This window comes from Tritonibacter aquimaris (assembly GCF_009617595.1).
In the GTDB taxonomy this organism is placed as follows: domain Bacteria; phylum Pseudomonadota; class Alphaproteobacteria; order Rhodobacterales; family Rhodobacteraceae; genus Epibacterium; species Epibacterium aquimaris.
The window spans coordinates 454,889-506,454 of record NZ_WIXK01000002.1; the positions used below are offsets into that span (position 1 = coordinate 454,889).

Consider the following 51,566-nt stretch of genomic DNA (forward strand, 5'->3'; position numbering starts at 1 on the left):
GATCCATGTGCCTTCGGTGTTTTCCGGGGCGTTGGTGCCGGTGGTCAGTGGTATGAAAGGGCAGATCCTGGGCTTTGAATCTGAGGATGGCGTAGCCGGTTGGGATCTGTTTGAAACGCTTCTGCCGATGGCAGCGCAGGATGAGCTGTGCAGCGCCCTGGCCAGCGCCACACGGGGCACCGCCTGGTTTGACAGCGGCTTTGATCACTATGAGGAGGCGCATGGGCGCTGAGAAACGCCGCCTGTGAACTTGCCAGCGATGTGGTCAGCGATGTAGGGCGGGGCAAACACATGTACGAAAGTCCCGCCCATGGATGCTTCATCGCTTTATCAAGATAGCCTGCCCACCAGCTCAGACGCGCTTTTGGCGCAGCTTCAGGCGTGGGAATTGCCCTATGTGCTGCATGAACATGTGCCGCTGCGCACGGTTGAAGATGCCAAACAGGTCGAGGCTGATCTGACCCAGCCAGGCGAAAAAGCGTTTCGGATCAAAAACTTCTATCTGCGTGATCGCAAGAAGCGCAATCACCTGCTGACGCTGGAACAGGATCGCGAGGTGGATCTAAAGGCGCTGGCGGCGGAACTGGGGCTTGGCAATCTCAGCTTTGGATCGGCGGATCGTCTGTTGGAGAACCTTGGTATTCGCCCCGGCGCGGTGAGCCCGCTGGCGATGATCAACGGGGTTGAGAAAGGCGTGAGCTTTTATCTTGATCAGGCGGCGCAAGAGGCGGATGTGATCTATATGCATCCGCTGGTGAATGATCGCACCGTTGCAATGGCGCGCGCGGATCTGATGCGTTTCCTTGATCGCATTGGCTGTACGCTCAGCTGGATCTAAATGCGGCTTTGGTGAACTCCCTGGTTCACGTTGCGATTGCGGCAGCGCGCTTAAACCTTATAGTCGCTGCAAAAATACACCTTCGTTGAAGAACGCAGGCGTATGAGTGTCGCGAGGTTTGATCATGGACAATTGGGATGAGGTGCGTACCGCCTATCAGGTGGCGCGGCTGGGGACAGTCAGCGGCGCTGCCGAGGTGCTTGGTGTGCACCACGCCACGGTGATCCGCCATATCGATGCAATCGAAACGCGGCTTGGGGTGAAATTGTTTCAACGTCATGCCCGTGGCTATACACCAACAGAAGCGGGTCAGGATCTGCTGCGGGTGGCGCAGGCCACCGATGATCAGCTCAACCAGCTGGTTGGGCGGCTGAAAGGCCAGGGCGATGATGTATCTGGCGAATTGGTGGTCACTTCGGTTGAAAGCATGTCGAGTGTGCTGGTGCCGCTGTTGGCCCGGTTTCAGGAAGAACATCCCAGCCTGACCATTCGGTTTCTGACCGGTGCGCGCCTGTTCCGGCTGGAATATGGCGAGGCCCATGTTGCGATCCGCGCCGGTGCGGTGCCGGATCAGCCTGACAATGTGGTGCAGCCGTTTCGCAAACAGCGCTTTGCGCTTTATGCCCACCGTGACTATCTGGCGGAACATGGTCCCTTTACCGGCGTTGAAGACATGGCAAAGCACCGTTTTGTCTGTGACGATGATACCATTTCCAAAGCGCCGTTTTCGCGTTGGATGCGCGAATACGCCCCTGAAGGCACCCGTAAGTTCCGGGTGAGCAGCATGAATTCGATCCTGCATGGTATTCTTTCTGGCGCAGGTATTGGTTTTGCCGCCTGCTGGGATGCGGATAAATACCCCGATCTGGTACAGGTGCTTGAGCCACGCGATGAATGGCAGGCCCCGCTGTGGCTTGTGACCCATGTGGATCTGCACCGTACCTCTAAGGTGCAGACCTTCCTGACGTTTTTGAAAAACGAAGCCAAAACATGGGGCTGAGCCGCGCTGAGTGGCAGGGGCATGGGGCAATGCTGCTGGTCTCTGGCTTGGTTGGGGGCTCGTTCTCGGTCGGGGGGCAGATCGCCGGTGAAGTTGACGCGGCCGCGCTCAACGCGCTGCGCTTTGCCGGGGCTGCGGTGATTGTGGGGTTGCTGGTTGCCACCACCACCGGGTTTCAGGCGCAAAGCTTTCGCGCGCCCTGGCGTTTTGTAGTGCTGGGGAGCATCTTTGGCGGCTACTTCATTTTGATGTTTTACGGCTTGGAGCACGCCAGCGCGATTTCAACCTCGGCTGTATATACGCTGATCCCGATGCTGACGGCGGGGTTTGGCTGGTTGATCCTGCGGCAGGTGACCACTGTGCGTATGGCGGTGGCGCTGGTGGTTGGGGCGCTGGGCGCGATCATTGTGATTTTTCGCGGCGAATTTGATCTGTTGCTGTCGTTTCAGGTTGGGCAGGGCGAGGCAGTGTTTTTCATCGGCTGCGTGGTGCATGCCATCTACACGCCGTTGATGCGCAAGCTGAACTGGGGCGAAACGGCGGCCAGTTTCACCTTTGGTGTGCTGATTGCGGGCGCGTTGGCCCTGACGGCATTTGGCTGGGGGGACATTCGCAGCATCGACTGGACCGCGCTGGGGCTGAAGGTCTGGGGCTCGATCGCCTATCTGGCGGTGTTTGCCAGCGCTGTAACCTTTGTATTGCTGCAGTTTGCGGTGTTGCGCCTGCCTTCGGCCAAGGTGATGGCCTATAGCTATCTGGTGCCAAGCTGGGTCATTCTGTGGGATCTGGGCTTTGGCATTGCGCCGCCCAGTGGGATTGTCATCCTTGGGCCGGTGCTATCGGGGCTTGCGCTGCTGATGTTGTTGCAAAACGATGATGCGCGGTTGGATTAGCCGGGGGTGATGTCCGCAGTTGCATCGTCGCCAAGTTCGGTTTCAAGGAAGCGTTCAAAATCATCCAGATTGACCGGTTCAAACTGGCCAAACCCCTGCATCCAGACAGAGGCCGCGCGCAGCGCATCGGGTTGCAGTTTGCACCATTTCACCCGGCCGCGTTTTTCCTGCGCGATGAGCCCTGCACGGGTCAGGATCGTCAGATGTTTGGAAACCGCAGCAAGCGACATATCAAACGGCTCAGCCACATCTGTGACGGCCATGTCATCTTCGAGCAGCATGGACAGGATCGCGCGCCGAGTGGGGTCGGCGAGGGCTGCAAAGACGGTGTCGAGAGTGTCGCTCATGAGGGACACATGTAAACCGCAAGCTTCGGATCGACAATCCCGCATAAGAAGCAGATAAGCATTGCAACGAACAGGAGGCGGATATGGCGCTGCGATATTGGTTGATCATCATCATACTGGGCGTGGGCTGGGGCATGTCTTTTATGTTCAACGCCATCCTGTTGCGTGAGTTTGGCCCGTTTACCATTGCCGCTGGTCGGGTGGGTTTTGGCGCGCTGGGCTGCTGGATCTATCTGGTGGCCAGTGGGCGCTCTGGTCGGTTGCCGGTGAAAATGGCGCTGGCGCTCGCAGCATTTGGCGCGCTGAGCTATGCGGCACCGTTTACGTTTTACGCGCTGGGCCAGCAGCATATTGCCAGCGGTGTTGCGGGAATCGTGAATGCCACAACGCCAGCATTTGCTGTGGTGGTGTCGCATTTCTGGCCCGGTGGCGAGCGCGCGACCACGTTCAAAACCATGGGGGTTCTTTGTGGGGTAATGGGTATTGTGGTGCTGTCGTTGCCGTTGTTGCAGCAGGGGCAGGGCACTGCGGTCTGGGCGGTGATCATCACCATGGGCGCACCGGTGTGTTATGCGTTTTCCGTTAATCTGAGCCGCATGTTCTTGGGTATCGACCGGGTCGCCATGGTGGCCTGGGCGCTTTTGGGTGGTTTTCTGTGTCAGCTGCCATTGGTGTTGGTGCTTGAAGGCGTTCCCCAAAGCCTGTCGGTGCAGGCGCTTGGCTCTTTTGTGTTCATCGGCTTTGTGCTGACAGCGGCGGCCTTTATTGTGTTTTACTGGGTGTTGCCCAAAGTTGGCCCCACCAATATCACCCTGCCCACTATGATCGCCCCGGCCTCGGCGCTGTTTTTCGGCAGCTTTATCCTGCGTGAACCTTTGGGCTGGTCGCATGCAATGGGCTTTGGCTTGATCCTGTTTGGTTTGCTGTTGATTGATGGTCGTCTGTTTCGGGCTCGCCTGCAAAAGGCGTAACGGGTGGCGAAATGCAAGATCAACCAAATGGTTGAATATAGCTTTTCGCCAATTTGGCAGGCGCTAACAGCTGGATGAGCCTGAATGCGAATCCCTGACGTCGGCATAAGCCATTGAAATATGTGAATTTTAATGGTGTTAAATTAGTCTGCCTGCGTCGTTGACTCTGACGTGTTCACCCCTTAGCAACCACAGCAGAATTCGCGTGAGGATGGCACCCGTGATTGATGACGACCAAAGGCAGCGTTTGGCGCAGCTGGAGGCGCGATTGAGCGAGGCGCGTAAGGCTCAAGAGCCCAAGCCGCGCGTGGATGAACACTATAGCATGGCCAATCAGGCCTGGCGGATGGTGACGGAACTTGTGGCCGGTTTGGTTATCGGCTTTGGCGTCGGATTTGGGCTTGATAGCCTGTTTGGGACAATCCCAATCTTTCTGGTGACCTTTACATTGCTGGGTCTGGTGGCCGGGGTCAAAGTGATGATCCGCAGCGCCCATGAGATCCAGGAGACGAAACTGGCCGAAGAGGCCAACGAAAAAGAGACGCAAGACCGGGATTGATCCCCCGGCGACAGGAGACACGGGACGATGGGCAAGATTTTCTTTTATGTAGCGCTCGCTGCAGTCGTACTTTCGGGGCTGCTCTTTGCTCCTGAGCATGCGGGCCTGGCAATTCATCCGGTTGACCAGTTCGAGGTCAAATCGCTGTTTGGCGGCGATCACGTTGGTCTGATGACCCCAACAAACGTGACCCTGTGGATGGTTATCGCGATCGTTTCGATCTTTGCTCTGCTGGTTCTCGGCTCTTCGGGCCGCGCGGTTGTCCCTTCGCGTGCTCAGTCGATTGCTGAACTGGCGTATGGCTTTATCTACAAGATGGTTGAAGATGTTGCAGGTAAGGACGCGGTTCGCTTCTTCCCCTACATCATGACCCTGTTCATGTTCATCGTGACCGCCAACTTCCTTGGCCTCATTCCGATGTCCTTTACCACCACATCGCATTTTGCCGTCACCGGCATGCTGGCGGTACTGGTGTTCGTGACCGTGACTGTGATTGGTTTTGTCATGCACGGTGCGAAATTCCTGTCACTTTTCTGGGTCTCTTCCGCGCCGCTGCCGCTGCGTCCGGTACTGGCCCTGATCGAAGTGATTTCCTACTTCGTACGCCCCGTGAGCCTGTGCATTCGTCTTGCAGGTAACATCATGGCGGGCCACGCAGTTCTGAAAGTTTTCGCGGGGTTTGCCGCAGGTCTGGGTCTGTTCTCCTTCCTGCCGATCTTCGCCATCAGCGCGTTCTATGCGCTCGAAGTTCTCGTAGCCTTTATCCAGGCATACGTATTCACCATTCTGACCTGCGTGTACCTGAAAGACGCGCTGCACCCGTCGCACTAAGCGACGGCTGCTCTAAGGTCCGAACTCTAAATCCGTAACTTCCAATCGTAAGGAGATTTCACAATGGAAGGCGAACTCGCACACATCGGCGCTGGTCTGGCTGGCATGGGTACTGGTATTGCTGCACTGGGTGTTGGCAACGTAGCAGCTAACTTCCTGGCAGGCGCACTGCGCAACCCTTCTGCAGCTGCATCGCAGACTGCAACCCTCTTCATCGGTATCGCATTTGCAGAAGCTCTGGGCATCTTCTCGTTCCTGGTTGCTCTGCTGCTGATGTTCGCCGTCTAAGAACCTTAGGAACCTTTTTCCTTACGGCCGGGCGGTGTGGCAGCCCCATACTGCCCGGTGTAACGGCAAGTTCCTTAGGAGGACGACATGGCATCAAACTCGCATGACGCAGGTCACGGTGCTGCAGATGCAGCCCACGCCGCCGACGCGGCGCATGGCTCCGGCGGTATGCCGCAGCTGGACTTCTCGACCTATGGTAACCAGATCTTCTGGCTCCTGGTCACTCTTGTCGTGATCTACTTCATCCTGTCGCGTATCGCGCTGCCTCGCATTGCTGCGGTGCTGTCCGAGCGTCAGGGTACCATTACGAATGACCTGGCCGCGGCCGAGGACCTGAAAGCCAAAGCAGTTGAGGCGGAAGACGCCTATAACAAAGCTCTGGCGGATGCACGTGGTGAAGCGCAGCGTATTGCTGCAGAGACCCGCGCAGCCATCCAGAAGGATCTGGACGCAGCCATCGAGAAAGCAGACGCTGAGATTTCTGACAAAGCGGCAGAATCTGAAAAAGCGATTGCTGAGATCCAAGCTGGTGCGCTGGAAGCGGTTCAAACCGTTGCTGCCGACACCGCTGGCGAACTGGTTGCTGCTCTTGGCGGCAAAGCAGACGCAGATGCAATTGCAGCTTCGGTTGCTGAACGGATGAAAGGATAAGGACATGCGCACAGTATTTGCACTTGCCCTGACCCTGGGTGCCGCAAGCCCGGCCCTCGCGGCCTCTGGCGGCAAATTCCTGGCACTGGACAACACCGATTTTGTTGTTCTGCTGGCCTTCCTTCTGTTCGTTGGCATTCTGCTTTTTGTCAAAGTGCCAAGCCTGCTGGGCAAACAGCTGGACGATCGTGCTGAAGGCATCCGCAAGGAGCTGGACGAGGCGCGCGCCCTGCGTGAAGAAGCTCAGACTATCCTGGCCTCCTATGAGCGCAAGCAAAAGGAAGTCAGCGAGCAGGCGGAGCGCATTGTTGCAACCGCACGCGAAGAAGCAACTGCTGCTGCTGAACAGGCTAAAGCAGATCTGAAGACCTCGATTGCCCGCCGTCTGGCGGCTGCTGAAGAGCAGATCGCATCTGCAGAAGCTTCGGCTGTGAAAGCAGTACGTGATCGCGCCATCGACGTGGCTGTTAAAGCCGCAGATGATGTGATCTCCAAACAGCTGTCGGCTGCTGAAGCCAACAAGCTGATTGACTCAGCCATTGCTGACGTTGAAGCAAAACTGCACTAAGCGCAGCTAAAACGATGTAATTAAACCCGGCCTTTGCGCTGGGTTTTTTTGCGTCTATGTGAATTTTTTACGACAAGAGCGCTTGTTAACGAGACAATTAATATCTGACTGGTATGGAAGAACCTACAAGGTAACTAATTGAATTGAAGCACAATGTTGGATGTCGGCCTCGTATCCGCGCGTATTGACACTTTGGCATCTGTTCAGGCTAAAGCTATTTTGTCGTGTTTGAGCCTGGATCTGCAGTATGGAAGGAGACGCGTCTTTAGCGATGTCTCTTTTGATCTGTTTCAGCAAGAAACCCTGTGTCTGATCGGTTCACAGGAGAACGGAAAATCCAGCTTGTTGCGTTGTTTGAACCGCACGGCGGAGCTTGATCGCGGGGCCTGTCAGGGTGGTCGGATCTTTCTGGATCGCCGAGATGTATTTGATCCGAGCTGGGATGTGACCTTTGTGCGCCGCCAGGTTGCTTTGGTGCCGCAGGTCTCTAACCCGTTTCCCGCAAGTATCTGGGACAATATCGCATATGTGTTGAAGCTGCATCGTATCGCCTCTGGCCAGCATGATATTGGCGATCGGATCGAGGAGGCTTTGCGTTTGGTGGGCATATGGGGTGAGGTCAAAGACGATCTGCACAAGACGCCCGTGCACCAGATGTCGCCAGTGATCCAGCGGCAGGTCTGTATTGCGCGGGCGCTGGCGCTTGAACCACGTGTTTTGCTGCTGGATGAGCCTTCGGTCGGGCTTGGGGGGCTCTCGATGCAACAGCTGGAAACGATACTGTGTCGATTAAAGCAAAACCTAGCGATTGTGGTGGCAACGCAATCGTTGGAAGTCACGGCACAAATCGCAGATCGTATTGCCCATCTGGATCAGGGGACTATGCAAGAAGTCGACTGCGCCGAACTTATTCTGACCAATGCGCAAAACCCGGTGACGCGCCGGTTTGTGGAGGCGCATGCGCAGGGGATGATCAGCTGAGGCTCTGGTCCTTTTCCAGTTTCTGGCGGGCGATTTCGGCATTGCGCTGGGTCTTTTGGTGATCAAGCAGGCATTGCTTCACGTAATCCAGGTGTGCCTCAGCAGCTGTGCGGGCGGCCTCTGGGTTTCGGTTTTGCAATGCGGCGTTGATGGCGTGGTGCTGGGCTGCAAGGGCGGCGCAGCTGGTGTCGCGCTGAAACATCACACGTCGATTATAAAACACCCCCAAGCGCAGCAGATCCAGCATAGAACGCATCACATGCAGCATGATCACATTGTGCCCCGCGTCCATGATGGCTGCGTGAAATTCCGCATCCAATTGCGCCGCCGCTTCTGAGGTGGCGGGATTGCCCGCCTCCTGCATTCGGTCATGCAGCGACTGGATGACCTGCAGATCCTCATCAGAGCCAAAGCGCGCGGCGCGCTCGGCCGCCAGTCCTTCGATGTCGCGGCGAAAGGACAGGTAGTCAAAAACCGCTTCGTCGTGGCGGGCAAACAGATCAATCAACACTGGCGAAAAGGCTGAGCCCAAAACATCAGCCACATAGACACCGGATCCAGCCTTGGTTTGCAGCAGGCCGCGATCGCGCAATTCACCCAAAGCATCGCGCAAAGAAGGGCGGGAGACGCCAAGACGATCTGCCAGATCACGTTCGGCGGGCAGCCGGTCGCCTGGCGTCAGTACCCCGCGCAAAATCAGCAGCTCTATCTGAGCAACAACAGAAGAGGAAAGCTTTGCAGCGGAGATCTTTTGAAAAGGCATAGTCTGTGAACCACTGTGCATTGGTCGGAACATTGGATCATAACGACCTGGGCGGCTCAAGGAAACAAATCAATCGGCGCGAGTTTAAGGTCAGTATTATTGACTTAATATCTCGAATCGATTAGCTCAAAGGTGAAAGTGGAAAGGTCTGACATGGATTTTGGTAATTATTTTTCAAACCGAACAAGCCGAATGAAAGCTTCGGAAATCCGTGAGCTGCTGAAACTGCTGGAAAAACCCGGCATCATTTCATTTGCGGGCGGTATTCCCGACGCGAATCTTTTCCCCGACGAAGCCCTAAAGGCGGTCGCGGCCGACGCGCTGTCTGAACCGGGGTTTGCGCTGCAATATTCCGTCAGCGAAGGCTATGGGCCGCTGCGGGCGTGGATCGTTGATCATATGCGAACGCTTGGCGTTGAGTGTGAGATCGACAATGTGTTGATCACGTCAGGATCGCAGCAGGCGCTGGATTATCTGGGGAAGATGCTGCTCTCGCCAGATGACACCGCTTTGGTGGAATGGCCCACCTATTTGGGCGCGCTAGGTGCGTTCAACGCCTATGAGCCGCGCTATGAACGCCTGTGGATCAACGACAACCGCACTGCCGCTGATATTACCCAAGCTGCCCATGACGCCGGTGGCGCGGTGAAATTCACCTATGTCACCCCTGAGTTCTCCAACCCGACCGGGATCACCCTGACCCGCGCAGAGCGCGAGGCACTGTTGCAGCGTGCAGCTGAGCTAGATTGCCTGATCCTGGAAGATTGCGCCTATGAGGGGCTGCGCTATGACGGTGAACCCGTGCCACCGATCCTTGCATTGGAACAGGCGCAGGGGGCGGAAATGAACGCCTGTCGCACGCTGTATTGCGGGACATTTTCCAAAACGCTGGCGCCGGGATTGCGGGTTGGCTGGGTGGTGGCGGCAAAGCCGATGATTGATCAGCTGGTGTTGATCAAACAGGCGGCGGATCTGCATTCGTCTACGCTTAATCAGATGATGGTCGCGCAGGTGGTGCAGGAGGGGTTTTATGACCACTTGGCCGAGCTGCGCCGCTGTTATGGCGCGCGCCGGGATGCGATGCTTGCGGCGCTTGCGCAGGAAATGCCCGAGGGCGTGAGCTGGAACACGCCTGAAGGAGGCATGTTCATCTGGCTGACGCTGCCCGAGCAGGTGGATTGTGGTGAACTGTTGCGTATCGCGCTTGAACATCACAACGTGGCCTTTGTACCGGGGCAGGCGTTCTTTGCTGATGGCAGTGGGAAAAACACGCTGAGGCTCAGCTTTTCATGTGCGTCGCTGGCGCAGACCGACAGTGGCATCCATGCGCTGGGGCAGGCCATTCGAACCTATCTTGCGCAGGGCTAATGCGCTGATTGGCACGTGATTGCCGTCCTACGCTTCGCCGTTGCAGTGAGGTGAAAACCGCGATAGATGGCTGCGCTTAGAGGGCGCGCATGGGCAGGGATTTGCCAGTTTGCGCTGATTTAAGGCGAGTTATCCACAAGATATAGCGTTGCAAGGCCCGGATCCGGCATAATGTGGGGGTGAGCGAGATTGACAGCTCCCCCGCAATTGGCTGAGATCACGCCACAACGGTATCAAGCGAGGTCCATTTGCGTTTTTCCAAGCTGCGGCTGAACGGGTTCAAGAGTTTTGTTGATCCAACCGATCTGATGATTTCAGATGGGTTGACCGGCGTTGTGGGGCCAAACGGCTGCGGTAAGTCGAACCTTTTAGAGGCGCTGCGCTGGGTCATGGGCGAAAACCGCCCCAAGGCCATGCGCGGCGGTGGCATGGAAGATGTGATCTTTGCTGGCGCCAGTGCGCGTTCAGCCCGCAATTTTGCCGAAGTCAGCCTGCAGTTGGATAACAGTGATCGTCTGGCTCCGTCTGGGTTTAATGATGCGGATCAGCTCGACATTGTGCGTCGGATTACCCGCGATGTTGGCAGCGCCTACAAAGCGAACGGCAAAGACGTGCGCGCGCGCGATGTGCAGATGCTGTTTGCGGATGCCTCGACCGGGGCGCATTCGCCGTCATTGGTCCGTCAGGGTCAGATTGCAGAGCTGATCAACGCAAAGCCCAAGGCGCGGCGGCGTATCCTAGAGGAAGCTGCGGGGATCTCGGGGCTCTATCAGCGCCGTCATGAGGCGGAGCTGAAGCTTAAGAATACCGAACAGAATCTGTTGCGCGTTGATGATGTGATTGAACAGCTGGCGACCCAACTGGGTCAGCTGGCACGTCAGGCGCGGCAGGCACAACGGTATCGCGGCATCGGTGAAACCCTGCGTCACGCCGAAGGGGCGCTGTTGTATCGTCGCTGGCGCGAAGCCGATGAAGCGCGCCTTGCCGCCGAAGAGGGGCTGCGGGTACGTGTGACCCAGGCGGTGAAGGCGGAAAACCTTGCACGGGCCGCCGCCGAGAACCGCGTGGCAGCCGACGCCAAACTGCCACCCCTGCGCGAAGAAGAGGCCATCGCCACCGCCATTTTGCAGCGGTTTGTGGTGCAGCGCGATGCGCTGGCAGATCAGGACGCGCAGGCGCGTCAGACGATTGAAACCCTGACCAGCCGTATTCGTCAGCTGGGCGCGGATATCGAACGTGAAAGCGGGCTGAACAAAGACGCGGGCGAAACCATTGAACGGCTGGAATGGGAGCAACGCGAGCTGCAAAAGGCGGGCGACGGGCAGGGTGAACGGCTGGACGAAGCCGCAGAACTTATGCGCAATGCGGCCACCGTATTGCAACAACGCGAGGACCACCTGTCGCAAGTGACCGAAGATGTGGCCCGTCTGGCGGCCCGGCACCAGTCTGCGCGCCGGATGGTAGAAGATTGCAAACGCGCCGCCGAGCGCGCCGAGACCGAAGGCCGCACTGCGCGTGATGCAATGATTGCCGCGGACGAGGCGGTGTCGCAGGCCCGCACGCGTCAGTCAGATGCGGTTGAGGCCGAAGAAGAAGCGCGCGCGGCCTCGGAAGATGCAGAAGAGGCGCTGGTGGCGGCCGATGAAGCCCGGACTGAGACACAAGCCCGCGAAGCTGACGCACGGGCGCAACGCTCTGAAGCAGATGGTGAACTGGGCGCGCTGCGCTCTGAGGCCACGGCGCTGGCAAAGCTTGTGGAACGCGACACGGCTGAAGGTGGCCAGGTTCTGGATGATCTGCGGGTTGAGCCCGGCTATGAAAAGGCGCTTGGCGCCGCACTGGCGGATGATTTGCGTGCACCTTTGGCGGATCGTGACGGGCCTTCGGGTTGGTTGACCCTGCCTGCATATGATCGCGAAGCCGGCCTGCCCGAAGGGGTGAAACCGCTGGCGCTGTTTGTGTCAGGGCCCGAGGCTTTGTCGCGTCGGATGACCCAGATCGGTGTGGTGGATAGCGACAGCGCAGCCATAATGCAGGCGCGTTTGCGCCCCGGTCAGCGATTGGTGACGCAAGACGGTGATCTGTGGCGCTGGGACGGCTATCGCGCCTGGGCCGAGGATGCACCCAGTGCTGCGGCGCTACGTCTGGAGCAGATGAACCGGCTTGAGGCGCTGAAACAGGATATTGAGCACGCAGAAGCCCGCGCAGCAGGTCTGACTGCGGCGCATGAGGCGTTGATGCGTAAGCTCACCGAGGTGACCGAGGCGGATCAAGCTGCGCGCCAGGCCCGGCGCATGGCGGATCAGCGGGTGGCAGATTGCGCACGTGCGCTGAGCAAGGCTGAGGCAGATTGCAATCTGGCGGGGGCAAAGCTTGAAACCCTGCAGATCGCGGTGGAACGTCACGAAGAGGATGCCGAAGCGGCGCAGGAACGCCTGAGCGACGCAATGGAAGTTGTCGAAGATCTCGGGGATCTTGAAATAGCGCGCAGCGCGGTCGAAGAGGTGAAGCAGAGCGTAGAAGCCGCGCGCATCACCATGATCACCCATCGCTCGGCCCATGATGAGCTGCGCCGCGATGGCGAAGCCCGCATTCGCCGCACCCAAGAGGTGATCAAGGAGCTGTCAGGCTGGAACCATCGCCTGGAATCCGCTGGGCGCCGTATTTCCGAGCTTGAGGAGCGCCGCACCGCCAGCCAGGATGAGCTGGAAGAGGCGATGGCCAAACCCGCAGAGATCGAAGAGAAACGCGAAGAGCTGAATGAATCGATCGAGGGTGCTGAGGCGCGTAAATCTGTCGCTACCGAGACGTTGATTGCTGCCGAAGCGGCACTGCGCGAAGCAAGCCAAAATGAAAAGGACGCCGAGCGTCTGGCCTCGGAAGCGCGTGAGGAACGTGCGCGCACAGAAGCGTTGACAGGCAGCGCCCGCGATGCGGTGCAGGCCGCTGAAAGCCGCATTATCGAAGAGCAGCAGGTGACACCGCCTGTGTTGCTGGAGCGTCTCGCAGTTGATCCCAAAGATATCGAGGAATCCGACGTGCTTGAGGCGCAGGTTGCGCAGCTCAAACGGCAACGCGATTCGCTGGGGGCTGTGAACCTGCGCGCCGAAGAAGATGCGCGCGAGATCCAGTCGGAACATGACCATCTGGTGGAAGAAAAACGCGATCTGGAAGAGGCGGTGAAAACCCTGCGCGCAGGTATTTCCAGCCTTAACCGCGAAGGTCGCGAACGCCTGCTGACTGCGTTTGAACAGGTGAACAGCAGCTTTTCGATGTTGTTTCAGCATCTGTTTGGTGGTGGTGAGGCCAATCTGGTGATGGTGGAAAGCGATGATCCGCTGGATGCCGGGCTCGAAATTATGTGTCAGCCGCCGGGCAAGAAACTGTCGACGCTGTCGCTGTTGTCTGGTGGTGAGCAGACGCTGACTGCGATGGCGCTGATCTTTGCGGTATTCCTGTCGAACCCTGCGCCGATCTGTGTCCTCGATGAGGTTGACGCGCCGCTGGATGATGCCAACGTCACCCGTTTCTGTGATCTTCTGGATGAAATGTGCCGCCAGACCGACACCCGGTTCCTGATCATCACCCACCATGCGGTGACGATGGCGCGGATGGACCGGTTGTTTGGCGTGACCATGCAGGAAAAAGGCGTGAGCCAGCTGGTATCTGTTGATCTGAAAAAGGCCGAAGCGCTGGTGGCCTAATCCACCGCCTGTGCTGCGTCACACCAAAGTGAGACCTATTTCAGGACATATCTGCCTATCATGCGGGTATGAGATATCTGATCCTGTCTGCCTTATTGTCTTGCCCGCTGCCATTGGCCGCGGCGGATTGGGCCTTGCGCCCCACGGATGAGCCGTTTTCACAGGCGGAGCTTGAGGCGCTGCCCGGGCAGTCCTTTGTGTTTTATGATGATGGTGAAAGCATCTATGGCGCGGATGGTGCCTATTCATATACCTATTCCATTGCCAATGGCGCAGGCACGGCCTGGGGCAGCTATCATATTGTCGAAGATGGCAGCGTTTGCGTGCATTTTGTTACCGGCGCGGAACGCTGTGATTTCTTTGTACGCAATGGCAGCCGGGTACTGGTGATCACCGAAGAGGGAGAGCGTTTCCCTGTTCGTTGAGACCGTGTTGTTGAAGCTGCGTGTTGAACCAGTGCCGTGACGGCGTGATCAGAGCAGTTGCAACAGGCGCGGCGTGGGCCAGGCATCTGCGGGCAGGCCAAGGCGTTTTTGCTCGCGCTGTACCGCTCTGCGGGTTTTGGCCCCCAGGATGCCATCGATCTTGCCCACATCAAAGCCACGCGCCTGCAGCTTACGCTGAAGCTGTTTCATCTGGTCTCCGCTCAGCCCCGTGTCTGGCTGGCCCGCGCTATAGACCTGCGAACCTTCCAAACGATTGGCGAAATAGGCGGCGGTCAGCACATAGGTAAAGCTTTGATTCCACTCAAAATAGACATCAAAATTGGGATAGGCGAGGAAAGCAGGCCCGTTGTGACCCTGTGGCAGCAACAGCGCTGCTTTCATGTCGTCAAAGGGCAGATCCCCTTGGCGTGGCATAACGCCAAGCTTTTTCCAATCAGAGACATTGCGCTTACGCCCAACACCGGTCAGCGACAGGTTGAGATCCGCGGGAATTGTCACCTCTTGCAACCAGGGTTGATTGGGTTGCCAACCGAGGCTTGACAGCATCTTGGCCGCTGACATCAAGGCATCAGGGGCTGAGGTCTTAAGCGTCACATGGCCATCGCCATCCGCATCCACTCCGTTTTCCAGAATGTCGCCGGGCAGCATTTGCACCATGCCGATTTCACCGGCCCAGGCACCGGTGGTGCGGGCGGGATCAAAATCACCATGGGAAAACAGTTCAAGCGCAGAAAACACCTGGGGGCGGAACAGATCAGGGCGGCGGCAATCATGGGCAAGGGTCACCAGCGCGTTGCGGGTGTTGAAATCTCCCTGAAACGCGCCGTAGTCGGTTTCAAAAGCCCAAAACGCCAAAAGCACCCCGCGGTTGATGCCATAGGTGGTTTCGATCCGGCGGAAGATGCTGTCGTATTTCTGCGACATGGCTGCACCGCGATCAATGCGGTTTTGCGAAATCAGACGGCGGGAGAACTCGATAAAGGGTTTTTGAAACACCCCTTGGGCGCGATCCGCCTTGAGCACCCGCTGATCCTGTTGCACCCCGTTGAAGAACTGCGCCACCACCGCACGGTCATAGCCTGCGTTCACAGCCTCGTTTTTCAGGCTGGTGACAAAATTGGCAAAACTGCCACCACATTGTGCCATGGCCGCCAGCGGCGATAGAGCAAGGGCAAAGGTAAGTGACAGAAGCCGCATATGTGCCATCCCATTGAATACGTCTGAATACGTCGGTGTTCTGTTTGCTAAAAGATCGCCGCCAGCGCAACTGAAACCATAAGGAAAATGCCCCAAACCTGCCACAGTGCGCTGCAACAGGCCCTGATATCGCGGGATGTTAGGGTTTTGCGCCCGTCAGGGTTGACCCAGGGGAATTCCTGTAGCGTGCCATCATAAGAGCGTGGACCCGCAAGCGACACACCCAGAACACGCGACATTGCGGCTTCGGGCCAGCCTGCGTTGGGGGAGCGGTGCTGGCGCGCGTCAGACACAATCGCGCGCCATTTCGGCAGCTGCCAGCGCAGGAGCGCGCACATCAGCGCAGTCAGGCGCGCGGGCCCCAGATTGAGCACATCATCCAGCCGCGCTGCCGCCCAGCCGAAATCACGGTATTGATCGGTGCGATAGCCGATCATGCTGTCTGCCGTGTTGACCATCTTATAGGCGATCAGCCCCGGAAGCCCCGCGACCAGAAACCAGAACGCAGGCGCAATCACCCCGTCCGAGAGGTTCTCCGCGCCGCTTTCGATGGCGGAGCGCGCGATCTGGCTTTCATCCATGTCTTTGGTGTCACGGCTGACAATCATCGAAACCGCAAAGCGCCCGGCGGGCAAATCTTTTTCAAGGCCCTCGGCAACCGCGCGCACATGCTCCACCAGCGAGCGCTGCGCCAGCAGGATTGCGGCAACCGGAATGATCACAATGGGCCCGCCAAGAGAGAGCAGGCAGCCAAGCGCGATGCCCGCGGCCACGAGAAGCAATACAGCCAGCACGCCTTTGGCCTTCTTGGCGGTGCCTGCATTGAACGTTTTGTCGAGCGCGCCAACTAAGCGCCCCATCACTACAGCAGGATGGGGGAGATGCGACCAGAGCCAGCGCGGCTCTCCCAGCAGCGCATCCAGCAACAGCGCAAAAATGAGCAGCAGTGCAGTGTTCACACTGCCGCCTCAAATCGTGCCCAGCCCGTCGCGGGTGGCAGGCCAAGGCGAAGGTAGGTACCGGAATAGGGGAAGATGCGGCTCCAGATCTGATGGTCGGCAAGTTTTTCCTGCCAAGCGGCTGCATCATCGACCTCATAGAGGCGAAAGAGATCGGTGCCGCCGACCAGATTTGCATCACGTGCGGTCATCACTTCATCCATCCGGGCGCGATCTGTTGCCAGGCGTATGCGGGTTTCTTCGGCCCATGTGTGATTCTGTAGCGCCTGCGCACCGATGCGCAGCGCTGGCCCGGATACGGCCCATGGCCCTTGCAACATGCGCAGGCGGGCAATCAAAGTGGGATCGCCAATTGCAAAGCCAAGTCGCAGCCCAGCGAGGCCCCAGAACTTGCCAAAGCTTTTCAGGATTACCGTGCCGGGGCGGTTGGCCAGATCGATCAGCGTGTGTTCGGGGCAGATGTCGCAGAAGCTCTCATCAATCACGGTGAGGGGCGCGTTTACGTCTTCGGCTGTCCAGATCCGCCCATCGGGATTGTTGGGGTGCACCAGAACCCGCGCCGATGTTGGGCCACTGTCGGTGACCTGCCAGCCCTGGTTTTCAAAGGCACCAGCGTGTTCATTATAGGTGGGTTTGGTGATCTCCACGCTGGCGGCATTCGCAAGCGTCGGGATCGCGGCAATCAGCGCAGACGCACCGGGAGCTGGCAGAATGGCCGCGCCGTCTGGGACCTGCCAGAAATCGCGCGCGGCCTGGATGAGCGTATCAAGCTCGGCTTGATCGGGCAGGGCGCTCCAGTCTTGCGCGGAGAGGCCAGCAACCGGGTAAGGTTCTGGGTTGATGCCAGTTGATAGATCAATCCAATCGGTCCGATTGCCGCCAAAGCGCGCGACAGCAGCGGAAAGGTTGCCGCCATGGTCGCGTGGGGTCTGCTCTGTCAGATTTGTCATAGACACCTTGCCCTGAAACTACGTCCCAGCGGTATGCCGGAGGGGCGCAGCTTAAACAAGGATCTTATCCGCGCCGGTGTGGTGCATCCCAGTTGAGATCCGGATTGACCGGCAGGATCCGGTTGGGGTTAATCGTGTCGTGGCTGTAGTGATAGTGACGCACGATATGGCCCAGATGCACCGTCTCAGCCACGCCGGGGATCTGATAGAGCTCACGCGTATAGGCCCAGAGGTTGGGATAATCGATCAGGCGCTTCTTGTTGCATTTGAAATGCAGGTGATAGACGGGATCAAAGCGCACAAGGGTTGTGAACAAGCGCCAGTCGGCCTCGGTGAGTGTGTCCCCCAGCAGATAGCGGTTCTGGCCAAGATGCGCCTCCAGCCAATCCAACGTGTCAAACAGCGGCTGGATTGCTGCATCATAGGCCGTCTGGGTGGTGGCAAACCCCGCCTTGTAGACGCCGTTGTTCACGGTGTCATAGATGCGCGTGTTCACCTCTTCGATCGCGTCGCGTTTTTCCACGGGCCAGAAATCCAGCGTGTTGCCGGTGATGCCATCAAAGGCCGCGTTAAGCATGCGGATGATTTCGGAGCTTTCGTTTGAAACAATCGTATGGCGCGTCTTGTCCCAGAGGATGGGGACAGTGACGCGGCCCGTGTAGTTTGGATCAACCTCGGTGTAGATCTGATGGGCGTAAGATTTGCTGAGCAGCGTGTCGCCGGTTGCGCCCGCATCATCAGTTTCAAAGGTCCAGCCTTTGTCGAGCATATCGGGATGAACAACTGAAACAGAGATGTGCTCGCCCAGCCCTTTGAGCGCGCGAAAAATCAGGGTGCGATGGGCCCAGGGGCAGGCGTATGAGACATAAAGATGATAGCGCCCGCTTTCGGCTTTGAACCCATCGGTGCCGGACGGGCCAGCAGACCCATCCGCCGTGATCCAATTGCGAAACTGCGCGGTGGACCGTTTGAACGCGCCGCCGGTGGATTTGGTTTCATACCAGGTGTCATGCCAGATGCCGTCAACCAATAGTCCCATGAGATGCTCCTGCTGCTGATCAAACCTATCTAAGCAGCACAGCGTTCTGCGCCTATATTCAGGCGCGCGCAGCACATCTGTATGAGCGCACAGAGCGCGCATGGTTTGCGTGGCGCGTACATCTCATGCGGGAAATACAGTTTGTTCACAGAATCTTATCCATTCTTTCGTAAAATTTGCGTTATGCTGTTAAGGAAGAATCCAGAAGGTTTACGGCCATGACCACCTATGTCCCCAAGGCAGTCCAAGAGGCGCTTGATGCTGCGCGTATCTCTGAGATGAAGAAAAACAACCGGCTGCGTGTGCTGGTTGAGGATAGCCATTATCCGGTGTTGCGCCTGTGGTCTGATGGGTTTTCAGTTGCGATTGAGGATGCACCACAACTGCGCGGATTGGTCGATCTGTTTGATGGCGCGCGCCACCTGTCGCAATGTCTGATCGTTGCCTCCGAGGAGGAGGTGGGCGAAATGCGCTATGAATTCAAGCGCGCGACTGCGGCCGCAGATGATGCACCGGTTGATTTCTACCGCGCGCCGGATGCGCCTGTTGGTCTGATCGAATCCCAACAGGGGAACTGATTTCAAAAGCAGGACCTGCGCTTTTGCTCTGACTTTGCGCGCCATTTTTAGGGCGCGCTTGGTCAGCTCCACCCGGCCTAGTCACCCGGTCTGCTGTCACTGGGCCTGATTTAACTGGGCCTGCTTTTCCCTCTCTCGCTGCGAGGTAAGCGTTCTGGCGTTGCCCACTATGGGCTTCTCATCCAGATATCTTTCGGTTTCCCAATGATTATGTATCGCGCCCAGGCTCATCTGGATTGCTTGAGAACAGTGCAAGCTTGTTCCCCTGCGGATCGCGCAGATAGGCGACATAGAAGTTAGGCCCATAGGTTTTGCGAAACCCCGGCTGCCCTTCGTCGGTGCCACCAGCTGCAAGCGCAGCCGCGTGCAGTTCGCGCACCTGTTGCTGGCTGTGGGCTTCAAAGGCAACCATAGAACCATTGCCAACCGAGGCAGCTTCGCCGTCAAACGGTGGCTTTACATAAAAATCCGGCTGGCTTGGGCGTTCGCCGGGGGGCACAGGCAGCGCGTAGCTCAGACCTTCGGGGCCTTCTGTCATGCCATATCCAAGCGCTGGCAAAAATGCCGCGTAAAACTGCTTCGCGGCCTGGATATCGTTGGCGCCAATCGTGACATAGGCAATCATAATCTATGCTCCATCCCATATAGAGTCTTCTGGCGCATAAGGTAGGTGCATGGGTGCACCGCCCCGGCGCAGCCCTGATGAGCCGCGCCGAGGAAATAGGTTATTGCAGATCGCCAAAGGCCTCTGTCAGGCGTTGGCAGGCTTCTTCGATGCGGCTGCGCTGGGTGGCGAGGTTAAAGCGCAGGAAGCTTTCTCCGCCGGTGCCAAAGGTGGTGCCGTGATTGGCCGCAATCTTTGCGCCCTGTTCGACCCGGTGGGTGAATTCTTCGCGTGCCATGCCGGTGCCGGTGAAATCAACCCAGGCCAGGTAAGTGGATTGCAGCTTCATCGACGACAGGCCGGGAATGCCAGAAATGGCCGCATCAAAGACCTGACGATTGCCATCAATATAGGCAAGCTGGGCATCGGCCCAGGCTGCGCCTTCTGGGGAATAGGCGGCAGCCGTGGCGAACTGGCCCAGCGAATTCGGCGCCAGCGACAGCGCCAGCATACGGGATTTGAACTTTGCCCGCAGATCGGGATCGCTGATGATCACCTGCCCGGTATGAAGCCCTGCGATATTGAATGTCTTTGACGGCGCGGTCAGCATCAACAGACGGTCTACGATGTCAGGGGCTGCGTTGGGCATGGGGATATGCGTGTTGCCGTCAAAAACCAGATCCTGATGGATCTCATCTGACAGCAGCAGCAGATCATGGCGTTTGGCAAAATCAGCCACCGCGCGCAATTCTTCCTGGCTCCAGACCCGGCCGCCTGGGTTATGGGGCGAGCAAAGGATCACCATCGTTTCCTTGCCGGTCATCTGCGCGTCATAGGCATCGAAATCCAGTGAGTAATAGCCGTCACTATTGACCATCTGGCATTCAACCACCTCACGGCCCGCGTTGCGAATGACTTTGGCAAAGGCGTGGTAGACTGGGGTGAACAAAACGATCCCGTCGCCGGGTTTGGTAAATGCGTCAAGGCACATGCCAACACCGTTCACGAGACCCGTGGTGGTGAAAATCCCGTTGGTATCGAGATCCCAGCCGTGGCGGTTTTTCATCCACCACTGGATGGCCTCACGGTAGGGAGTTTCAGCGTCGACATAGCCCAGAATACCCGCGTCAATCACGCTGCGCAGGCGCTCTGAGATCACATCGGCAATTTTGAAATCACTGTCAGCCACCCACATGGCGAGGCCTTCATCGCGGGGCACACCATAGATCGGCTCCATCCCGTCCCATTTGCTGCAATAGGTGCCATGGCGGTCCACCAGCTCATCAAAATTCATCGGGTGCTCCTCAAAAAACCTCTTTTGCGAAGCTATCGCGTTGGGCCGCAGGTGCAAGGGGCGTTGCGGGACTTGGTACAATCGCATAAATGGCAGGGTATGAAGCGCCCTATTTTGATCCATCCTGATCCCCGCCTGAAGAAGGTCTGCGCCCCAGTTGCCGATATATCGGACGAGCTGCGCCAGCTGGCCGATGATATGCTTGAAACCATGTATGACGCGCCGGGTGTTGGACTGGCCGCGCCGCAGATTGGTGTGCTGGATCGGGTGATCGTGCTCGATTGCGTCAAAGAAGAAGGCGAGGCACCACGCCCGCTGCAAATGTTTAACCCGCGTATTATTGCCTCATCGGATGAGAGCAACGTTTATGAGGAAGGTTGCCTGTCAATCCCTGAGCAATACGCCGAAGTCACCCGCCCCAAAGTGGTGGATGTGGAATGGATCGATCGCGACGGCAATCTTAAGACCGAAAGCTTTGATGGTCTCTGGGCAACCTGTGTTCAGCATGAGATCGACCACCTCGAAGGCAAATTGTTCATTGACTACCTCAAGCCAATGAAGCGCCAGATGATCACCCGGAAAATGCAAAAGCTCAAGAAAGAGCTGGCTCGAAATAAGGACGTGTAATTATGGCTGTTCGTACCTGTCTGCCTTGGCCTGATAAACGCCTGCGTACCCGCGCCGAAGAGGTGAGCGAAATCACCGATGATATCCGCGCCATCTGGGATGATATGGTGGATACGATGAATGCAATGCCGGGTGTTGGGCTGGGTGCCAACCAGATCGGTGTTCTGCTGCGTCTTGCGGTTGTTGATGGCTCGGTTGAGCGTGGCAAAGCTGTGCGCATGGCCAATCCGGAAATCCTGCATAAATCGGTTGAACTGCGCGAACATGACGAAGCCAGCCCCAATCTGCCGGGTGTGTCGGCCAAGATCAAACGCCCCCGCGCCGTGACGGTGAAATACATGGATGAAACCGGTGCGTGGGTGGAACGCGATTTTGTTGGCATTGAGGCCACCAGCGTTCAGCACCAGATCGATCATCTGGATGGCAAACTGTATTTCAGCCACCTGTCCAAGATGAAACGCGACATGCTGATCAAAAAGGCGCAGAAATTCACTGGCCCGGTTGCGCATGTTGCGCCATCTGAACCTTCCTGTGGGTGTGGCTCATGCGAGTAATCTTTATGGGTACACCGGAATTTTCCGTTCCGGTGCTGGATGCGCTGGTGGCGGCGGGGCACGATATTGCTGCCGTCTACTCCCAGCCGCCTCGGCCTGCGGGCCGCGGCAAGAAAGACCGACCAACACCCGTACACGCCCGCGCCGCGGCATTGGGGTTGGAAGTGCGCCACCCGATCTCGCTGAAAGGCGCTGAGGAGCAGGCAGAGTTTGCCGCTCTCAACGCCGATGTGGCGGTGGTTGTGGCCTATGGTTTGATCCTACCACAGGCCATTCTGGACGCGCCCGAAAAAGGCTGTTTGAACATCCATGCAAGCCTGTTGCCGCGCTGGCGCGGTGCGGCTCCCATTCATCGTGCCATCATGGCTGGTGACGCCGAGACCGGCATTTGCATCATGCAGATGGAGGCCGGTCTTGATACCGGGCCGGTTCTTTTGCGCGAAGGCACCGCAATTGCGCCCGAAGAAACCACCGCGCTGCTGCATGATCGCCTTGCTGATATGGGCGCGCGGCTGATCGTTGAAGCGCTGGACAAGCTGCCGACGCTGACACCAGATGTTCAGCCTGAGGAGGGTGTGACCTACGCCCATAAGATCGACAAAGCAGAGGCACAGGTGGATTGGTCCGCCCCCGCAGCCGTTGTGGATCGCAAGATCCGTGGGCTGTCTCCGTTCCCGGGAGCCTGGTGTGAAGTCGAAGGTCAACGTGTCAAATTGTTGGCGTCGCGTGTTGCTGCGGCCTCTGGCGCGGCGGGTGCGGTGCTGGATGATGCGCTCACGGTTGCTTGTGGTGAGGGGGCTGTTGAACTTCTGCGCTTGCAACGGGCAGGCAAAGGCGCGCAGGATCGCGATGTGTTCTTGCGGGGCTTCCCAATTGCAAAAGGCACGCAGCTTTAGCGCTTCAGAAAGGTTTGCCTCATGTTTCTGGCTCTGTTTGGAACCGTGGTGATTGCCGGGATTGTTGGCTACGCCTCAGAACGCACGGGGTGGACGCAAAACGGGGTGATCCCGTCGATCATCATCTGTGTTGGCGGTGCGTTTCTGTTTTATTTCCTGCGCATCATGTTTGGCATCGGCTTTTCCGCGCCGGGATGGAACGCAATTCTGTCATCTATCGGTGCATTGATCATTGTGCCAACCCGTTGGCGCGGACGCTAGGAGGTTGCTATGCCTGTTGTTTTTCTGATCATCCTTGGCGCGGCGGCAGGGTTTCTGGCCACGCGGTTCATGAAGGTGGAAGCTGACGTTATCACCACTATGGCTATTGGCATTGCAGGGGCCTTGATTGGTGGCTTTGTGTTGCGGCTCGTGCTCAGCTTTTTGGGAATGCTATCCGGGCTTGTGGGCGCAGTGCTGGGTGCAATGGCATTGATCTGGCTGTGGCAGACTTACGGGCCCAAACGCTGATCACTGCCGAGGTGGGCGACTTTTATAAACCGGCAAATGCCAGCCAAAAGCGATCGATCCTGCCCGCAGGGCCCATGTGGTGCCAGCACAGATCAACAGCGCAGTTGTGAGCTCCAGTCCAGCGGTCATGGCAATCAGCGTGCCAATTGCCCCGGCCATCGCGCAGGAGATATAAAGCTCGCCCTGTTTCAGAACCAGCGGCACTTCATTGCAGACCACGTCGCGCATCAAACCGCCCAGTGATCCGGTTGCCATGCCCATCAGCACCACAATCACCGGATGCTGCCCTGTCTCCAATGCGGCCGCGACCCCGGCGGGGACCGCCACTGCCAGGGCAAAACTATCCAGCCAAATCACCCATTTCATCCGGCTTTCCAGTAAATGTGCGGTGAAAAATATCACAACAGCCGCGCCCGTGGCCCATAGGATGTAAGACGGGCTTTCGATCCAAAACACCGGATGACGGTTCAGTAGCACATCGCGCACGGTGCCACCGCCCACCGCAGTCAGACAGGCCACAAAGGCAAATCCCACGATATCAAGCTGGGCCCGGCTGGCGACCAGCGCGCCCGAGAGCGCAAAAATCACCACCGAAGCCAGATCCAGAACCGTCAGGGCGGTGAGCGTGTTCATGCCTTGGAAGACTTTTTGAACGGTGCCATGCCCGCGCGGGCAAGTTCATCAGCGTGTTCATTCTCTGGATGGCCAGCGTGGCCTTTGACCCATTCCCAGGTCACCTGATGACGTGCTTGTGCTGCGTCCAGACGCTTCCAGAGTTCGACGTTTTTAACCGGCTTTTTCGCCGAGGTTTTCCAGCCGTTCTTTTTCCAGCCAAAAATCCAGCCGGTGACGCCGTTCTTTACATAGGCGGAATCGGTCACAACTGTGATGGTTGACGGGCGGCTCAGGCTTTCGAGGGCCGAAATCGCCGCCATCAGCTCCATCTGATTGTTGGTGGTGCTGGCTTCGCCGCCTTTGAGTTCGCGCTCTTTGACGATGGTGTCACCATCGGTTGCGCGCAAGAGAACGCCCCAGCCACCGGGGCCGGGATTTCCGGAGCAGGCTCCGTCGGTATATGCAAAAAGATCAGCCATTTGAGCGAAGTGCCAGTGCAGTGAAGTAACGTCAAGCAAAGTGTAGCGCGGTGGCAAGCGAGAGCGCGACAAAAATTGTGATGCGCCACCGCAGCCAGCACGCCGGGAACATGTTTATGTGTTTTGCTCCAGTGCCAGACGTCCGGCCAGCAGGGCAAAAACGCTTGCAATGCTGCGGTTGAGCCAGCGCAGGACGCGATCATTGGCCATGATCAGACGGCGGGTTTGGGCCGCGAATAGACCATAAAGCACGAAGATCACAAAGGTCGCTGCCATAAACACGCCGCCAAGTGTGAGCATTTCAAGCGTTGCTGTTTCGGCAGCACCAGACAGGAAGGGCGGCAGTAGCGCGAGGAAGAACAGCGAAAGCTTGGGATTGAGGATATTGATCAGCGCGGCGCGCCGTCCAATGGCCCAGCCGCTGCTGGTGTTGCGTTCGGCGCGCAGTGACAGCGTTCCGCCCTCTTTCACCGCCTGATAGGCGAGGTAGAGGAGGTAGGCGACGCCAACCCATTTTATCAATGAAAACAGCACTGCTGAACTGTGCAAAATGGCGGCAAGCCCAAAGATGGCTGCAAGCAGATGTGGCACAATGCCAAGGGTGCAGCCTGCTGCGGCCCAGATGGCGTTGCGCGGGCCTTGCCCAAGGCCGATTGCCAGCGTGTAGATCACGCCGGTGCCGGGAGCGAGCACAACAACCAAAGTGGTGATAAGGAACTGAAGTGAAATCATGATTTGCCTCAACGGATGCTGTTTTAGAGCTTAGGCAGTCTTGGCGCGGGATCAACGCAGGCAGCGAATTTTTTTGATTGAAGGTGCCGGATGGCAGTGCCGCAACAAAAAAGGGAGCCTGAAGCTCCCTTTCCGATTTGAGACGTTGCGATGATTACGGGCCGGTTGCCACCGAAAGCGCCGGATCATCGCCGGGCATTTCCCGCGGGGGGCGGCCAATCACGTCTTTGAGTTCTTCCAGCTCAATGAAATTGTCGGCCTGGCGGCGCAATTCATCCGAGATCATCGGCGGCTGGCTGCGGATGGTTGAGACCACAGAGACCCGTACGCCCTGACGCTGCAGGCTGGCAATCAGCGGGCGGAAATCCCCATCGCCCGAAAACAACACGATATGATCAACACGTGGTGCCAGCTCCATTGCATCGACGGTCAGTTCGATGTCCATATTGCCCTTAACTTTCCGACGCCCCATGCTGTCGGTGTATTCTTTTGCGGGCTTAGTAACCATGGTGAAGCCGTTGTAATGCAGCCAGTCCACCAACGGGCGAATCGGAGAGTATTCGTCGTTCTCCAAAAGGGCAGTGTAGTAAAATGCGCGCAGCAGCTTTCCGCGGCGCATAAATTCCTGCCGCAATAGCTTATAGTCGATATCGAAACCCAGAGCTTTGGCTGCGGCGTACAAATTCGACCCGTCAATGAACAGCGCGAGCCGTTCGTCCTTGTAAAACATAAACTTGTCCTTCCGGTATAGCCCGCAACGCCTTTGTATTGTGAGTGAGTGGAAATTGGCTTAGCGAAGCGAGTACGTATAAATTAGATTTTTTACGTGCTGCCGCAAGTGTATCATTTTTACGAACAGGGGTCAAAAATGACAAAAAACACTCCAGAAGTGCTAATTGCCCTTGGTGGTAATCTTCCTTTCGAAGATCTTCATCCACGCGATACAATTTTAAGTGCGGTAAATTCACTTTCTGGACCCCAAATCGAAGTGGTTCGTGAATCACGTCTGTTCAAAACGCCATGTTTCCCTAAGGGGGCGGGGCCGGACTATGTTAACGCTGCGGTTGTGGTGCGCAGTGACTTGGCTGCGCCAGAGATTTTGGATTTCTTACATAGTGTTGAGGCAAAATTCGACCGGGAGCGCATCACGCGATGGGGGATGCGGACCCTAGATCTGGATCTTCTTGCGGTTGGGGATCAGATTGCGCCGGATTCGCAAACTTTTGCACATTGGCTGAACCTGGGTTCAGAGGCCCAGAAAACGGATGCCCCCGAGCAACTGATTCTGCCCCATCCGCGCCTGCAGGACCGTGGTTTTGTGCTGGTGCCATTGATGGATGTGGCACCGGATTGGGTGCACCCGGTGCTAAAGCGCAGCGTGCGCCAGATGGTTGAGGCGCTACCCGCTGAGGTAATGGCAGAAATTGAGGCGATTTAATCGCCGAGCGCTTTTGTTTCCCGCCTTGTCAATAGTCTCTTTAGCGATTACATAATCCACTTCTAGATCCATCTGTACTGGAGAGTCGCCTATGGCCCGCGTGACGGTTGAAGACTGCGTTGATAAAGTTCCCAACCGCTTTGAATTGGTGATGCTTGCCGCCCATCGGGCGCGTGAGATCTCGGCTGGTGCTGAACTGACCGTGGATCGCGACAACGACAAAAACCCTGTCGTCTCGCTGCGTGAAATCGCTGAAGAAACTCAAAGTGCTGATTCTCTGCGTGAGCGCATGATCGAGAGCAACCAGACCCAGATCGAAGTGGATGAGCCGGAAGAAGATTCCATGGCGCTGCTGATGGGGTCTGACAATGACAAGCCAGAAGCGGACGACATGTCCGAAGAAAAGCTTCTGCGCGCATTGATGGAAGCGCAGGGTCAGGGCTGATCCAAGCCACCCAAAACACGAAGATTGCGGACCACCTATGATTTCTGCTGAACGTCTGATCGAGCTGGTCCGCACTTACAACCCAAAGACAAACGCTGAGAAGATCGAAGCGGCTTTTGAATTTGGGCGGCAGATGCACGAGGGGCAGTTTCGTCACTCGGGTGAGCCTTATTTTACCCATCCCGTTGCTGTTGCAGCCATTTTGACCGAACAGCGCCTGGATGACGCCACCATTATCACCGCATTGCTGCATGACACGATTGAGGACACCAAAGCCTCATATGAAGAAGTGTCTGAGCTGTTTGGTGAAGAGGTTGCCAAACTGGTGGATGGTGTCACCAAACTGACCAACCTGCAGCTGTCGAGCCGTGAGACCAAACAGGCGGAGAACTTCCGCAAACTGTTTATGGCGATGTCCAAGGATCTGCGGGTGATCCTGGTAAAGCTGGCCGACCGTCTGCACAATATGCGCACGATCAAGGCGATGCGCCCGGAAAAACAGGCGCAGAAAGCGCGTGAAACCATGGATATCTATGCGCCGCTGGCAGGCCGCATGGGTATGCAGTGGATGCGCGAAGAGCTGGAAGATCTGGCGTTTCGGGTGCTCAATCCCGAAGGACGCCAATCGATCATCCGCCGTTTTATCACGCTTCAACGCGAAACTGGCGATGTGATCCATCGGATCACCGGTGATATGCGCGCCGAGCTGGATAAGGCTGCGATTGAGGCCGAAGTGTTTGGACGCGCCAAAAAGCCTTATTCGATCTGGCGCAAGATGCAGGCAAAAGATCAGGGGTTCTCGCGCCTGTCTGATATTTACGGTTTCCGGGTCATCACCCAAAGCGAAGAAGACGCCTATCGCGCATTGGGGGCGATCCACCAACGTTGGCGTGCGGTTCCGGGCCGGTTTAAAGACTATATCAGCCAGCCGAAATCCAACGGCTATCGTTCGATCCACACCACGGTCTCGGGGCGCGATGGCAAACGGGTCGAAGTGCAGATCCGCACCCGCCAGATGCATGATGTGGCCGAAACCGGCGTCGCGGCGCATTGGTCCTATAAAGATGGTGTGCGGGCGGAAAACCCCTTTGCGGTGGATCCTGCCAAATGGATTGCATCCCTGACAGAGCAGTTCGACGCCGAAGATGATCATGATGAGTTTCTTGAAGCGGTAAAGCTTGAGATGTACTCGGATCAGGTGTTCTGCTTCACGCCCAAAGGGGATGTAATCAAACTCCCCAAAGGCGCAACGCCGATTGATTTTGCCTATGCAATCCATACGCGGATCGGCCATGCCTGCGTGGGGGCGAAGGTTGATGGTATCCGGGTGCCGCTTTGGACGCGGTTGCGCAATGGTCAGTCGGTGGATGTGATCACCGCCGAAGGCCAAACCCCACAGGTGAGCTGGCTTGAAATTGCCACCACCGGTAAGGCGCGCACCGCCATTCGTCGTGCCCTGCGCGAGGCGGATCGCGAACGGTTTGTGAAACTGGGTCATGAGCTGGCGCGCTCTGCCTTTGAACATATCGAAAAGAAAGCAACCGATAAGGCGCTGGAAACCGCTGCACGCGCCCTGCGGGTGAGCAGCGTCGAAGAGCTGCTGGCGCAGCTTGGCGCGGCTGAGCTGACCACCCATGATGTGGTTCAGGCGGTCTATCCCGAACTAACCGCAGATGAAGGCGAAGAGGTTTCGCTGCGCCGTGCGGTAATCGGTCTTGAACCGGGGCAAAGCTTTGAGCGCGCGCCTTGTTGTCAGCCACTGCCGGGCGAGCGGATCATCGGGATCACCTACCGGGGGCGTGGCGTGGTGATTCACGCGGCCGATTGTGACACGCTCAGCGAGTTTGAAGACCAGCCCGAGCGCTGGGTGGACGTAAACTGGCACAGCGGCACCCATCCGGCCGCCTATTCGACCACGCTTGAGCTCACAATTGGCAATGATGCAGGTGTACTTGGACGGATTTGTACACTTATAGGTGAGAAGAACGCGAATATATCCGATCTAGAGTTTATCGATCGGAAACCAGACTTTTATAAGCTTATGGTCAACGTGGAAGTGCGGGATGTGGAACAGCTTCATTCTGTCATGTTGACTTTGGAAGCAGAAAGCGATGTTGCTGCTGTGGCGCGGTATCGGGCCAAGCCCGAGACACCGGGTTGGAAGGGGTAGCGCTGGACGCAGATTTGGAAGGGCGAAGCCTTGGTATTCAAGCGCCGGGATAGGCGACCGTTGTTGCGGATCATCGCTGATTTCCTTTGGCCGCGCGGCGGTTGGGGGCGCGCCTTCCTATACGTGAAACACCGCATTCGCCGTTTGCCTGATTCGCCTACCCGCATTGCCCGTGGGGTTGGTGTAGGGGTGTTCACCACCTTCACCCCGTTTTACGGCATGCATTTTGTGGTGGCGGCAATTCTCGCACGGATCTTCAACGGCAATATTCTGGCCGCGCTGAGTGGTACGTTTTTTGGCAACCCGTTGACCTATGTGCCGATTGGGGTGATCTCACTGCAGGTCGGCCATTGGATGCAGGGCGGCGATTTTGCCGAAGATGTGGATGCATCGCTGGTGTCCAAATTCCTTGGGGCCGGGCGCGATCTGAAAAACAATCTCTATGCGCTGTTCACCGATCAAAACGCAGATTGGAGCGGGCTGGTCCGTTTCTTTGATGAAGTGTTTTACCCCTACCTGATTGGCGGGCTGCTGCCGGGGATCATTGCGGGCATGATTGCCTATATGCTGAGCCTGCCGGTGATCCGCGCCTATCAGCAGCGCCGCCGCGCCAAAATCAAGGCGAAGTTTGATGCCATCAAACAGGCGGCTGACCTGGATCAGCTTGATGTTGCGCTCAATCATTCTGAGGATGCAAAAAAGCCCCTGCGCAACGCCAACTGACGCGCTGCTTTCATTGTACCCATTTGCCTGTCTGCACTTGTCCTTGCGGCGCAGGGCGCTAATCTCCGCCCCAAACGCCATCTTTTAAGGACTATATCAATGGCCGATCATCGCTTGCGCTTGGGTGTGAATATCGATCACGTGGCAACAGTGCGCAATGCACGCGGGGGGGCTGTGCCTGATCCGGTGCGTGCGGCCGTTTTGGCGCAAGAAGCCGGAGCGGATGGGATCACCGCGCATTTGCGCGAAGATCGCCGCCATATCGTGGATGCGGATATCGATGCGCTGATGGCGCAGCTTTCGGTGCCGCTGAATTTTGAGATGGCCGCAACCGAGGAAATGCAGAAAATCGCGCTGCGCCACAAACCCCATGCGGTTTGTATCGTGCCGGAAAAGCGTGAAGAGCGCACCACCGAAGGCGGGCTTGAAGTTGCGCGCGAAGAAAACAAACTGGCACATTATATTGCGCCTCTGCGTGAGGCAGGCTGCCGGGTGTCGATCTTTATCGCAGCAGATCAAAAACAGATCGAAGCCGCGCACCGCATTGGCGCCGAAGTGATTGAACTGCACACCGGTGCCTATTGTGACGCCCATGCAGAGGGTGATTTTGCCACCCGTGACCGGGAGCTGGAAGCGCTGCGGGAGATGTCTGCTTTTGCGCACTCGCTGGGGCTTGAGGTGCATGCGGGTCATGGGTTGACCTATGATACCGTGCAGCCCATTGCGGCCTTCCCTGAGGTGCGCGAACTTAACATCGGTCACTTCCTGATCGGTGAGGCAATCTTTGCAGGCCTAACCCCCGCCATTCAGGAAATGCGCCGCCTGATGGATGACGCGCGAATATGATCGCGCCTGATATCACCTTTGAGTTTGTAGCCATTTGGATTGCGTGGATCATGGCGGGGGGGTCTCCGGGCCCTGCCACCATGGGTATCGCGGGAACTGCTATGAGTGCAGGCCGCCGTCCGGCGTTGGCCTTTGCTCTTGGTATTCTCGCGGGCTCTGCAAGTTGGGGGATTGCCGCGGCACTTGGGTTATCAGCAGTAATGCTGGCCAACGCCTGGATGTTTGAAGTGTTACGCTATGCAGGGGCAGCTTACCTAGGCTGGTTGGCGCTTAAAGCTCTCAAACGCGCCACGGCCAAAGAGACAAAGCCTCTTGGTGATACATCCTTCGCGGGCAGCTACAGTGCGCTGTTTGCAAAAGGCGCGATGATTCACCTGACCAATCCCAAGGCGATTTTGGGATGGGGGGCAATTTTTGCCATCGTGGCACCGGAAAATGCCAACCCGGCGACGTTGTTTACCTATTTCGCGTTGTTCTACATGGGCTCCATCCTGATCTTCTTGGGCTATGCGCTGCTGTTTTCCTCGGATCGTGTCGTGCGCGGCTACCGCCGCGCGAGCCGATGGTTCGATCTCGCTTTTGCGGGCTTTTTTGGCTTGGCAGGCTATAAAATACTGACCGCAAGACTTCAGGGGTGACACGATATCATGATCCTCGGCGTGGGAACTGATCTGGCCAATATCGAACGGATTGAACGCACGCTTGCGCGGTTTGGTGATCGGTTCAAGAACCGTGTTTTCACCGATATTGAACAGAAAAAGGCGGAGCGGCGGCTGGATGTGGCAGGCACCTACGCCAAACGCTGGGCCGCCAAAGAAGCCTGCTCCAAGGCGCTTGGGACAGGCTTGCGTATGGGGATCGCCTGGAAAGACATGGCGGTGTCAAATCTGCAGACAGGGCAGCCGGTGATGCATGTTACAGGCTGGGCCAAAGAGCGGCTTGATCAGATGACGCCGCCGGGCCATGAAGCCCATATTCACGTGACGCTGACCGATGATCATCCATGGGCGCAGGCCTTTGTGGTCATCGAGGCGCGACCATTAAACCGTGGTGAATTGGCCAGCAGAGCTTGACTCGCGCCAGTAGGCTGCGCATGTAGCCACGGACCAGATTTTAGAACTTGGAGAGCCTTATGGCCGCCAAAGCGAAGACCCAGAATGCAATCGTCGAGACAATCAAGACTATTGTGTATGCCTTGCTGATTGCAGGGGTGTTTCGGACCCTGTTCTTTCAACCATTCTGGATCCCGTCGGGGTCGATGAAAGAAACCCTGCTGATTGGGGATTTTCTTTTTGTCAACAAGATGGCCTATGGCTATTCTTATGCCTCTTGCCCGACCGTGCGCCTGGCGCGTTTCGGCGTGGAAGTGGATGCAAAAGACATCTGTGGCTTCCTGGATGGGGACAACAGCCGCATCCTCGGCGATGAGCCTGAGCGCGGTGATGTGGTTGTATTCCGTCACCCGGTGCATGGCGCTGATTTCATCAAACGTGTTGTTGGTCTGCCCGGAGACACCGTTCAGGTGAAAAACGGCGTATTGTTCATCAATGGTGAAGCGGTGAAATTGGAAGACGACGGTGTGTTCACCGAGCTCTTTGAACCCCAGGGCCCGCAACGTTCTGCACCACGCTGTGAAAACGCGCCCGTGGGCCGCGGCGGTGAATGCACCAAATCGCGCCAGCTGGAAACCTTTCCGGGGCAAGATAAATCCCACGCGATCCTGAATATCGGCAACCAGTCGATGGATCACACCGGTGTCTATCAGGTTCCCGAAGGGCATTTCTTCTTTATGGGTGATAACCGCGATAACTCCACCGACAGCCGTTTGCCGCAATCTGCGGGTGGTGCCGGGTTTGTGCCGTTCGAAAACCTGATTGGCCGCGCGGATCGCATCATGTTCTCGTCTGCTGGCCGCTCCATGCTGTTTTTCTGGACCTGGCGCTCAGATCGTTTCTTTAAGGCGGTCAATTGAGACTTTCAAAAGAACTACGCGCGTTTGAACAACGCATCGGACATCAATTCAACCGCCCTGAACTTCTGATGCGGTCGGTGACGCATGCCTCTATGTCGTCACCCACCCGTGAAGATAATCAGCGGCTTGAGTTTCTGGGCGACCGGGTACTTGGCCTTGTGATGGCCACAGCCCTGCTTGAGGCAGACAAAGGTGCGTCTGAGGGCCAGCTCGCCCCACGGTTCAACGCGTTGGTGCGCAAAGAAGCCTGTGCCGAAGTGGCCCGCGAGATCGACATCGGCGCAGTGTTGAAGCTTGGCCGGTCGGAAATGATGTCCGGTGGCCGTCGCAAACAGGCTTTGCTTGGCGATGCGATGGAGGCGGTGATCGCTGCGGTCTACAAAGACGCAGGCTTTGAGGCCGCGCAGGCGTTGATCCTGCGGCTTTGGGGCAATCGTATCCATACGGTCGAAGATGACGCGCGTGATCCCAAAACCGCGCTGCAGGAATGGGCGCAGGCGCGTGGGCAAAATCCACCAAGCTATACAGAGGTTTCGCGCACTGGTCCCGATCACGCACCGGTTTTTATCATTGCGGTGCACCTTGATGATGGCCGCACGGCGCAGGCACAAGCTGGGTCCAAACGCCACGCCGAACAGGCCGCCGCCCGGCTTTTGTTGACCGAGGTTGAGGGCGCTTAGCCCTCAGGTGACGCGGATATAGCCCGCTAGCCCGGTTTTCTGGTGCTCAATCACATGGCAATGGAACGCCCAGTCGCCAGGATTGTCTGCCACCAATGCAATATCGATGATCTCATCTTTCAGCAGCAGCGCCGTGTCGGTCCAAAGCGGCGGCAGTTGTCGCAGGTTGGAACGGATCGGCCGAAACACAAGACCATGCAGGTGGATCGGGTGCAGATTGGGGCTCTCATTGCGCAGTCTGAGTACGTAGCTTTTGCCGCGCTCCAAGGTGGCAAGCGGCCCAACTCCTTTGGCGGCATCCCCAGCCCAGGGCGTGCGATTGATCGACCAAAAACTATAGCCAAGTGATCCACAATAGCCGTCATTGGGGGCATCGCCTTCGGGGGTCCAGCCAAAGATAAATTCATGTAGCTGCGCATTTTGCAGGTCGGGAATAGCTACAGGGTTCTCAGCCAGCGGTTTAAGCTCCATCAGGCTGCGGTTCAAGGATCCACCCGTTGCCCGCAAACGCGCCATCACATGATTTGGCCGGCCGGGCAGTTCGGCAAATAGCTGCACGGTTTCGCCTTCGATGCGCGGCATTTCAACGGCAAAATCAACTCTCTGGCCAGGGCCAACCAGCAGCGGATCAGTTTCTGAAGGCAGCGTTACGGACTGGCTGACCGGGTGCCCGTCCCAGGCAATGATGCGTGCCTTGGCGGCGCCAAGGTGCAGGCGATACATCCGGGTTGTGTCGGTGTTGACCACACGCAGGCGCACCAAAGCGCCACTGGGGTGATCATATACAGGTACATCCTGCCAATTTGCAGTCAGCACATTGCCATGCGTCCCGCCACGCGCAGCTCCGCGTGCGGTATAATAGGGCAGAAACTGCCCGTCCTCTTTAAGGCGGAAATCGCGCAGGTTGATCACCTGATCGCCGTCAAAACCGGCGTCTTCGTCTTCGTCGATGACCATCACCCCGGTGAGACCATGCGCCATCTGCGCCATTGTCATGCAATGAGGATGATACCAATAGGTTCCGGCATCGGGTGGGGTGAACTCATAGAGGAAGGTTTCACCTTCCCCGATGGGCATCTGGGTCAGATAGGGCACCCCATCCATCTGGTTGTCTATTCTAAGCCCATGCCAATGCATTGCCGTATAATCAGGCGTTGCATTGTGAACCGCCAGCCGCATCGGCACGCCACGTTTGCCGCGAATGACTGGCGGTGGAGCATCTGGGCTCAGGCTCACCATATCCAGCGTGGGCGTGCCTCTGAAATGATAGCTGGCGCGCTGGATCTTTAGATCCTGCGTTGGGGCAGCCATCAGCCGGGTTGCAAATGGCGCGGCCAGCGCGGCTCCTGCAGCGCTGATCAGGAAATCGCGACGTTTCATATCACCGTCTCCGTTTGGTATCGTCGGCTTGGTAGCGATGTCGCGCCTGGCTGATGGGGTGGAAATATTCTCTCGCACTCAACGGCAATAGGCTATGATACATGCAGTCGCAGTCATATGAATTGCCCTCTGGCTCCTTTGGGCAATCTCCTGTATGGCTGCATCGCTTTAGACAGGATCACACCACTATGACCACACGCGCGGGCTTTGTTGCCCTGATCGGCGAACCCAATGCAGGTAAATCCACCCTGACCAATCTGATGGTTGGGGCGAAGGTCTCAATTGTGACCCACAAGGTGCAGACCACGCGGGCCCGTATTCGTGGCGTTGCGCTCGAAGGGGATGCGCAGCTGGTGTTTGTTGACACGCCCGGTCTGTTTAAACCGCGCCGTCGCCTTGATCGCGCTATGGTCGCTGCGGCCTGGGGCGGTGCGGCAGATGCGGATGTGGTGGTCTTGATGATAGAGGCCCACCGCGGTGTGACCGAAGGGGTGGAACGCATCCTTGAAGGGCTCGAAGAGATCGGCCAGGGCCGCACCATCGCGCTTGCGATCAACAAGATCGACAAGGTCGAAGCACCGGATCTTCTGGCGCTGACCAAAGATCTGAATGAACGCTACGCCTTCGCTGAAACCTTCATGATCTCGGCGGAACGCGGCCATGGGGTTGAGGCGCTGCGCACATGGCTCGCCAATGAGCTGCCCGAAGGACCGTGGCTTTACCCCGAAGATCAGATTGCCGATCTGCCCATGCGCATGATCGCGGCGGAAATGACCCGCGAAAAACTGACCCTGCGCCTGCATCAGGAGCTGCCCTACCAGCTGACAGTGGAAACCGAAAACTGGGAAGAGCGCAAAGATGGCTCTGCCAAGGTGGATCAGGTGGTCTATGTGGTGCGTGATGGCCACAAAGGCATCGTGCTTGGCAAACGCGGCGAAACCATCAAGGCGATCGGCCAGGCCGCGCGCATTGAACTCGAAGAATTCATGGGCCGTAAAATCCACCTCTTCCTGCAGGTGAAAGTGCGCCCCAACTGGCTCGAAGAATCAGAACGCTACTCCGAGATGGGGCTGGATTTCAAAGACGGCAATTGAGGCACCAAAGCTTCTTCACCTTTTTTCAAATACTCCCGCCGGAGGCTTCCGTAGGCTCAACTTGGGCTGACAGAACGTAAAGGATGCGACATGGCCCGCCTCACTGCTGAATTTTGGGTACAGGCCTATCTGGCGCGGCTGCGGTTTCAGGAGATCCCTGCATTTGTCACCGCGCATGGTGATGACACTGCGGGGGCGGTTCTGGTCAAGCTCAATACGCTGGATGGTCAGGCACAGGCGTTTCACCGCACCTATGATCTGATGAGCGGCGCGCGCACCTGGGATGAATTGGCCAAAGGTGATGAGCGCGATGTGGATGCATCTATCCGGCGGCAACAGGAGTTTGATCCTGACCTTTGGGTGATTGAAGTCGAGGATCGCGGCGGGCGTCACCTGTTGGATGAGCCGGGGCTGGAATAAGCACTCAGGTGCTGTATTCCCCCTCAAAGCAGAGATGCTCTATATCGAAACGCTGTAGCTTTTCGTCAATGAAACGAAACCCGAACTGTGATGTGCAGCCATCCCCGGTGGTGGCCGTTGCAATCAAGGTTGTACCACTTGTGCCGAGATTGATCCGAATAAATGTCAGTTTGCCGTAGTCTTGTGCAAGGCGGTCGAATTCATTCTGAAGCGTGTTCAAAGGCACGACCGCTTTGGCGTCGTCCGTGAAATATTCATAGGCTGCGGAAAAGTCACGCTGTACCAGCAGATCCACGAACTCTTGCGCCAGCGCTTTTTCCTGTCGGCTGAAAAACTGCGTTGATCCCCAGATAAGCGCGCCAAATACAACAAGAATGGCAATCGTTTTTGCAACCAGCCACAGAAGCTTTTTGACGAGGTTCAAGGAAACATCCTATTTGTGGTGGGCCGGGTATAGGTAGATGGCCGCGCACCGGGGCGCAGCAAGGGTACAGGAGACCTACACTTCATGGAATGGCGTGATCAAGGCATATTGCTCAGCACGCGCCGCCATGGGGAAAGCGCAGCAATCATTGATGTTTTTACCCGCGATCATGGCCGCCATGCGGGTGTTGTCCGGGGTGGTGCCGGGCGCAAGCTTGGCCCTATATTGCAGCCGGGCGCGCAGCTTGATCTGGCATGGCGCGCGCGGCTTGAAAACCATCTGGGCAGCTACACGGTAGAACCTTTGCGCAGCCGCACCGTGGCGGCCATCTCTGATCGTCTGGCGCTGTCTGGGTTGAATGCAGTCACCGCGCTTTTGACCTTTTGCCTTGCTGATCGCGAACCGCAGCCCGAGCTCTATGAAAACACCGAATTCCTGCTCGATCTCTTGGATAAGCCCGAAATCTGGGCGCTGGCCTATGTGAAATGGGAGCTGCAACTGCTGGAGGTGACGGGCTTTGGCCTTGATCTGGAACGCTGCGCCGTAACCGGAATGATGCAGGATCTCATCTATATTTCCCCCAAAACCGGCCGCGCCGTGTCGCGCGACGGGGCGGGGGAATGGGCAGACCGCCTGCTGCCCCTTTCGCCAGTGTTGCGCGGTGTCGGGCGCGGAGATCATGCTGAAATCAGCGACGCGCTGCAGACCACCGGGCATTTCCTGACACATCACCTTGCGCCATCGCTTGGCAATCAGGCGCTGCCTATACAGCGCGCGCGGTTTCTGGAGGCGTTTAATCGCCCGCGCTAAACACCATTTCACGCCCATCTTCATGGCGCAGGATCAGCGTGGCCCCTGCGATTTCTGATTGTTGCATCGATTGCAGCGCGGACAGAAATTCAACCTCAGCCCCAAGATTCGGGCAGGCGCGTTCTGTTAGGATAAGTTGCGTCACCTCGAACCACGGGTAAGGGGCCGTATTCAGTCCGTTAAACTGGTTACAGGGCGCATCCCCCCTGAGCGCACCACCTTCGAGAAACTCTAGGGTCATGGGGGCAGAAACAGCTGTGCCGTTCAGCTCTTGTAGTCGCCAGGTTACATCTGCGGCGCCATAGGCAGATACGGTTTCATCGCGCATACAGCCCGAGATGAGTAACAAGGCGATCAAGGCGCGCATTGGCATTTCCATTGATTGAACGGTTTCGCTCAATTTAACCTAGTGCGTAGGATTTGCCCAAGGTTGGTTTTGTTTTCGGCTGCCCAAAACAGAACACGGCACCAACAAGGGTTGGTGCCGGAAAAAACGCCCGGCACCGTAGCAACGGGCCGGGTCACAGTTGGGGATCGGTTTAGGCCAGCAGACGGCGCGCAATTACCTGCGCCTGGATCTCTGCTGCACCTTCAAAGATGTTGAGGATCCGCGCATCACAGAGCACGCGGGAGATCTTGTACTCCAGCGCAAAGCCGTTGCCGCCGTGGATCTGCAGACCATTGTCCGCCGCAGCCCAGGCCACGCGCGCACCAAGGAGCTTTGCCATGCCCGCTTCAAGGTCGCAGCGACGGCCGTGGTCTTTTTCCCAGGCCGAGAAATACGTCAGCTGGCGCGCCACCATGATTTCCACCGCCATCATAGCGATTTTTGACGAAACCCGCGGAAATGCGATCAGGCTTTTGCCGAACTGCTTACGCTCTTCGGCGTATTGCAGCGCGATATCCAGCGCAGATTGCGCCACGCCAATGGCACGGGCTGCGGTCTGGATGCGCGCGCTTTCGAAGGTCTCCATCAGCTGTTTAAAGCCTTTGCCCTCTTCGCCGCCCAGAAGGTTTTCCCCTTTGACCTTAAAGCCATCAAAGCCCAGCTCATATTCCTTCATGCCGCGATAGCCGAGCACTTCGATTTCCCCGCCGGTCATGCCGGGTGTTGGGAACGGATCTTCGTCGGTGCCGGGGGTCTTTTCCGCCAGAAACATCGACAGGCCCTTGTGGTTGTCGGTTTCAGAATCAGTCCGTGCAAGCAGCGTCATCACATGGGTGCGGGCCGCATGGGTGATCCAGGTTTTATTGCCGGTGACTTCATAGTCGCCATCGGCGTTTTTCACTGCCCGTGCGCGCAAAGAGCCAAGATCAGAACCGGTGTTTGGTTCGGTAAATACCGCGGTGGGCAGGATTTCAGCTGAGGCCAGACGGGGCAGCCAGCTTTCTTTCTGCGCATCCGTGCCACCAGCAAGGATCAGTTCCGCTGCAATTTCCGACCGGGTGCCAAGCGAGCCAACACCAATATAGCCGCGTGACAGCTCTTCGGAGACCACACACATAGAAGCCTTAGACAGGCCCAGACCACCAAACTCTTCTGGGATGGTAAGGCCAAAGACACCCATTTCGCCCAGTTCCTCGATGATTTCCATCGGGATCAGCTCATCTTTCAGGTGCCATTCATGGGCGAATGGCTCAACCTTCTCTTGCGCATAACGACGGAACTGCTCGCGGATCATCTCGAGCTCTTCTTCGAGACCGGAATTGCCAAACATGATTGCGGCCTGGCCCTGTTCCTGGATCAGCTCGACCAGTCGGGAGCGCGCCGCAGAAGAGTTGCCAGAGGCGATCAGGGTCTGCACTTCGGCGGTTTGCAGCGCGGCCTGAGTATCAGCACCAAGGCCGAGATCCTGCAGGCGGATGATTTCACCCTGGTTCATCTGGATGCCGCCCGAGATCTGCGCCAGGTATTCGCCAAATGCGATCTGGTGCAAGAGCTGCTCCATCTCGCCGAATTTGCCTTCGCCTTGTAGCGCTTCGGCCCAACGCTGCATTTGGCGCAGCGAATACACATAGGTTGCCAGCCAGGACAGACCATGCGCGGCATATTGGTGTTGCTCAACCAGTTTGCCAGATACGCGACCCTCAGCAGAAACCTGCGTTTTGATGGTCTCGGTGGCGGTGCCCAACAGGGCATCCAGCGGTGCAATTGTTGCTCCGGTCAGTGTGAGCAGATCCGGCAGAATGGTCGGGGTCATGGCGATGTCCTGTCCATCATGTGGCATGAATCATATCCTTTCTCGGCTGGCCCCTTTGGTAAATCACTTTGCAGGTGCAGCGCAACAAAAATTCACACAGTGCAGTATTTTGGTTTCAAAATTGCGCGCCTAATTCGCGCGTGCAGCAAGTCAAGGATATGATACAGAGTTCATATGGATATTTTTATTTCTCTTATGTCGCCAACATATTGGGTGGCTGCTTTTGTCGTGGCGTTGGTGGCAGGCGCGGTAAAGGGCATGGTTGGATTTGCCCTGCCGATGATCCTGATTTCGGGTCTCAGCTCTTTTATTGCGCCGGAATTGGCGCTGGCCGGGCTGATTTTCCCCACCCTGATTACAAACGGTATGCAGGCCATGCGGCAGGGACGTCGCGCGGCCTGGGAGTCGATGAAGCGGTTTCGTTTGTTTCTTTTGATTGGGCTGTTCTGCCTGTTGATCTCGGCCCAGATGGTGCGGGTTCTGCCGCAGGAAGTCTTGTTGTTGATCATTGGTGTGCCGGTGATGGCGTTTGCGCTGATGCAGATTGCCGGGCGCAATATTGTGCTCAGCAGTGCCAATCGCCGGGTTGAGGCGTCTGTTGCTGCCTTTGCCGGGCTGATCGGTGGGGTATCAGGTGTTTGGGGGCCGCCAACGGTGGCCTATCTGACCGCGCTTGGCACCGAGAAAACCGAACAGATGCGGGTGCAGGGGGTGATCTATGGGCTTGGTGCGATTGCATTGCTCTTTGCCCATATTGGTTCGGGCGTTGTGCGGGCTGAAACGGCCCCGTTTTCTGTGGCAATGATTGTGCCCGCGGTCTTGGGTATGTGGATCGGGGGGCGTATGCAGGACCGGATTGATCAGGCGCTGTTTCGCCGTGCCACCTTGTGGGTGCTGCTGATTGCCTCGGCCAATCTCATCCGCCGCGCGCTTATGGGATATTAAGGAGAACAACAATGGTGATGCAGTGGGATCAACTACTGAATGCGGGCTGCCTGTGCCGCCCCACCTATGAACATCAGCCGCAGCGCCCGTTCTATCAGCAAGACTATGACCGGATCCTGTTTTCCGAACCGTTCCGGCGGCTGGCGCAGAAAACCCAGGTGCACCCGCTTTATGACAATGATCATGTGCACCACCGGATGATCCACTCGATGGAAACCTCAAGCGTGGGGCGCTCTTTGGGGATGGAAGTGGGGCAACGCCTGGTGGATCTGGGCCGTTTGCGCGAGGGTCAGCAGTATCAGATGGCGGGCGTGGTTCAGGCCGCCTGTCTGGTGCATGACATCGGCAATCCACCGTTTGGCCATTCCGGCGAAGAGAGCATCGGCGACTGGTTCGCCAAGCAGTTCCGTTTTGACACCGGGCTCGCGAGCGGCATTGCCACCCCGCAGCGGGCCGAGTTCGAAGCCTTTGAAGGCAATGCGCAGGGGTTTCGCATTGTCTCCAAACTTGAAATGGCGCGCCGCGACGGTGGTATGCGGCTGAGCTATGCAACGCTTGGTGCCTTTGCCAAATATCCCTGCACAGCCGAGGCCAAGGCCCTGAGCACGGAAAACTATGTGGGCCTCAAAAAGTTTGGGGTGTTTCACGGGGAACAGACGCTGTTTGCCGAGGCCGCCGAAGCCTTGGGCCTGCCACAAGAAGGCACCGGGGGCACGCGCTGGTGGCGGCGTCACCCGCTGGCCTTTCTGGTCGAGGCGGCTGATGACATCTGCTACCGCATTCTGGACATTGAAGACGCGGCCACCGTTGGGGACCTCGATCGTGACACGGTGACGGAGCTTTTGGAGCAGATCACCGGTAAGCCCAACGATCCCCGCGCCAGCGAGATGAATATCAAAGACCGCGTTGGCATGTTGCGCGCATTGGCGATTGGTTCCTCCATTCAGGCGGCGGTGGATGCCTTTGTTGAAAATTACGACGCCATTATGCTGGGTGAGTTTAACGATGGGCTGATGGAGGTCTCCGCCAAGGCGGATGCGTTCAAACAGCTGAAGGAACTTTCCAACAATCGAATCTTTGTGGCCCGCCGCAAGACCGAGCTGGAAGTTCTTGGCCGCCAGGTGCTCCATTCTATCCTTGATCACTTCCATGAGCTGTTTGTTGATCTGCGCGCCTGTGACTGGGAGCAAGAGCGCTTTTTGCAGCAACATGGCTATTGGGCCAAACTCATCCGTGCGGTGGATCTGGATCTGCGGGGGGTGAACGACGCCTATAGCGCAGCCCACGCGCTGGGGGATTTTGTCTCTGGCATGACGGATCGCTATGCGGTGCGGGTACGGGATATGGTGACGGGCACGCTCTGATCCGATCACACACTGATCCGATCACACATTAAAGTGCACAAAACAAAAAACCCCGGCCACAATGGCCGGGGTTTTTTTGTGTTTACTGTAACGTGCCTTAGCCGATGGCAGAGGCTTTTACGTCTTCGTCGATGTAGGGCAGATACTGCTCAAAGTTGCTGGAGAACATCTGAACCAGTTTCGCAGCCTGCGCATCATAGGCTTCTGGGTTGTCCCAGGTGCGGCGCGGATCCAGCAGAACTTCTGCAACACCCGGTACGGTCACCGGTACATCAAAGCCAAAGTTTGCATCCTTGCGGAACTCTGCTTCTGCGAGCGAGCCATCCAGCGCTGCGGTCAGCAGTGCGCGGGTTGCCTTGATCGGCATACGCGAACCGGTGCCATATGCGCCGCCGGTCCAGCCGGTGTTCACCAGCCAGCAGGTTGCACCATGCTCAGCGATCTTTTCACGCAGCAGGTTGCCATAGGCTTCGGGGCGACGCGGCATGAAAGGTGCGCCAAAGCAGGTGGAGAATGTTGGCTCCGGCTCGGTCACGCCGCGCTCGGTTCCAGCCACCTTGGAGGTGAAGCCAGACAGGAAGTGATACATCGCCTGCGCCGGGGTAAGGCGCGCGATCGGAGGCAGAACACCAAAGGCATCACATGTCAGCATGATGATGTTTTTCGGGTGACCACCACGGGCGCTCTCGGATGCATTGGAGATGTAATGCAGCGGGTAGGCGCAACGCATGTTTGCGGTCAGGCTGTCGTCGTTGAAATCCAGCTCTTTGGTTTCCTCGTCGAACACCATGTTTTCAATCACGGTGCCGAACTTGGAGGTGGTTGCAAAGATCTCAGGCTCAGCTTCCGCGTTCAGGTTGATGGTCTTGGCGTAGCAGCCACCTTCAAAGTTGAAGGTACCGTTGTTGGCCCAGCCGTGCTCATCGTCACCAATCAAAACGCGGTTCGGATCGGCAGAGAGGGTGGTTTTACCGGTGCCTGACAGACCAAAGAACACAGCTGCGTCAACCGGGTTGCCTTTGGCGTGGTTGGCGGAGCAGTGCATCGGCATGATGCCTTTTTCCGGCAGCAGGTAGTTCAGCAGGGTGAAGACAGATTTCTTGTTTTCACCGGCGTATTCAGTACCACCGATCAGGATGAGCTTTTTGTCAAAGTTCATCGCAATCACGGTCTCGGAGCGGCAGTTGTGCTTTTCCGGGTTCGCCTGAAAGCTGGGGCTGTTGATGACGGTAAAGTCCGCCAGGAAGCCATCCAGATCTTCACGATCGGGGCGGCGCAGCAGGTGACGGATGAACAGGTTGTGCCATGCCAGCTCAGTTACCATACGCACGTTGATCGCATGTGCCGGGTCAGAACCGCCCACGAGATCCTGAACAAAGAAGTCTTTGCCCTTCATGTGCTCAAGCATATCGGCGTGCAGCGCGTCAAAACCCTCGGGGGTCATCGCGGCGTTGTTTTCCCACCAAATGCTGTCTGCCACGCTGTCAGTTTTGACCACGTGTTTGTCTTTTGGGGAGCGTCCGGTGAACTTACCGGTGGTGACCAGAAACGCACCGCCATTGCCCAGGGTGCCCTCGCCGCGCTTGATCGCTTCTTCGATCAGAGCCGGTTCCATGAGGTTGTAATAGACATTTCCGAGACCCTCGACGCCCTGATCTTCGAGGCGGAATTGCGGGTTAACCCGACCGTATGTCATGCTGATTGTCTCCTGTAGCGGCGAAACGGCATGGAATAAATCCATGCATGGGGGCAGAAATTAATTGGAAACTTGTTCCAGTGCGACGGGTCTTAACACGATGGTTTTGGGGAAGAATAGCGTCCTTTCGTCCAGTTAGCGCCACCAGTATGACCTTTAGCGCCATCATGGGCGAAATCTCGCAAACAATGATCCCCATAGGAAATTTTGCGCACGGTCAAGCAACAGTTTGTAAGGTGTTTGTGCATCACAATCGGCCAAACAATTGCCTGATTCGTTAATGGGGATTGATTCGTGCCCCCAGAACGGCGAAGAAGGATAAAAACCCAAATAACGAGCAGATTAGGGGCAAATCCCATGTCAAAGATTGCACTGGTCGATGACGACAGAAATATCCTCACCTCGGTGGCCATGACGCTGGAAGCCGAAGGATTTGAGGTCGAAACTTATAACGATGGTCAGGCTGCGCTGGACGCATTCAATAAAAAACTGCCGGATATGGCGGTTTTGGATATTAAAATGCCGCGTATGGATGGGATGGATCTGCTGCAACGCTTGCGCCAGAAAACCCAGATGCCGGTGATTTTCCTCACCTCCAAAGATGATGAAATCGATGAGGTGCTGGGCCTGCGCATGGGCGCTGACGATTATGTGAAGAAGCCGTTTTCACAGCGTCTGCTGGTGGAGCGGATTCGCTCGCTTTTGCGGCGTCAAGAGGCCGTGAGCGGTGAGACGGTAGCCACAACTCCAGAGACAAAAGTGATGGAGCGCGGCAACCTACGGATGGATCCGCTGCGCCATGCGGTGGCGTGGAAGGGTCAGGATGTATCGCTGACCGTGACCGAATTCCTTTTGTTGCAGGCGCTGGCGCAACGTCCCGGATTTGTCAAAAGCCGCGACCAGTTGATGGATGTGGCTTATGATGATCAGGTCTATGTGGACGACCGTACCATCGACAGCCACATTAAGCGGTTGCGCAAAAAGATGCGCAGTGTCGATCAGGATTTTTCTGCCATCGAAACACTCTATGGTATCGGTTATCGTTACAACGAAGAGTAAGACCTAATCTTCGGGACCAGGGGAGGTGCATGCCAATGCGTGACAGCGGTGTGACCGAGAGCCGTAGCTCAGAGGATGTTGTGCTTGGGGATGACTGGATCGCCCCGGCCACATCTGTCGAACAGGAATTGCAGGCCAAACGCGCGCGGCGGAGCTTTTTATCGCTGCGTTCATCTCCGTTGACCCGCAAGATCATTACACTCAACCTGATTGCAATCACCTTGCTGGTTGCAGGCGTCCTGTATTTGAGCGCGGCGCGCGACAGCCTCGTATACAAGAGCGCGGTGACACTGATGTCCGAAGTGTCATTGGTCGCCAATGGTTTTGAATTGCAGATCCCCAGCAGCGGCGCGGTAAACCTTGCCACCGCTGATGGGATTGATGTGGAACAGACCCTATCGCAGCTCGATCTGCGCGAAGGGGTCAACGCTTTTGTGTTTGACAGCCAGGGCAGCCTGATCGCGCAGACACGCGGCGAGCACGGGGTGCAAACTCTTGCAACCGATGGCGATTTCGGTGCGCGCAATACAGTGATTTCGGATCTGCTGGCACGTGTCTGGGAAACGGTTGGTGGGGTCTTTGGCAGCACCGATAGCGCGGCACCAGCACCGCTGGCCCAGCAGATTGAACAGCTGGCGCGCTCGTCGATGGCCGATGCCTCCCTGCGCCAGACCGCCTTTGATACACCGGATGGGCGCCTGTTTTCTGCCGTCGCCCCCATTCATCAGGGCGAACATCTGGTGGGTGTTGTTGCCCTTGCATCCCCTGCGGGTGAGGTGGATCAGCTTGTTCGGGCCGATCGTGAACGGGTTCTGCAGCTGTTTGTTGTGGCGCTTTTGGTTTCTGTCGGGTTGAGCCTGGTGCTTGCGTCCACCATTGCCAACCCGCTCGCCGATCTGGCCGAAGCGGCCGAGCTTGGCCGTGACCGGGATACGCGCAAATCAAAATCGGGCCGCATTCGTATTCCTGATCTTTCCGCGCGCCCGGATGAAATCGGCCGCCTCAGCCGCGCGCTGCGCGGTATGGTCAAAGCGCTCTACAATCGGATTGACGGCAACGAACAATTTGCCGCTGATGTCGCCCATGAGATCAAAAACCCGCTGGCCAGCTTGCAGTCGGCTGTGGGCACGTTGCGCATGGTGAAACGTGACGATCAGCGTGAAAAGCTCATGGATGTCATCGAACATGATGTGCGCCGACTTGATCGTCTGGTCAGTGACATTTCAAATGCTTCGCGTCTGGATGCGGAACTGGTCAAGGAAGAGGAAGAGGAGTTCGATCTTCTGACCATGCTGGGCAATCTCAACCAGTTTCTGGGCGAGGACGCGCGCAAAAAAGGCATCGATTATATCTCTGATCTACCGAACGAACCGATCCGCCTGCATGGACTTGAGGCGCGTCTGGCACAGGTTTTTGTCAATCTGATCACCAATGCGATTTCCTTTTGCGAAGAAGGGGATGCGATCCGGGTTTGGGCGCGTCGCCGTGACAATCGGGTGCTGGTGGTTGTCGAAGACACGGGCCCCGGCATTCCGGAACAGGCGCTCACGAAGATCTTCAAACGGTTCTATTCGCAACGCCCAGAAGAGCATTTTGGCAATAACTCTGGCCTCGGGTTGGCGATTTCCAAACAGATCGTGGAATCGCATGCGGGGGTGATCTGGGCTGAAAACATTCGCCCGACCGAGGCGGATGTCACATCCGAACCTTTGGGAGCCCGCTTTGTCGTGGGCCTTCCGATCTGATCCAATGGCAAGGCTGCTCCAGCACGGCAGCTGCGTTGCCTATCGTGGAAAAGCACTGCTGATCATCGGTGCATCCGGCAGCGGAAAGTCGGGCCTAGCGTTGCAGCTGATGGCCTATGGCGCGCAGCTGGTTGCGGATGATCAGGTCCTGCTTGAGCGCGTGCAGGACACTTTGATTGCATCCGCGCCTGCAGCTATCCAGGGCCTCATTGAGGCGCGCGGAGTTGGCATTTTGAAAGGCCAGCCATGCGCCAGAGCAACGGTTTGCGCAATTGTGAATATGGATGTCGTAGAAAGTGAACGTTTACCGCCCAAGCGGTTCATGGACGTGCTATCGCTGGACATACCACTTTTTCACAAGGTGCAATCGCCCGTGTTTGCACCGGCCCTGCTGCAATTTCTGAAAGACGGAGCACTTGATCCCGATGAACACCCGTGATGCGACGCCTCTGAAAATGGTTCTGGTCACCGGCCCGTCTGGGGCAGGGCGGACAACCGCAATCAATGTGCTCGAAGATCTGGGATATGAGGCGATTGACAACCTGCCACTTAGTCTGCTTCCCGCGGTGGTCGATGGCGCGCCGGGGGATCGACCGCTTGCGTTTGGGATGGACAGTCGCAATCGTGACTTTTCGCCCGATGCATTGCTTGAGGCCATCACCCTGATTGCGCAGCGCGATGAAGTGGAGCTGAACGTTCTTTATATGGATGCCCGCGCCGAAGTGTTGCTGCGGCGTTTTTCGGAAACCCGGCGCCGACACCCGATGGCACCTGCGGAATCACCCGAAGTGGGCGTGCAACGCGAGCTTGCATTGATGGAGAATATCCGCGCACGGGCTGATATCCTGCTCGATACTTCTGAAATGAATGTGCATCAGGCGCGCGAAGAGATTGAGAACCTCTTTGCGCCCGACGGCCGGAGCCTTGCGGTATCAATTCAAAGCTTTTCTTACAAAAAAGGCGTGCCCTATGCGGCAGATCTGGTGTTTGATTGCCGCTTTCTCAATAATCCCTATTGGGTGCCGGAACTGCGCGCGTTGAACGGGCGCGATCTGGCGGTGCAGGACCACGTGCGCGGCGACCCCCGATTCCCTGAATTCTTTGATCGTGTTGTGGATATGGTGCAATTCTTGCTGCCAGCCTACCGCGAAGAGGGGAAAGCACATCTCTCGATTGCATTTGGGTGTACGGGGGGGCAACATCGTTCCGTTACATTGGCAGAAACCTTGGCCAAGGCTCTTGCAGAAAATGCGCCGCAGGTGTCAATTAGACATCGCGAGCTGTGAAGCTAGCGTGAAGGAAAAGAGGCCGCGTTGATCGGGATAGTAATTGTTGCACATGGTGGATTGGCACGGGAATACCGTGCTGCGGTGAAGCATGTTGTAGGGCCGTTGCCGTCTCTGCAAACAGTAGCGATTGGCCCGGAAGACGATCGTGCAGAGAAACAGGATGAGATCTGCGCCGCTGCGAATATGGTCGACACTGGTGAAGGCGTTGTGGTGGTAACCGATCTCTTTGGTGGATCACCCTCCAATCTTTCATTGCGGGCCTGCCAGCCATCAAACCGGCGTATTCTATATGGGGCCAATCTGCCGATGTTGATCAAATTGGCCAAATCCCGCCACCTGCCGGTTTCAGACGCGGTTCGCCGTGCGCTGGAGGCCGGGCGCAAGTATATCAACAGCCAGAATATAACCCCTGAAGGGGAGCAGACTCAGTAGATGGTTCAAAAAGCACTCAAAATTGTAAACGAAAAAGGTCTGCACGCGCGGGCTTCTGCCAAGCTTGTAGAGGTGGTGGATGGCTTTGATGCCAGCGCAGAAGTGTCAAAAGATGGGCTGTCTGCGTCTGGCGACAGTATTATGGGTCTTTTGATGTTGGCAGCCTCAAAAGGAACGACTATTGACGTCGAGACTTCGGGTCCGGATGCGACGGCCCTCGCCGATGCTTTGGAAGCACTCGTTGCTGACAAATTTGGCGAAGGTTTCTGACCACTGGCCCCGGCCTGAGAAGACGGGAACGACGAAATTGGCGGACACCGCGCACGACAATACTGGGAGCAGAGCTCCGGCGGAAGCCAGCACCGGCGAGGTCTATGACCGTCGCACGCTGACCTATGCGAATTCTTTTGATGACCGCCGGACGTCGCTGACGATCAAAGCCATGGAATGGCTGACCGGTAAGTTCACGATCCTGAGGATGGTCAACAAGTTCGAAAAGCAAAACGCCATTTACCGCGGTCAGCGGTTCTGGCGCGGCGCCTTGAACGTGATGGGAATCGATCTGACCACACCCGAAGAGCAGATCAACCGCATTCCCAAAGAAGGCCCGGTTGTGGTGGTGGCAAACCATCCGCATGGCATGGTGGATGGCATGATCTTTGCCGATATCATCGGCCGCGTGCGCGAGGATTACCGCATTCTCACCCGCTCGGTGCTGACTGGCCTCGATGAGGCGGCAACCTCGTTCATGATTCCGGTGCCCTTTCCGCATGACCCAGAAGCACAACGCAAAATGGTCGAAATGCGGGCAAAGGCCATGGCCCACTTGAAAGAGGGCGGTGTTGTTGCACTGTTCCCATCGGGTGTTGTGAGCTCATCTGACAGCTGGTTCGGCCCGGTCATCGAACGGGAATGGAACGTCTTTACTGCACAGCTCATTCGCCGTTCTGGCGCACGGGTGGTGCCGATGTTCTTCCCAGGGTCAAATTCGCGCTGGTATCAGATTGCCAGTCAGGTATCGCCGACCCTGCGCCAGGGCTTGCTCTTGCATGAAATCGTGCGTTCCTGCAACAAACCGCAGGCACCGGTGGTTGGTGATCCGCTGACCGACGAAGAGATGGAGAGTCTGCACAGCGACCCACGCGGATTTATGGCCTGGTTGCGCGAACATACGCTGGCGCTGGGTGCAAAACGCAGCTGACGCAAGCGGCGACATCTGAGAGTTTAAAAAAGGCGGTGGCATCAAAACCACCGCCATTTGTCTATCAGCGGGTTGGGACGGGTGTGTCGCCACGATAATCGTAAAAGCCGCGCTGCGTTTTGCGGCCAAGCCAGCCTGCTTCAACATATTTGGTCAAAAGCGGGCAGGGGCGGTATTTGGTGTCGGCCAGCCCGTCGTGCAGCACATTCATGATCGCAAGACAGGTGTCCAGACCGATGAAATCCGCAAGCTCCAGCGGACCCATCGGGTGGTTCGCGCCCAGCTTCATCGACAGGTCGATCGATTCCACATTCCCAACCCCTTCATACAGGGTGTAGACCGCCTCGTTGATCATCGGCATCAGAATACGGTTCACGATAAAGGCGGGGAAATCTTCGGCGCTGGCAGCGGTTTTGCCCAGCCGGTCCACTACTGTTTTACAGGCCTGAAAGGTCTCTTCATCGGTGGCAATACCGCGGATCAATTCCACCAGCTGCATCACCGGAACGGGGTTCATAAAGTGGAAACCCATAAACCGTTCGGGGCGGTCTGTACGACTCGCCAGACGGGTGATGGAAATTGACGAGGTGTTCGACGTCAGAATCGTTGTGGGCTTCAGGTGTGGCAGCAGGTCTTCAAAGATGGCCTGTTTAACGGTTTCGCGCTCTGTTGCCGCCTCGATCACCAGATCTGTGCCACCAACATCAGGCAGGCTGAGCGAAGGGCGAATGCGCTTGATTGCGCCATCCAGATCCGCCTGCGTGATCTTCTCTTTGCTAACTTGGCGCGCCAGGTTTTGCTGGATCTGGCTGATGGCCGCATCCAGTGACTGCTGATTTACGTCATTTAGAACAACATCATAGCCTGCAAGCGCCATAACATGAGCAATCCCATTGCCCATCTGGCCTGCGCCAATAACCCCAACGGATTGAATGTCCATTCTCGCACTGCCTTTCTGGTTTACTGAGCGGGATAGTATCGACGCCCGCAGGCCCCGCCAAGAGCGATCCTATGCGATTTTATACAAATGCACCCATTAGCGAATTTGCAATGGCTCGCCTTTATTCTGACATTTAGGTGAGCTGAGTGGATAAGATGAGCAACGCAAAGGGTAGTGCGGCCATGCAACGCGCAGAAACGTGTCATTTCGGGGATTCCAAACTCTCGGTCCGTGGGCCGGTGCGGGAATTGGATCAACCCTATATGGCCTTTCTCGGCAGCACCGAAGTTTATGGCCGCTTTATTGATACGCCGTTTCCAGAAGATGTGGAAACACTGCTGCAGATGCCTTGTGTGAATTTTGCTGCAATCAACGGCGGGCTCGACAGCTATATCTTTGATCCAACCCTGCGGGAAATGGCGGCAGGGGCTGATATCGCCGTGGTGCAGGTGATGGGGGCGCAGAACCTCTCAAATGAATTCTACAAGGTGCATCCACGTCGCAATGATCGGTTTCTGATGGCGCATGATGCCTTGCTGGATCTTTACCCTGACGTTGATTTTACCGAATTTCATTTCAACCGGCATATGCTCAACCACCTTGAAGAGCTCTCATCCAGCCGGTTTTTGCAGGTGAAAGAACATGTGCAATCTGTTTGGGTCGCGCGGATGCAGGCGCTGATTGCTGATCTGCATGGTGATACTGTGCTGTTGTGGCTGCAATATAGCGCCAAACAACCTGCGGGTCTGGTGCAGGAACCGGTTTGGGTTGATCGCTCCATGGTGGATGCGCTGCGCTCGAATGTGGCGGATGTGTTTGAGCTACAACTGGCAACCGCGCAAGAGGCGGATGACTTTGCCGGGATGGCGATCGGGAAATCGGATCTTGCGGCGGCGCGGGTGACCATTGGCCCACGGGAGCAGCACCGGATTGCCTGCGCTTTGGCCACACGTATTCTTCAGGTTCTGGAATGAAAAAGGCCCGCGCTTGCGGGCCTTTTGTTTGTGTCTTTTGGCTGGCTTAGCCGAGCTTTTCCGCGAGCTCAGGCAC

Annotated in this window: 60 protein-coding genes (1 of these 60 cut by a window edge); 42 read left to right on the forward strand and 18 right to left on the reverse strand. The window is 57.0% G+C overall.

The genetic code is table 11. The annotated features are described in order from the left end of the window. The 4 genes from GG681_RS05765 to GG681_RS05780 all read left to right on the forward strand — a co-directional run. Positions 1-232: the 3' end of an elongation factor G gene (locus tag GG681_RS05765; protein ID WP_153545997.1), read on the forward strand. 1,661 nt of this gene lie to the left of the window's left edge; only the last 232 of its 1,893 coding nucleotides appear in the window; its start codon lies beyond the left edge, outside the window; it ends in the stop codon at positions 230-232. 78 nt (positions 233-310) lie between these two features. Then, positions 311-838 carry a prolyl-tRNA synthetase associated domain-containing protein gene (locus tag GG681_RS05770; protein WP_153545999.1) on the forward strand — a complete coding sequence of 176 codons (528 nt, stop codon included), beginning with the start codon at positions 311-313 and terminating at the stop codon, positions 836-838. A gap of 124 nt (positions 839-962) precedes the next feature. Beyond that, entirely contained in the window at positions 963-1,838 is an 876-nt protein-coding gene (locus GG681_RS05775; RefSeq protein WP_153546167.1) for a LysR family transcriptional regulator, read from the forward strand. Further along, positions 1,829-2,731: a DMT family transporter gene (locus GG681_RS05780; protein WP_153546001.1), complete on the forward strand. Its 903-nt coding sequence runs from the start codon at positions 1,829-1,831 to the stop codon at positions 2,729-2,731. Before GG681_RS05775 ends, GG681_RS05780 begins: the two co-directional genes overlap by 10 nt. On the opposite strand, the gene GG681_RS05785 is transcribed toward GG681_RS05780, so the two are convergent. Then, entirely contained in the window at positions 2,728-3,078 is a 351-nt protein-coding gene (locus GG681_RS05785; protein ID WP_153546003.1) for an ArsR/SmtB family transcription factor, read from the reverse strand. The two genes, GG681_RS05780 and GG681_RS05785, sit on opposite strands and share 4 nt — an antisense overlap. Before the next feature lie 83 nt (positions 3,079-3,161). Here GG681_RS05785 and GG681_RS05790 point away from each other — a divergent pair, with 83 nt between their 5' ends. The 7 genes from GG681_RS05790 (at position 3,162) to GG681_RS05820 (ending at position 7,927) form a co-directional block, all read left to right on the forward strand. Further along, the gene (locus GG681_RS05790) at positions 3,162-4,049 is read left to right on the forward strand and encodes a DMT family transporter (protein WP_153546005.1); all 888 of its coding nucleotides are present in this window, start codon (positions 3,162-3,164) and stop codon (positions 4,047-4,049) included. Positions 4,050-4,260: 211 nt separating this feature from the next. Beyond that, positions 4,261-4,608 (forward strand): AtpZ/AtpI family protein, encoded by a 348-nt coding sequence (locus tag GG681_RS05795; RefSeq protein WP_153546169.1) that lies wholly within the window; start codon positions 4,261-4,263, stop codon positions 4,606-4,608. Positions 4,609-4,635: 27 nt separating this feature from the next. After that, on the forward strand, positions 4,636-5,439 hold the full coding sequence (locus tag GG681_RS05800; protein ID WP_153546007.1) for a F0F1 ATP synthase subunit A: 804 nt from the start codon (positions 4,636-4,638) through the stop codon (positions 5,437-5,439). Positions 5,440-5,502: 63 nt separating this feature from the next. Continuing rightward, on the forward strand, positions 5,503-5,727 hold the full coding sequence (locus tag GG681_RS05805) for a F0F1 ATP synthase subunit C (protein ID WP_008562443.1): 225 nt from the start codon (positions 5,503-5,505) through the stop codon (positions 5,725-5,727). A gap of 87 nt (positions 5,728-5,814) precedes the next feature. After that, positions 5,815-6,378 (forward strand): F0F1 ATP synthase subunit B', encoded by a 564-nt coding sequence (locus GG681_RS05810; protein WP_153546010.1) that lies wholly within the window; start codon positions 5,815-5,817, stop codon positions 6,376-6,378. 4 nt (positions 6,379-6,382) lie between these two features. Beyond that, positions 6,383-6,946 (forward strand): F0F1 ATP synthase subunit B, encoded by a 564-nt coding sequence (locus GG681_RS05815; protein ID WP_153546012.1) that lies wholly within the window; start codon positions 6,383-6,385, stop codon positions 6,944-6,946. Between the two features lie 153 nt (positions 6,947-7,099). Next, a complete protein-coding gene (locus GG681_RS05820; protein ID WP_153546014.1) occupies positions 7,100-7,927 on the forward strand; it encodes a phosphate ABC transporter ATP-binding protein in 828 nt (275 codons plus the stop codon). Here the strand turns inward: GG681_RS05820 and GG681_RS05825 are convergent. Beyond that, entirely contained in the window at positions 7,920-8,690 is a 771-nt protein-coding gene (locus tag GG681_RS05825; protein ID WP_153546016.1) for a FadR/GntR family transcriptional regulator, read from the reverse strand. The two genes, GG681_RS05820 and GG681_RS05825, sit on opposite strands and share 8 nt — an antisense overlap. Positions 8,691-8,843: 153 nt before the next feature. Between GG681_RS05825 and GG681_RS05830 the strand changes: the two genes are divergently transcribed. From GG681_RS05830 to GG681_RS05840, 3 genes are all read left to right on the forward strand, one after another. Continuing rightward, entirely contained in the window at positions 8,844-10,058 is a 1,215-nt protein-coding gene (locus GG681_RS05830; RefSeq protein ID WP_153546018.1) for an aminotransferase-like domain-containing protein, read from the forward strand. A 248-nt stretch (positions 10,059-10,306) separates the two neighbouring features. After that, a complete protein-coding gene (locus GG681_RS05835) occupies positions 10,307-13,762 on the forward strand; it encodes a chromosome segregation SMC family protein (RefSeq protein ID WP_153546020.1) in 3,456 nt (1,151 codons plus the stop codon). Positions 13,763-13,830: 68 nt separating this feature from the next. Next, complete coding sequence (locus GG681_RS05840; protein WP_153546022.1) at positions 13,831-14,187, forward strand: hypothetical protein; 357 nt, start codon at positions 13,831-13,833, stop codon at positions 14,185-14,187. A 48-nt stretch (positions 14,188-14,235) separates the two neighbouring features. Here GG681_RS05840 and GG681_RS05845 read toward each other — a convergent pair whose 3' ends face one another. From GG681_RS05845 to GG681_RS05860, 4 genes are all read right to left on the reverse strand, one after another. Then, positions 14,236-15,405, reverse strand: coding sequence for a lytic murein transglycosylase (locus GG681_RS05845; RefSeq protein WP_153546024.1), 1,170 nt, complete (start codon positions 15,403-15,405; stop codon positions 14,236-14,238). A gap of 47 nt (positions 15,406-15,452) precedes the next feature. Continuing rightward, positions 15,453-16,364: an adenosylcobinamide-phosphate synthase CbiB gene (cbiB, locus tag GG681_RS05850; protein WP_328593279.1), complete on the reverse strand. Its 912-nt coding sequence runs from the start codon at positions 16,362-16,364 to the stop codon at positions 15,453-15,455. Next, positions 16,361-17,314 carry a threonine-phosphate decarboxylase gene (locus GG681_RS05855; protein ID WP_153546026.1) on the reverse strand — a complete coding sequence of 318 codons (954 nt, stop codon included), beginning with the start codon at positions 17,312-17,314 and terminating at the stop codon, positions 16,361-16,363. The genes cbiB and GG681_RS05855 overlap by 4 nt, the downstream gene beginning before the upstream one ends. 64 nt (positions 17,315-17,378) lie before the next feature. Further along, entirely contained in the window at positions 17,379-18,353 is a 975-nt protein-coding gene (locus GG681_RS05860; protein ID WP_153546028.1) for a glutathione S-transferase family protein, read from the reverse strand. Positions 18,354-18,571: 218 nt separating this feature from the next. Between GG681_RS05860 and GG681_RS05865 the strand changes: the two genes are divergently transcribed. Further along, positions 18,572-18,931, forward strand: a complete 360-nt coding sequence (locus GG681_RS05865; RefSeq protein ID WP_153546030.1) for a hypothetical protein — start codon at positions 18,572-18,574, stop codon at positions 18,929-18,931. A gap of 208 nt (positions 18,932-19,139) precedes the next feature. On the opposite strand, the gene GG681_RS05870 is transcribed toward GG681_RS05865, so the two are convergent. After that, entirely contained in the window at positions 19,140-19,556 is a 417-nt protein-coding gene (locus tag GG681_RS05870) for a VOC family protein (RefSeq protein ID WP_153546032.1), read from the reverse strand. A gap of 100 nt (positions 19,557-19,656) precedes the next feature. Then, positions 19,657-20,829 (reverse strand): MalY/PatB family protein, encoded by a 1,173-nt coding sequence (locus tag GG681_RS05875; protein ID WP_153546034.1) that lies wholly within the window; start codon positions 20,827-20,829, stop codon positions 19,657-19,659. Positions 20,830-20,928: 99 nt separating this feature from the next. Between GG681_RS05875 and def (GG681_RS05880) the strand changes: the two genes are divergently transcribed. Genes def (GG681_RS05880) through GG681_RS05900 form a run of 5 tightly spaced genes read left to right on the forward strand, consistent with a single transcriptional unit; the run spans position 20,929 to position 23,416 of the window. Then, on the forward strand, positions 20,929-21,456 hold the full coding sequence (def, locus tag GG681_RS05880; RefSeq protein ID WP_153546036.1) for a peptide deformylase: 528 nt from the start codon (positions 20,929-20,931) through the stop codon (positions 21,454-21,456). 2 nt (positions 21,457-21,458) lie between these two features. Then, entirely contained in the window at positions 21,459-22,010 is a 552-nt protein-coding gene (gene def / locus GG681_RS05885; protein WP_153546038.1) for a peptide deformylase, read from the forward strand. Next, positions 22,001-22,906: a methionyl-tRNA formyltransferase gene (gene fmt, locus GG681_RS05890; RefSeq protein WP_153546040.1), complete on the forward strand. Its 906-nt coding sequence runs from the start codon at positions 22,001-22,003 to the stop codon at positions 22,904-22,906. Before def (GG681_RS05885) ends, fmt begins: the two co-directional genes overlap by 10 nt. Positions 22,907-22,927: 21 nt before the next feature. Beyond that, positions 22,928-23,167 (forward strand): hypothetical protein, encoded by a 240-nt coding sequence (locus GG681_RS05895; RefSeq protein ID WP_153546042.1) that lies wholly within the window; start codon positions 22,928-22,930, stop codon positions 23,165-23,167. A 9-nt stretch (positions 23,168-23,176) separates the two neighbouring features. Then, a complete protein-coding gene (locus GG681_RS05900; protein WP_153546044.1) occupies positions 23,177-23,416 on the forward strand; it encodes a GlsB/YeaQ/YmgE family stress response membrane protein in 240 nt (79 codons plus the stop codon). Here the strand turns inward: GG681_RS05900 and GG681_RS05905 are convergent, their stop codons facing one another. From GG681_RS05905 to GG681_RS05920, 4 genes are all read right to left on the reverse strand, one after another. Further along, a complete protein-coding gene (locus GG681_RS05905; protein ID WP_153546046.1) occupies positions 23,417-24,049 on the reverse strand; it encodes a trimeric intracellular cation channel family protein in 633 nt (210 codons plus the stop codon). Continuing rightward, complete coding sequence (gene rnhA / locus GG681_RS05910; RefSeq protein ID WP_153546048.1) at positions 24,046-24,510, reverse strand: ribonuclease HI; 465 nt, start codon at positions 24,508-24,510, stop codon at positions 24,046-24,048. The genes GG681_RS05905 and rnhA overlap by 4 nt, the downstream gene beginning before the upstream one ends. Positions 24,511-24,624: 114 nt before the next feature. Beyond that, entirely contained in the window at positions 24,625-25,242 is a 618-nt protein-coding gene (locus GG681_RS05915) for a LysE family translocator (protein ID WP_153546050.1), read from the reverse strand. Positions 25,243-25,396: 154 nt separating this feature from the next. After that, complete coding sequence (locus GG681_RS05920) at positions 25,397-25,972, reverse strand: LabA-like NYN domain-containing protein (protein ID WP_153546052.1); 576 nt, start codon at positions 25,970-25,972, stop codon at positions 25,397-25,399. 138 nt (positions 25,973-26,110) lie between these two features. Here GG681_RS05920 and folK point away from each other — a divergent pair, with 138 nt between their 5' ends. The 9 genes from folK (at position 26,111) to rnc (ending at position 33,516) form a co-directional block, all read left to right on the forward strand. Beyond that, positions 26,111-26,680, forward strand: a complete 570-nt coding sequence (folK, locus tag GG681_RS05925; protein ID WP_153546054.1) for a 2-amino-4-hydroxy-6-hydroxymethyldihydropteridine diphosphokinase — start codon at positions 26,111-26,113, stop codon at positions 26,678-26,680. 91 nt (positions 26,681-26,771) lie between these two features. Beyond that, positions 26,772-27,125, forward strand: a complete 354-nt coding sequence (gene rpoZ, locus GG681_RS05930) for a DNA-directed RNA polymerase subunit omega (protein WP_153215595.1) — start codon at positions 26,772-26,774, stop codon at positions 27,123-27,125. 37 nt (positions 27,126-27,162) lie between these two features. After that, entirely contained in the window at positions 27,163-29,295 is a 2,133-nt protein-coding gene (locus GG681_RS05935) for a RelA/SpoT family protein (RefSeq protein ID WP_153546056.1), read from the forward strand. A gap of 30 nt (positions 29,296-29,325) precedes the next feature. Continuing rightward, the gene (locus GG681_RS05940; protein ID WP_153546058.1) at positions 29,326-30,018 is read left to right on the forward strand and encodes a DUF2062 domain-containing protein; all 693 of its coding nucleotides are present in this window, start codon (positions 29,326-29,328) and stop codon (positions 30,016-30,018) included. Between the two features lie 99 nt (positions 30,019-30,117). Next, positions 30,118-30,864, forward strand: coding sequence for a pyridoxine 5'-phosphate synthase (locus tag GG681_RS05945; RefSeq protein WP_153546060.1), 747 nt, complete (start codon positions 30,118-30,120; stop codon positions 30,862-30,864). After that, positions 30,861-31,502, forward strand: coding sequence for a LysE family translocator (locus GG681_RS05950; RefSeq protein WP_153546062.1), 642 nt, complete (start codon positions 30,861-30,863; stop codon positions 31,500-31,502). The genes GG681_RS05945 and GG681_RS05950 overlap by 4 nt, the downstream gene beginning before the upstream one ends. A 9-nt stretch (positions 31,503-31,511) precedes the next feature. Then, on the forward strand, positions 31,512-31,937 hold the full coding sequence (gene acpS, locus GG681_RS05955; protein WP_153546064.1) for a holo-ACP synthase: 426 nt from the start codon (positions 31,512-31,514) through the stop codon (positions 31,935-31,937). A 59-nt stretch (positions 31,938-31,996) separates the two neighbouring features. Continuing rightward, entirely contained in the window at positions 31,997-32,836 is an 840-nt protein-coding gene (gene lepB, locus GG681_RS05960; RefSeq protein WP_153546066.1) for a signal peptidase I, read from the forward strand. Continuing rightward, on the forward strand, positions 32,833-33,516 hold the full coding sequence (gene rnc / locus GG681_RS05965) for a ribonuclease III (RefSeq protein ID WP_153546068.1): 684 nt from the start codon (positions 32,833-32,835) through the stop codon (positions 33,514-33,516). The genes lepB and rnc overlap by 4 nt, the downstream gene beginning before the upstream one ends. Before the next feature lie 3 nt (positions 33,517-33,519). On the opposite strand, the gene GG681_RS05970 is transcribed toward rnc, so the two are convergent. Continuing rightward, positions 33,520-34,896 carry a multicopper oxidase family protein gene (locus GG681_RS05970; protein ID WP_153546070.1) on the reverse strand — a complete coding sequence of 459 codons (1,377 nt, stop codon included), beginning with the start codon at positions 34,894-34,896 and terminating at the stop codon, positions 33,520-33,522. 188 nt (positions 34,897-35,084) lie between these two features. On the opposite strand from GG681_RS05970, the gene era reads away from it, so the two are divergent. Both era and GG681_RS05980 read left to right on the forward strand, forming a co-directional pair. Then, positions 35,085-35,990: a GTPase Era gene (era, locus tag GG681_RS05975; protein WP_153546072.1), complete on the forward strand. Its 906-nt coding sequence runs from the start codon at positions 35,085-35,087 to the stop codon at positions 35,988-35,990. Between the two features lie 90 nt (positions 35,991-36,080). Beyond that, positions 36,081-36,410 carry a DUF1491 family protein gene (locus tag GG681_RS05980; RefSeq protein ID WP_153546074.1) on the forward strand — a complete coding sequence of 110 codons (330 nt, stop codon included), beginning with the start codon at positions 36,081-36,083 and terminating at the stop codon, positions 36,408-36,410. 4 nt (positions 36,411-36,414) lie between these two features. On the opposite strand, the gene GG681_RS05985 is transcribed toward GG681_RS05980, so the two are convergent. Beyond that, positions 36,415-36,834 carry a hypothetical protein gene (locus tag GG681_RS05985; protein ID WP_153546076.1) on the reverse strand — a complete coding sequence of 140 codons (420 nt, stop codon included), beginning with the start codon at positions 36,832-36,834 and terminating at the stop codon, positions 36,415-36,417. An 84-nt stretch (positions 36,835-36,918) separates the two neighbouring features. Here GG681_RS05985 and recO point away from each other — a divergent pair, with 84 nt between their 5' ends. Further along, complete coding sequence (gene recO, locus GG681_RS05990) at positions 36,919-37,644, forward strand: DNA repair protein RecO (protein ID WP_153546078.1); 726 nt, start codon at positions 36,919-36,921, stop codon at positions 37,642-37,644. Here recO and GG681_RS05995 read toward each other — a convergent pair. Both GG681_RS05995 and GG681_RS06000 read right to left on the reverse strand, forming a co-directional pair. Continuing rightward, positions 37,628-38,011 carry an META domain-containing protein gene (locus tag GG681_RS05995; protein WP_235899741.1) on the reverse strand — a complete coding sequence of 128 codons (384 nt, stop codon included), beginning with the start codon at positions 38,009-38,011 and terminating at the stop codon, positions 37,628-37,630. The genes recO and GG681_RS05995 overlap by 17 nt on opposite strands. A 172-nt stretch (positions 38,012-38,183) precedes the next feature. Beyond that, positions 38,184-39,872 carry an acyl-CoA dehydrogenase family protein gene (locus tag GG681_RS06000; protein WP_153546080.1) on the reverse strand — a complete coding sequence of 563 codons (1,689 nt, stop codon included), beginning with the start codon at positions 39,870-39,872 and terminating at the stop codon, positions 38,184-38,186. A gap of 147 nt (positions 39,873-40,019) precedes the next feature. Between GG681_RS06000 and GG681_RS06005 the strand changes: the two genes are divergently transcribed. After that, the gene (locus GG681_RS06005; protein WP_153546081.1) at positions 40,020-40,790 is read left to right on the forward strand and encodes a sulfite exporter TauE/SafE family protein; all 771 of its coding nucleotides are present in this window, start codon (positions 40,020-40,022) and stop codon (positions 40,788-40,790) included. A gap of 17 nt (positions 40,791-40,807) precedes the next feature. After that, entirely contained in the window at positions 40,808-42,154 is a 1,347-nt protein-coding gene (gene dgt, locus GG681_RS06010; protein ID WP_153546175.1) for a dGTP triphosphohydrolase, read from the forward strand. A 97-nt stretch (positions 42,155-42,251) separates the two neighbouring features. Here the strand turns inward: dgt and GG681_RS06015 are convergent, their stop codons facing one another. Then, the gene (locus tag GG681_RS06015) at positions 42,252-43,850 is read right to left on the reverse strand and encodes a phosphoenolpyruvate carboxykinase (protein WP_153546083.1); all 1,599 of its coding nucleotides are present in this window, start codon (positions 43,848-43,850) and stop codon (positions 42,252-42,254) included. A 357-nt stretch (positions 43,851-44,207) separates the two neighbouring features. Between GG681_RS06015 and GG681_RS06020 the strand changes: the two genes are divergently transcribed. The 7 genes from GG681_RS06020 to GG681_RS06050 are packed head-to-tail and all read left to right on the forward strand — an operon-like array spanning position 44,208 to position 49,576. Continuing rightward, on the forward strand, positions 44,208-44,909 hold the full coding sequence (locus GG681_RS06020; RefSeq protein WP_153546085.1) for a response regulator transcription factor: 702 nt from the start codon (positions 44,208-44,210) through the stop codon (positions 44,907-44,909). A gap of 35 nt (positions 44,910-44,944) precedes the next feature. Then, positions 44,945-46,654 carry a sensor histidine kinase gene (locus GG681_RS06025; protein ID WP_153546177.1) on the forward strand — a complete coding sequence of 570 codons (1,710 nt, stop codon included), beginning with the start codon at positions 44,945-44,947 and terminating at the stop codon, positions 46,652-46,654. Positions 46,655-46,658: 4 nt separating this feature from the next. Next, entirely contained in the window at positions 46,659-47,093 is a 435-nt protein-coding gene (locus GG681_RS06030) for an HPr kinase/phosphorylase (protein WP_153546088.1), read from the forward strand. Beyond that, positions 47,080-47,940 (forward strand): RNase adapter RapZ, encoded by an 861-nt coding sequence (gene rapZ / locus GG681_RS06035; RefSeq protein ID WP_153546090.1) that lies wholly within the window; start codon positions 47,080-47,082, stop codon positions 47,938-47,940. Before GG681_RS06030 ends, rapZ begins: the two co-directional genes overlap by 14 nt. 27 nt (positions 47,941-47,967) lie before the next feature. Then, the gene (locus GG681_RS06040; RefSeq protein WP_153546092.1) at positions 47,968-48,375 is read left to right on the forward strand and encodes a PTS sugar transporter subunit IIA; all 408 of its coding nucleotides are present in this window, start codon (positions 47,968-47,970) and stop codon (positions 48,373-48,375) included. Continuing rightward, positions 48,376-48,645, forward strand: coding sequence for an HPr family phosphocarrier protein (locus GG681_RS06045; protein ID WP_153546094.1), 270 nt, complete (start codon positions 48,376-48,378; stop codon positions 48,643-48,645). Between the two features lie 37 nt (positions 48,646-48,682). Beyond that, positions 48,683-49,576 carry a lysophospholipid acyltransferase family protein gene (locus tag GG681_RS06050; protein ID WP_235899744.1) on the forward strand — a complete coding sequence of 298 codons (894 nt, stop codon included), beginning with the start codon at positions 48,683-48,685 and terminating at the stop codon, positions 49,574-49,576. Between the two features lie 64 nt (positions 49,577-49,640). On the opposite strand, the gene GG681_RS06055 is transcribed toward GG681_RS06050, so the two are convergent. Next, positions 49,641-50,516: a 3-hydroxybutyryl-CoA dehydrogenase gene (locus GG681_RS06055; protein WP_153546098.1), complete on the reverse strand. Its 876-nt coding sequence runs from the start codon at positions 50,514-50,516 to the stop codon at positions 49,641-49,643. Positions 50,517-50,671: 155 nt separating this feature from the next. Between GG681_RS06055 and GG681_RS06060 the strand changes: the two genes are divergently transcribed. After that, positions 50,672-51,490, forward strand: coding sequence for a DUF6473 family protein (locus GG681_RS06060; protein ID WP_153546100.1), 819 nt, complete (start codon positions 50,672-50,674; stop codon positions 51,488-51,490). Positions 51,491-51,566: the final 76 nt, after the last annotated feature.

Bases quoted from the DNA above. Each gene is read 5' to 3' on its own strand.
- GG681_RS05770 (WP_153545999.1), top strand. From the start codon at position 311: ATGGATGCTTCATCGCTTTATCAAGATAGCCTGCCCACCAGCTCAGAC.
- GG681_RS05775 (WP_153546167.1), top strand. From the start codon at position 963: ATGGACAATTGGGATGAGGTGCGTACCGCCTATCAGGTGGCGCGGCTG.
- GG681_RS05780 (WP_153546001.1), top strand. From the start codon at position 1,829: ATGGGGCTGAGCCGCGCTGAGTGGCAGGGGCATGGGGCAATGCTGCTG.
- GG681_RS05785 (WP_153546003.1), bottom strand. From the start codon at position 3,078: ATGAGCGACACTCTCGACACCGTCTTTGCAGCCCTCGCCGACCCCACT.
- GG681_RS05790 (WP_153546005.1), top strand. From the start codon at position 3,162: ATGGCGCTGCGATATTGGTTGATCATCATCATACTGGGCGTGGGCTGG.
- GG681_RS05795 (WP_153546169.1), top strand. From the start codon at position 4,261: ATGGCACCCGTGATTGATGACGACCAAAGGCAGCGTTTGGCGCAGCTG.
- GG681_RS05800 (WP_153546007.1), top strand. From the start codon at position 4,636: ATGGGCAAGATTTTCTTTTATGTAGCGCTCGCTGCAGTCGTACTTTCG.
- GG681_RS05805 (WP_008562443.1), top strand. From the start codon at position 5,503: ATGGAAGGCGAACTCGCACACATCGGCGCTGGTCTGGCTGGCATGGGT.
- GG681_RS05810 (WP_153546010.1), top strand. From the start codon at position 5,815: ATGGCATCAAACTCGCATGACGCAGGTCACGGTGCTGCAGATGCAGCC.
- GG681_RS05815 (WP_153546012.1), top strand. From the start codon at position 6,383: ATGCGCACAGTATTTGCACTTGCCCTGACCCTGGGTGCCGCAAGCCCG.
- GG681_RS05820 (WP_153546014.1), top strand. From the start codon at position 7,100: ATGTTGGATGTCGGCCTCGTATCCGCGCGTATTGACACTTTGGCATCT.
- GG681_RS05825 (WP_153546016.1), bottom strand. From the start codon at position 8,690: ATGCCTTTTCAAAAGATCTCCGCTGCAAAGCTTTCCTCTTCTGTTGTT.
- GG681_RS05830 (WP_153546018.1), top strand. From the start codon at position 8,844: ATGGATTTTGGTAATTATTTTTCAAACCGAACAAGCCGAATGAAAGCT.
- GG681_RS05840 (WP_153546022.1), top strand. From the start codon at position 13,831: ATGAGATATCTGATCCTGTCTGCCTTATTGTCTTGCCCGCTGCCATTG.
- GG681_RS05845 (WP_153546024.1), bottom strand. From the start codon at position 15,405: ATGCGGCTTCTGTCACTTACCTTTGCCCTTGCTCTATCGCCGCTGGCG.
- GG681_RS05855 (WP_153546026.1), bottom strand. From the start codon at position 17,314: ATGACAAATCTGACAGAGCAGACCCCACGCGACCATGGCGGCAACCTT.
- GG681_RS05860 (WP_153546028.1), bottom strand. From the start codon at position 18,353: ATGGGACTATTGGTTGACGGCATCTGGCATGACACCTGGTATGAAACC.
- GG681_RS05865 (WP_153546030.1), top strand. From the start codon at position 18,572: ATGACCACCTATGTCCCCAAGGCAGTCCAAGAGGCGCTTGATGCTGCG.
- GG681_RS05870 (WP_153546032.1), bottom strand. From the start codon at position 19,556: ATGATTGCCTATGTCACGATTGGCGCCAACGATATCCAGGCCGCGAAG.
- GG681_RS05875 (WP_153546034.1), bottom strand. From the start codon at position 20,829: ATGAATTTTGATGAGCTGGTGGACCGCCATGGCACCTATTGCAGCAAA.
- def (WP_153546036.1), top strand. From the start codon at position 20,929: ATGAAGCGCCCTATTTTGATCCATCCTGATCCCCGCCTGAAGAAGGTC.
- def (WP_153546038.1), top strand. From the start codon at position 21,459: ATGGCTGTTCGTACCTGTCTGCCTTGGCCTGATAAACGCCTGCGTACC.
- fmt (WP_153546040.1), top strand. From the start codon at position 22,001: ATGCGAGTAATCTTTATGGGTACACCGGAATTTTCCGTTCCGGTGCTG.
- GG681_RS05895 (WP_153546042.1), top strand. From the start codon at position 22,928: ATGTTTCTGGCTCTGTTTGGAACCGTGGTGATTGCCGGGATTGTTGGC.
- GG681_RS05900 (WP_153546044.1), top strand. From the start codon at position 23,177: ATGCCTGTTGTTTTTCTGATCATCCTTGGCGCGGCGGCAGGGTTTCTG.
- GG681_RS05905 (WP_153546046.1), bottom strand. From the start codon at position 24,049: ATGAACACGCTCACCGCCCTGACGGTTCTGGATCTGGCTTCGGTGGTG.
- rnhA (WP_153546048.1), bottom strand. From the start codon at position 24,510: ATGGCTGATCTTTTTGCATATACCGACGGAGCCTGCTCCGGAAATCCC.
- GG681_RS05915 (WP_153546050.1), bottom strand. From the start codon at position 25,242: ATGATTTCACTTCAGTTCCTTATCACCACTTTGGTTGTTGTGCTCGCT.
- GG681_RS05920 (WP_153546052.1), bottom strand. From the start codon at position 25,972: ATGTTTTACAAGGACGAACGGCTCGCGCTGTTCATTGACGGGTCGAAT.
- folK (WP_153546054.1), top strand. From the start codon at position 26,111: ATGACAAAAAACACTCCAGAAGTGCTAATTGCCCTTGGTGGTAATCTT.
- rpoZ (WP_153215595.1), top strand. From the start codon at position 26,772: ATGGCCCGCGTGACGGTTGAAGACTGCGTTGATAAAGTTCCCAACCGC.
- GG681_RS05935 (WP_153546056.1), top strand. From the start codon at position 27,163: ATGATTTCTGCTGAACGTCTGATCGAGCTGGTCCGCACTTACAACCCA.
- GG681_RS05945 (WP_153546060.1), top strand. From the start codon at position 30,118: ATGGCCGATCATCGCTTGCGCTTGGGTGTGAATATCGATCACGTGGCA.
- GG681_RS05950 (WP_153546062.1), top strand. From the start codon at position 30,861: ATGATCGCGCCTGATATCACCTTTGAGTTTGTAGCCATTTGGATTGCG.
- acpS (WP_153546064.1), top strand. From the start codon at position 31,512: ATGATCCTCGGCGTGGGAACTGATCTGGCCAATATCGAACGGATTGAA.
- lepB (WP_153546066.1), top strand. From the start codon at position 31,997: ATGGCCGCCAAAGCGAAGACCCAGAATGCAATCGTCGAGACAATCAAG.
- GG681_RS05970 (WP_153546070.1), bottom strand. From the start codon at position 34,896: ATGAAACGTCGCGATTTCCTGATCAGCGCTGCAGGAGCCGCGCTGGCC.
- era (WP_153546072.1), top strand. From the start codon at position 35,085: ATGACCACACGCGCGGGCTTTGTTGCCCTGATCGGCGAACCCAATGCA.
- GG681_RS05980 (WP_153546074.1), top strand. From the start codon at position 36,081: ATGGCCCGCCTCACTGCTGAATTTTGGGTACAGGCCTATCTGGCGCGG.
- recO (WP_153546078.1), top strand. From the start codon at position 36,919: ATGGAATGGCGTGATCAAGGCATATTGCTCAGCACGCGCCGCCATGGG.
- GG681_RS05995 (WP_235899741.1), bottom strand. From the start codon at position 38,011: ATGCGCGCCTTGATCGCCTTGTTACTCATCTCGGGCTGTATGCGCGAT.
- GG681_RS06000 (WP_153546080.1), bottom strand. From the start codon at position 39,872: ATGCCACATGATGGACAGGACATCGCCATGACCCCGACCATTCTGCCG.
- GG681_RS06005 (WP_153546081.1), top strand. From the start codon at position 40,020: ATGGATATTTTTATTTCTCTTATGTCGCCAACATATTGGGTGGCTGCT.
- dgt (WP_153546175.1), top strand. From the start codon at position 40,808: ATGCAGTGGGATCAACTACTGAATGCGGGCTGCCTGTGCCGCCCCACC.
- GG681_RS06015 (WP_153546083.1), bottom strand. From the start codon at position 43,850: ATGACATACGGTCGGGTTAACCCGCAATTCCGCCTCGAAGATCAGGGC.
- GG681_RS06020 (WP_153546085.1), top strand. From the start codon at position 44,208: ATGTCAAAGATTGCACTGGTCGATGACGACAGAAATATCCTCACCTCG.
- GG681_RS06025 (WP_153546177.1), top strand. From the start codon at position 44,945: ATGCGTGACAGCGGTGTGACCGAGAGCCGTAGCTCAGAGGATGTTGTG.
- GG681_RS06030 (WP_153546088.1), top strand. From the start codon at position 46,659: ATGGCAAGGCTGCTCCAGCACGGCAGCTGCGTTGCCTATCGTGGAAAA.
- rapZ (WP_153546090.1), top strand. From the start codon at position 47,080: ATGAACACCCGTGATGCGACGCCTCTGAAAATGGTTCTGGTCACCGGC.
- GG681_RS06045 (WP_153546094.1), top strand. From the start codon at position 48,376: ATGGTTCAAAAAGCACTCAAAATTGTAAACGAAAAAGGTCTGCACGCG.
- GG681_RS06055 (WP_153546098.1), bottom strand. From the start codon at position 50,516: ATGGACATTCAATCCGTTGGGGTTATTGGCGCAGGCCAGATGGGCAAT.
- GG681_RS06060 (WP_153546100.1), top strand. From the start codon at position 50,672: ATGAGCAACGCAAAGGGTAGTGCGGCCATGCAACGCGCAGAAACGTGT.